At 68.4% G+C, this 56199-nt stretch carries 59 protein-coding genes (2 of these 59 only partly in view); 27 read left to right on the forward strand and 32 right to left on the reverse strand.

The window, feature by feature from the left end; all coding sequences use genetic code 11:
* Window positions 1-172 carry the 3' portion of an AAA family ATPase gene (locus tag ADBZ9K_RS21010; protein ID WP_526623842.1) on the forward strand. 812 nt of this gene lie to the left of the window's left edge, so 172 of the gene's 984 nt are visible here — the last part of the coding sequence; its start codon lies off the left edge, out of view; it ends in the stop codon at window positions 170-172.
* Window positions 172-1497, forward strand: a complete 1326-nt coding sequence (locus ADBZ9K_RS21015) for a DUF58 domain-containing protein (RefSeq protein ID WP_526623844.1) — start codon at window positions 172-174, stop codon at window positions 1495-1497. Before ADBZ9K_RS21010 ends, ADBZ9K_RS21015 begins: the two co-directional genes overlap by 1 nt.
* A gap of 79 nt (window positions 1498-1576) precedes the next feature.
* Here the strand turns inward: ADBZ9K_RS21015 and ADBZ9K_RS21020 are convergent, their stop codons facing one another.
* Complete coding sequence (locus ADBZ9K_RS21020; RefSeq protein WP_526623846.1) at window positions 1577-2569, reverse strand: stage II sporulation protein M; 993 nt, start codon at window positions 2567-2569, stop codon at window positions 1577-1579.
* Window positions 2570-2609: 40 nt separating this feature from the next.
* On the opposite strand from ADBZ9K_RS21020, the gene ADBZ9K_RS21025 reads away from it, so the two are divergent.
* On the forward strand, window positions 2610-3473 hold the full coding sequence (locus ADBZ9K_RS21025) for an RDD family protein (protein ID WP_526623848.1): 864 nt from the start codon (window positions 2610-2612) through the stop codon (window positions 3471-3473).
* A 1-nt stretch (window position 3474) separates the two neighbouring features.
* Here the strand turns inward: ADBZ9K_RS21025 and ADBZ9K_RS21030 are convergent, their stop codons facing one another.
* From ADBZ9K_RS21030 to ADBZ9K_RS21055, 6 genes are all read right to left on the reverse strand, one after another.
* Complete coding sequence (locus ADBZ9K_RS21030) at window positions 3475-3816, reverse strand: hypothetical protein (protein WP_526623849.1); 342 nt, start codon at window positions 3814-3816, stop codon at window positions 3475-3477.
* A 40-nt stretch (window positions 3817-3856) separates the two neighbouring features.
* Window positions 3857-5032, reverse strand: coding sequence for a cation:proton antiporter (locus ADBZ9K_RS21035; RefSeq protein ID WP_526624292.1), 1176 nt, complete (start codon window positions 5030-5032; stop codon window positions 3857-3859).
* A complete protein-coding gene (locus ADBZ9K_RS21040; protein ID WP_526623851.1) occupies window positions 5014-5391 on the reverse strand; it encodes a hypothetical protein in 378 nt (125 codons plus the stop codon). The genes ADBZ9K_RS21035 and ADBZ9K_RS21040 overlap by 19 nt, the downstream gene beginning before the upstream one ends.
* A 39-nt stretch (window positions 5392-5430) precedes the next feature.
* Window positions 5431-5943 carry a nuclear transport factor 2 family protein gene (locus ADBZ9K_RS21045; RefSeq protein WP_526623853.1) on the reverse strand — a complete coding sequence of 171 codons (513 nt, stop codon included), beginning with the start codon at window positions 5941-5943 and terminating at the stop codon, window positions 5431-5433.
* Window positions 5936-6688: an SDR family NAD(P)-dependent oxidoreductase gene (locus tag ADBZ9K_RS21050; protein WP_526623855.1), complete on the reverse strand. Its 753-nt coding sequence runs from the start codon at window positions 6686-6688 to the stop codon at window positions 5936-5938. The genes ADBZ9K_RS21045 and ADBZ9K_RS21050 overlap by 8 nt, the downstream gene beginning before the upstream one ends.
* Window positions 6689-6759: 71 nt before the next feature.
* A complete protein-coding gene (locus tag ADBZ9K_RS21055) occupies window positions 6760-8106 on the reverse strand; it encodes a carotenoid oxygenase family protein (protein WP_526623857.1) in 1347 nt (448 codons plus the stop codon).
* Between the two features lie 137 nt (window positions 8107-8243).
* Here ADBZ9K_RS21055 and ADBZ9K_RS21060 point away from each other — a divergent pair, with 137 nt between their 5' ends.
* From ADBZ9K_RS21060 to ADBZ9K_RS21070, 3 genes are all read left to right on the forward strand, one after another.
* A complete protein-coding gene (locus ADBZ9K_RS21060) occupies window positions 8244-8768 on the forward strand; it encodes a PadR family transcriptional regulator (RefSeq protein ID WP_526623859.1) in 525 nt (174 codons plus the stop codon).
* 83 nt (window positions 8769-8851) lie between these two features.
* Complete coding sequence (locus ADBZ9K_RS21065) at window positions 8852-9589, forward strand: PadR family transcriptional regulator (protein WP_526624294.1); 738 nt, start codon at window positions 8852-8854, stop codon at window positions 9587-9589.
* Window positions 9590-9660: 71 nt separating this feature from the next.
* Window positions 9661-10845, forward strand: coding sequence for a histidine-type phosphatase (locus ADBZ9K_RS21070; protein ID WP_526623860.1), 1185 nt, complete (start codon window positions 9661-9663; stop codon window positions 10843-10845).
* Here ADBZ9K_RS21070 and glpK read toward each other — a convergent pair.
* Complete coding sequence (gene glpK, locus ADBZ9K_RS21075) at window positions 10842-12407, reverse strand: glycerol kinase GlpK (protein WP_526623862.1); 1566 nt, start codon at window positions 12405-12407, stop codon at window positions 10842-10844. The genes ADBZ9K_RS21070 and glpK overlap by 4 nt on opposite strands.
* A 1-nt stretch (window position 12408) precedes the next feature.
* On the opposite strand from glpK, the gene ADBZ9K_RS21080 reads away from it, so the two are divergent.
* Window positions 12409-13212 carry a class I SAM-dependent methyltransferase gene (locus tag ADBZ9K_RS21080; protein ID WP_526624295.1) on the forward strand — a complete coding sequence of 268 codons (804 nt, stop codon included), beginning with the start codon at window positions 12409-12411 and terminating at the stop codon, window positions 13210-13212.
* On the opposite strand, the gene ADBZ9K_RS21085 is transcribed toward ADBZ9K_RS21080, so the two are convergent.
* A complete protein-coding gene (locus ADBZ9K_RS21085) occupies window positions 13179-15608 on the reverse strand; it encodes an Ig-like domain-containing protein (RefSeq protein ID WP_526623864.1) in 2430 nt (809 codons plus the stop codon). The genes ADBZ9K_RS21080 and ADBZ9K_RS21085 overlap by 34 nt on opposite strands.
* A 580-nt stretch (window positions 15609-16188) precedes the next feature.
* Here ADBZ9K_RS21085 and ADBZ9K_RS21090 point away from each other — a divergent pair.
* From ADBZ9K_RS21090 to ADBZ9K_RS21100, 3 genes are all read left to right on the forward strand, one after another.
* A complete protein-coding gene (locus ADBZ9K_RS21090) occupies window positions 16189-17670 on the forward strand; it encodes a glutamate-cysteine ligase family protein (protein WP_526623866.1) in 1482 nt (493 codons plus the stop codon).
* A 56-nt stretch (window positions 17671-17726) separates the two neighbouring features.
* A complete protein-coding gene (locus ADBZ9K_RS21095; protein WP_526623868.1) occupies window positions 17727-18404 on the forward strand; it encodes a class I SAM-dependent methyltransferase in 678 nt (225 codons plus the stop codon).
* 65 nt (window positions 18405-18469) lie between these two features.
* Entirely contained in the window at window positions 18470-18670 is a 201-nt protein-coding gene (locus tag ADBZ9K_RS21100) for a hypothetical protein (RefSeq protein ID WP_526623870.1), read from the forward strand.
* Window positions 18671-18688: 18 nt separating this feature from the next.
* Here ADBZ9K_RS21100 and egtE read toward each other — a convergent pair whose 3' ends face one another.
* From egtE to ADBZ9K_RS21145, 9 genes are all read right to left on the reverse strand, one after another.
* Window positions 18689-19795: an ergothioneine biosynthesis PLP-dependent enzyme EgtE gene (egtE, locus tag ADBZ9K_RS21105; RefSeq protein ID WP_526623872.1), complete on the reverse strand. Its 1107-nt coding sequence runs from the start codon at window positions 19793-19795 to the stop codon at window positions 18689-18691.
* A 5-nt stretch (window positions 19796-19800) separates the two neighbouring features.
* Window positions 19801-20766 carry an L-histidine N(alpha)-methyltransferase gene (egtD, locus tag ADBZ9K_RS21110; RefSeq protein ID WP_526623874.1) on the reverse strand — a complete coding sequence of 322 codons (966 nt, stop codon included), beginning with the start codon at window positions 20764-20766 and terminating at the stop codon, window positions 19801-19803.
* Window positions 20763-21467, reverse strand: a complete 705-nt coding sequence (gene egtC / locus ADBZ9K_RS21115) for an ergothioneine biosynthesis protein EgtC (RefSeq protein ID WP_526623876.1) — start codon at window positions 21465-21467, stop codon at window positions 20763-20765. Before egtC ends, egtD begins: the two co-directional genes overlap by 4 nt.
* Window positions 21467-22753: an ergothioneine biosynthesis protein EgtB gene (gene egtB, locus ADBZ9K_RS21120; protein ID WP_526623878.1), complete on the reverse strand. Its 1287-nt coding sequence runs from the start codon at window positions 22751-22753 to the stop codon at window positions 21467-21469. Before egtB ends, egtC begins: the two co-directional genes overlap by 1 nt.
* Entirely contained in the window at window positions 22750-24042 is a 1293-nt protein-coding gene (egtA, locus tag ADBZ9K_RS21125) for an ergothioneine biosynthesis glutamate--cysteine ligase EgtA (RefSeq protein WP_526623880.1), read from the reverse strand. Before egtA ends, egtB begins: the two co-directional genes overlap by 4 nt.
* A gap of 87 nt (window positions 24043-24129) precedes the next feature.
* Window positions 24130-24729 carry a sensor domain-containing protein gene (locus tag ADBZ9K_RS21130; RefSeq protein ID WP_526624297.1) on the reverse strand — a complete coding sequence of 200 codons (600 nt, stop codon included), beginning with the start codon at window positions 24727-24729 and terminating at the stop codon, window positions 24130-24132.
* Window positions 24730-24775: 46 nt separating this feature from the next.
* Window positions 24776-25216: an organic hydroperoxide resistance protein gene (locus ADBZ9K_RS21135; protein ID WP_526623882.1), complete on the reverse strand. Its 441-nt coding sequence runs from the start codon at window positions 25214-25216 to the stop codon at window positions 24776-24778.
* Window positions 25217-25315: 99 nt separating this feature from the next.
* Window positions 25316-26767, reverse strand: a complete 1452-nt coding sequence (locus tag ADBZ9K_RS21140) for a catalase (RefSeq protein ID WP_526623884.1) — start codon at window positions 26765-26767, stop codon at window positions 25316-25318.
* 124 nt (window positions 26768-26891) lie between these two features.
* Window positions 26892-27323: a hypothetical protein gene (locus ADBZ9K_RS21145; protein WP_526623886.1), complete on the reverse strand. Its 432-nt coding sequence runs from the start codon at window positions 27321-27323 to the stop codon at window positions 26892-26894.
* Window positions 27324-27473: 150 nt separating this feature from the next.
* Between ADBZ9K_RS21145 and ADBZ9K_RS21150 the strand changes: the two genes are divergently transcribed.
* Window positions 27474-27716, forward strand: a complete 243-nt coding sequence (locus ADBZ9K_RS21150; protein ID WP_526623888.1) for a hypothetical protein — start codon at window positions 27474-27476, stop codon at window positions 27714-27716.
* A gap of 10 nt (window positions 27717-27726) precedes the next feature.
* Here ADBZ9K_RS21150 and ADBZ9K_RS21155 read toward each other — a convergent pair whose 3' ends face one another.
* The 3 genes from ADBZ9K_RS21155 to ADBZ9K_RS21165 are packed head-to-tail and all read right to left on the reverse strand — an operon-like array spanning window position 27727 to window position 31189.
* On the reverse strand, window positions 27727-28842 hold the full coding sequence (locus tag ADBZ9K_RS21155) for a DUF4185 domain-containing protein (RefSeq protein WP_526623890.1): 1116 nt from the start codon (window positions 28840-28842) through the stop codon (window positions 27727-27729).
* A gap of 47 nt (window positions 28843-28889) precedes the next feature.
* Window positions 28890-29927: an aspartate-semialdehyde dehydrogenase gene (locus ADBZ9K_RS21160; protein WP_526624299.1), complete on the reverse strand. Its 1038-nt coding sequence runs from the start codon at window positions 29925-29927 to the stop codon at window positions 28890-28892.
* Window positions 29924-31189, reverse strand: a complete 1266-nt coding sequence (locus ADBZ9K_RS21165; RefSeq protein WP_526623891.1) for an aspartate kinase — start codon at window positions 31187-31189, stop codon at window positions 29924-29926. Before ADBZ9K_RS21165 ends, ADBZ9K_RS21160 begins: the two co-directional genes overlap by 4 nt.
* Before the next feature lie 95 nt (window positions 31190-31284).
* On the opposite strand from ADBZ9K_RS21165, the gene ADBZ9K_RS21170 reads away from it, so the two are divergent.
* Window positions 31285-31890 (forward strand): nitroreductase family protein, encoded by a 606-nt coding sequence (locus ADBZ9K_RS21170; protein WP_526623892.1) that lies wholly within the window; start codon window positions 31285-31287, stop codon window positions 31888-31890.
* Here ADBZ9K_RS21170 and ADBZ9K_RS21175 read toward each other — a convergent pair.
* Window positions 31861-32304: a hypothetical protein gene (locus ADBZ9K_RS21175; protein ID WP_526623893.1), complete on the reverse strand. Its 444-nt coding sequence runs from the start codon at window positions 32302-32304 to the stop codon at window positions 31861-31863. The genes ADBZ9K_RS21170 and ADBZ9K_RS21175 overlap by 30 nt on opposite strands.
* 133 nt (window positions 32305-32437) lie before the next feature.
* Here ADBZ9K_RS21175 and ADBZ9K_RS21180 point away from each other — a divergent pair, with 133 nt between their 5' ends.
* The 7 genes from ADBZ9K_RS21180 (at window position 32438) to ADBZ9K_RS21210 (ending at window position 39889) form a co-directional block, all read left to right on the forward strand.
* Window positions 32438-33691: an ammonium transporter gene (locus tag ADBZ9K_RS21180; protein ID WP_526623894.1), complete on the forward strand. Its 1254-nt coding sequence runs from the start codon at window positions 32438-32440 to the stop codon at window positions 33689-33691.
* A 95-nt stretch (window positions 33692-33786) separates the two neighbouring features.
* Window positions 33787-35097 (forward strand): type III glutamate--ammonia ligase, encoded by a 1311-nt coding sequence (gene glnT, locus ADBZ9K_RS21185; RefSeq protein WP_526623896.1) that lies wholly within the window; start codon window positions 33787-33789, stop codon window positions 35095-35097.
* 19 nt (window positions 35098-35116) lie between these two features.
* Entirely contained in the window at window positions 35117-36013 is an 897-nt protein-coding gene (locus ADBZ9K_RS21190; protein WP_526623897.1) for a class II glutamine amidotransferase domain-containing protein, read from the forward strand.
* A complete protein-coding gene (locus ADBZ9K_RS21195) occupies window positions 36001-36687 on the forward strand; it encodes a protein glxC (protein ID WP_526623899.1) in 687 nt (228 codons plus the stop codon). The genes ADBZ9K_RS21190 and ADBZ9K_RS21195 overlap by 13 nt, the downstream gene beginning before the upstream one ends.
* The gene (locus ADBZ9K_RS21200; protein WP_526623900.1) at window positions 36688-38052 is read left to right on the forward strand and encodes an FMN-binding glutamate synthase family protein; all 1365 of its coding nucleotides are present in this window, start codon (window positions 36688-36690) and stop codon (window positions 38050-38052) included.
* On the forward strand, window positions 38049-39236 hold the full coding sequence (locus tag ADBZ9K_RS21205) for an NAD(P)/FAD-dependent oxidoreductase (RefSeq protein ID WP_526623902.1): 1188 nt from the start codon (window positions 38049-38051) through the stop codon (window positions 39234-39236). The genes ADBZ9K_RS21200 and ADBZ9K_RS21205 overlap by 4 nt, the downstream gene beginning before the upstream one ends.
* Before the next feature lie 11 nt (window positions 39237-39247).
* The gene (locus ADBZ9K_RS21210) at window positions 39248-39889 is read left to right on the forward strand and encodes a helix-turn-helix domain-containing protein (protein WP_526623903.1); all 642 of its coding nucleotides are present in this window, start codon (window positions 39248-39250) and stop codon (window positions 39887-39889) included.
* Here ADBZ9K_RS21210 and ADBZ9K_RS21215 read toward each other — a convergent pair.
* Complete coding sequence (locus tag ADBZ9K_RS21215; protein ID WP_526623905.1) at window positions 39861-40724, reverse strand: hypothetical protein; 864 nt, start codon at window positions 40722-40724, stop codon at window positions 39861-39863. The two genes, ADBZ9K_RS21210 and ADBZ9K_RS21215, sit on opposite strands and share 29 nt — an antisense overlap.
* 211 nt (window positions 40725-40935) lie before the next feature.
* On the opposite strand from ADBZ9K_RS21215, the gene leuA reads away from it, so the two are divergent.
* Both leuA and ADBZ9K_RS21225 read left to right on the forward strand, forming a co-directional pair.
* Window positions 40936-42834: a 2-isopropylmalate synthase gene (gene leuA / locus ADBZ9K_RS21220; protein ID WP_526623907.1), complete on the forward strand. Its 1899-nt coding sequence runs from the start codon at window positions 40936-40938 to the stop codon at window positions 42832-42834.
* A 47-nt stretch (window positions 42835-42881) separates the two neighbouring features.
* Complete coding sequence (locus tag ADBZ9K_RS21225; RefSeq protein WP_526623909.1) at window positions 42882-43268, forward strand: PLDc N-terminal domain-containing protein; 387 nt, start codon at window positions 42882-42884, stop codon at window positions 43266-43268.
* 4 nt (window positions 43269-43272) lie between these two features.
* Here the strand turns inward: ADBZ9K_RS21225 and ADBZ9K_RS21230 are convergent, their stop codons facing one another.
* Window positions 43273-43473, reverse strand: coding sequence for a hypothetical protein (locus ADBZ9K_RS21230; protein ID WP_526623910.1), 201 nt, complete (start codon window positions 43471-43473; stop codon window positions 43273-43275).
* A gap of 128 nt (window positions 43474-43601) precedes the next feature.
* Window positions 43602-44591, reverse strand: a complete 990-nt coding sequence (locus tag ADBZ9K_RS21235; protein ID WP_526623912.1) for a DEDDh family exonuclease — start codon at window positions 44589-44591, stop codon at window positions 43602-43604.
* 90 nt (window positions 44592-44681) lie between these two features.
* On the opposite strand from ADBZ9K_RS21235, the gene ADBZ9K_RS21240 reads away from it, so the two are divergent.
* Window positions 44682-45962: a MurT ligase domain-containing protein gene (locus ADBZ9K_RS21240; RefSeq protein WP_526623914.1), complete on the forward strand. Its 1281-nt coding sequence runs from the start codon at window positions 44682-44684 to the stop codon at window positions 45960-45962.
* Complete coding sequence (locus ADBZ9K_RS21245) at window positions 45959-46669, forward strand: type 1 glutamine amidotransferase (protein WP_526623915.1); 711 nt, start codon at window positions 45959-45961, stop codon at window positions 46667-46669. Before ADBZ9K_RS21240 ends, ADBZ9K_RS21245 begins: the two co-directional genes overlap by 4 nt.
* A 34-nt stretch (window positions 46670-46703) precedes the next feature.
* Here ADBZ9K_RS21245 and ADBZ9K_RS21250 read toward each other — a convergent pair whose 3' ends face one another.
* The 3 genes from ADBZ9K_RS21250 to ADBZ9K_RS21260 form a co-directional block, all read right to left on the reverse strand.
* A complete protein-coding gene (locus ADBZ9K_RS21250) occupies window positions 46704-47591 on the reverse strand; it encodes a type IV toxin-antitoxin system AbiEi family antitoxin (RefSeq protein WP_526623917.1) in 888 nt (295 codons plus the stop codon).
* A 104-nt stretch (window positions 47592-47695) separates the two neighbouring features.
* Entirely contained in the window at window positions 47696-48307 is a 612-nt protein-coding gene (gene recR / locus ADBZ9K_RS21255) for a recombination mediator RecR (RefSeq protein WP_526623918.1), read from the reverse strand.
* Between the two features lie 4 nt (window positions 48308-48311).
* Complete coding sequence (locus ADBZ9K_RS21260) at window positions 48312-48644, reverse strand: YbaB/EbfC family nucleoid-associated protein (protein ID WP_526624300.1); 333 nt, start codon at window positions 48642-48644, stop codon at window positions 48312-48314.
* A 152-nt stretch (window positions 48645-48796) separates the two neighbouring features.
* Between ADBZ9K_RS21260 and ADBZ9K_RS21265 the strand changes: the two genes are divergently transcribed.
* Complete coding sequence (locus ADBZ9K_RS21265; RefSeq protein WP_526623920.1) at window positions 48797-49561, forward strand: Rv3717 family N-acetylmuramoyl-L-alanine amidase; 765 nt, start codon at window positions 48797-48799, stop codon at window positions 49559-49561.
* Here the strand turns inward: ADBZ9K_RS21265 and ADBZ9K_RS21270 are convergent.
* Window positions 49558-49998 carry an SRPBCC family protein gene (locus tag ADBZ9K_RS21270; RefSeq protein ID WP_526623921.1) on the reverse strand — a complete coding sequence of 147 codons (441 nt, stop codon included), beginning with the start codon at window positions 49996-49998 and terminating at the stop codon, window positions 49558-49560. The genes ADBZ9K_RS21265 and ADBZ9K_RS21270 overlap by 4 nt on opposite strands.
* A gap of 90 nt (window positions 49999-50088) precedes the next feature.
* On the opposite strand from ADBZ9K_RS21270, the gene ADBZ9K_RS21275 reads away from it, so the two are divergent.
* Both ADBZ9K_RS21275 and ADBZ9K_RS21280 read left to right on the forward strand, forming a co-directional pair.
* Window positions 50089-51462 (forward strand): FAD-binding oxidoreductase, encoded by a 1374-nt coding sequence (locus tag ADBZ9K_RS21275; protein WP_526623923.1) that lies wholly within the window; start codon window positions 50089-50091, stop codon window positions 51460-51462.
* Entirely contained in the window at window positions 51459-52772 is a 1314-nt protein-coding gene (locus ADBZ9K_RS21280) for an SAM-dependent methyltransferase (protein ID WP_526623924.1), read from the forward strand. The genes ADBZ9K_RS21275 and ADBZ9K_RS21280 overlap by 4 nt, the downstream gene beginning before the upstream one ends.
* 4 nt (window positions 52773-52776) lie before the next feature.
* Here ADBZ9K_RS21280 and ADBZ9K_RS21285 read toward each other — a convergent pair whose 3' ends face one another.
* Together ADBZ9K_RS21285 and ADBZ9K_RS21290 are read right to left on the reverse strand one after the other, a co-directional pair.
* A complete protein-coding gene (locus ADBZ9K_RS21285) occupies window positions 52777-53154 on the reverse strand; it encodes a hemophore-related protein (RefSeq protein WP_526623926.1) in 378 nt (125 codons plus the stop codon).
* Between the two features lie 171 nt (window positions 53155-53325).
* Entirely contained in the window at window positions 53326-53778 is a 453-nt protein-coding gene (locus tag ADBZ9K_RS21290; RefSeq protein ID WP_526623928.1) for a rhodanese-like domain-containing protein, read from the reverse strand.
* 85 nt (window positions 53779-53863) lie between these two features.
* On the opposite strand from ADBZ9K_RS21290, the gene ADBZ9K_RS21295 reads away from it, so the two are divergent.
* A complete protein-coding gene (locus tag ADBZ9K_RS21295; RefSeq protein ID WP_526623930.1) occupies window positions 53864-54331 on the forward strand; it encodes an Lrp/AsnC family transcriptional regulator in 468 nt (155 codons plus the stop codon).
* 10 nt (window positions 54332-54341) lie between these two features.
* On the opposite strand, the gene ADBZ9K_RS21300 is transcribed toward ADBZ9K_RS21295, so the two are convergent.
* Window positions 54342-56199: the 3' portion of a DNA polymerase III subunits gamma/tau gene (locus ADBZ9K_RS21300; protein ID WP_526623932.1), read on the reverse strand. Its footprint extends 8 nt past the window's final position; only the last 1858 of its 1866 coding nucleotides appear in the window; the start codon falls outside the window, past its right edge — the gene reads right to left on this strand; its stop codon occupies window positions 54342-54344.

Below are 56199 nucleotides of genomic sequence, written 5' to 3' on the forward strand. Positions count from 1 at the left end.
GTCCTGGGCCTGGCTGTCCGGCCGGACCTACGTCACCCCGGACGATGTGAAGGCGATGGCGCGGCCGACGCTGCGTCACCGGATCGCGCTGCGCCCGGAGGCCGAGCTCGAGGGAGCCACCCCCGACGGGGTGCTCGACGGCATCCTGGCCGCGGTGCCGGTGCCGCGCTAGTGGTCCTCACCGGCCGCATCGGGCTGATCGCCCTGCTGGGCGTGCTGCCGATCGCGCTGTCCCCTTGGCCAGCAACGGCTTTCGGGGTAGTGCTGCTGGCGCTGATGGCGGTGGCGACACTCGACGTGGCGCTGGCCGGCAGCCCGGGCGCCCTGACGCTGACGCGCGACGACGGTGCGGCCACCGCCCGGCTGGGCCAACCCGCAGATGCCGTGCTGCGCATCCACAACGGGGGCTCGCGCCGATTGCGCGGCATGCTGCGCGATGCCTGGCCGCCGAGCGCGCGCGCCGAACCCCGCGCCCACCCCGTGGGTGTAGGAGCCGGTGAAACCATCACCGTCACAACCCGACTGCGGCCACTGCGCCGCGGCGACCAGCGTTCGGAGATCATCACGGTGCGCTCGATCGGGCCGCTCGGCCTGGCCGGTCGGCAGCGGTCGCATGCGGTCCCCGGGCAGGTGCGCATCCTGCCGCCCTTCCTGTCGCGCAAGCACCTGCCGTCGCGGCTGGCCCGGCTGCGCGAGATCGACGGGCTGCTACCGGTGCTCATCCGCGGCCAGGGCACCGAGTTCGACTCGCTGCGCGAGTATGTGGTCGGTGACGACGTCCGGTCGATCGATTGGCGGGCCACCGCCCGCCGCGCCGATGTCGTGGTGCGCACCTGGCGCCCGGAGCGGGACCGGCGGGTGGTGATCGTGCTGGACACCGGCCGCACCTCGGCGGGGCGGGTCGGGGTGGATCCCACCGCGGCCGACCCGGGCGGCTGGCCACGGCTGGACTGGTCGATGGATGCGGCGCTGCTGCTGGCCGCGTTGGCGTCACGCGCCGGTGACCACGTCGACTTCCTCGCCCACGACAGGGCGACCCGCGCAGCGGTGTTCGGGGCGTCGCGCACCGAGCTGCTGGCCCATCTGGTGGAGGCGATGGCGCCGCTGGAGCCGGCGCTGATCGAATCCGATGCCACCGCGATGGTGGCCGCCGTGCAGCGGCGGGTGCGCCGCCAGGCCCTGGTCGTGCTGCTGACCGACCTGAACTCCTCGGCCGTCGACGAGGGGCTGCTGCCGGTGCTACCCCGGCTATCGGCCAAGCATCGGGTGATCGTGGCGGCCGTCGCCGATCCACGTATCGATGAACTCGCCGCGGGGCGTGCCGACGCCGCGCAGGTCTACGACGCCGCGGCCGCCGAGCGGGCCCGCAATGAGCGCCGCAGCATCGCCGCCCGGCTGCGGCGCAGCGGTGTCGAGGTGGTCGACGCGGCGCCCGAGGACCTGGCGCCGGCGCTGGCCGACCGCTATCTGGGGATGAAAGCCACCGGCCGGCTGTAGATTTCTCTTCGCGAGCAGACGCAGAATCGCATCAAATCGGTCCGGAACGTGCGATTCTGCGTCTGCTCGCGAATAGAGGTCAGCCGGTGGGCACGACGTCGGGCGCGTCCTGCACGTCGCCGGTCTCACCGGCACGGCTCGCCTTGCGCCCGAAATGGACGATGTAGGCCAGGAACGCCGCCTCGGCGGCCACCCCGATGCCGATGCGGACGAAGGTCGGCAGCGGCGACGGTGTCACCAGCGCCTCGATCAGACCCGACACCAGCAGGACCCCGGCCAGGCCGACCGCCGCCGCGACCACCGCGCGGCCCTGCTCGGCCAGCACCTGACCGCGCGGCCGGTCGCCCGGCGAGATCACCGTCCAGCCCAGCCGCATCCCGACCGCCCCGGCCAGGAACACCGCCGTCATCTCCAGCAGGCCGTGCGGGATCAGCAGTCCGAATAGGACGTCGGCCTTGCCGGCGTCCATCATCAGCCCGCCGATGACACCCAGATTGGCCGCGTTCTGGAACAGGATCCACGGGATCGGGATGCCCAACAGGATCGAGAACGCGATGCACTGGGCGGCCACCCACGAGTTGTTGACCCAGACCCGCAACGCGAACGACCCGGCCGGGTTGTCGCTGTAGTAGGAGGCGAAGTCGTGATTGACCAGATGCTCGATCTCGTCGGGGGTGCTCAGCGCCGACTGCACCTCGTGGCTGCCGGCCACCCAGACACCGATCAGCACGGCCACCGCGAAGAACACCACCGCCGTGGCCAGCCACCATCGCCACGCACGGTAGGCCACCACCGGGAATGACACCGTCCAGAACCGGGCGAACTCGTGCCACATCGGCGCGTGCGCACCGGTGACAGCGGCGCGGGCACGGGCGACCAGGCTGGACAGCCGGCCGACGAGCACCGAGTCCGACGACGCCGAACGCACCATCGACAGGTGGGTGGACACCCGCTGGTAGAGCTCGACGAGTTCGTCCACTTCGGCGCCGGAGAGCCGGCGACGCTTCTTGACCAGCTGCTCGAGCCGGTTCCAGGTGTCCTGGTGGGCCAGGACGAAGGCGTCGACGTCCACCCGCCCGACAGTAGTCGCCGCACAGGTACCGTTGGTCCCCATGGTGCCGGTGCCCGAGACCGTGGTGACCGGGGACGCGGTCGTCCTCGACGTACAGATCGCCCAGCTCCCGGTGCGCGCTGTCGGCGCGCTGATCGACCTCTGCGTCATCGTGATCGGCTATCTGGCGGGCACGCTGCTGTGGGCCACCACCATCACCCAGTTCGACGAGGCGCTCAGCGCGGCCGTGCTGATCATCTTCACGGTGCTGGTGTTGGTGGGCTATCCGGTCGTGTTCGAGACCGCCACCCGCGGCCGGTCACTGGGCAAGATGGTGATGGGGTTGCGGGTGGTCTCCGACGACGGCGGCCCGGAACGCTTCCGGCAGGCGTTGTTTCGCGCGCTCGCCGGGTTCGTGGAGATCTGGATGTTCATGGGCGGACCCGCGGTGATCTGCAGCCTGGTCTCCCGCAAGGGAAAACGCATCGGTGACGTCTTCGCCGGCACCGTGGTGATCAGCGAACGCGGCCCCAAACTTCCACCCCCGCCGGTGATGCCGCCGGCGCTCGCGTGGTGGGCATCGTCGCTGGAGCTGTCCGCGCTGACCCCCGACCAGGCCGAGCTGGCACGCCAATTCCTCTCCCGGGCACCACAGTTGACCCCGTCCGTGCGTGACGAGATGGCCTATCGGATCGCCGCCGAGGTGGCCGCCCGGATCTCCCCTCCGCCGCCGCCCGGCGTCCCGCCGCAGTACGTCCTGGCCGCGGTGCTCGCCGAGCGGCACCGCCGCGAGCTGGCCCGGCTGCGGCCTTCGGTCGCCACCCCGCCGTACTACTCGCCGCCGCCGTCTTATCCGGCCGCGCCGCCGCCGGCGCCGGCCACATCGGCTCCCCACTCCGGCGGCGGATTCGTGCCGCCGAGCTGACTCATGAGAACGTCGCGGCCAGGACGGCGATGTCGATGGCGATCAGGGCCCAGGCGATGACCGGCACAATGAACCCGCGCCGATGCCGTGCGGTGAAGAACGACAGCACGATCGCCACCACCGCGACCACGGGCGCTCCGTAGGTGAGCAGTCCGTAGAGGAATCCGCTGGGTTTCGGACAGCCGGGTGTGCTGCAGGCGGCGGTGCTCATCACCGCGCCCATGGCAAAAAGTTGCACGGCGGCCGCACCGAGGATGGTGGACAGTGCCAGCAGCCAGTTGACCCATAGCCGAGTCCGGGATGCCCTGTCCGGGTGGGTCTCGGTGCCCTTCGATGCGGTCATGGCTGTCGGCTACCCGTACCGGGCCTTCGACACACCTGCCTCACGTGCCGGGCTGTGGCGGCTGCACCCGCCGGCGCCGCGCCGCCACCACGCTGGCGACCGAGGTCACCGCGATCGTCAACAGCGCGCCGAGCATGAGGGCGGCCGGCTCGCCGGGGGCGAGCAGATGGTTCTGGGTGCCCAGCGTGGCCGCCGCCACCGGCACCCCTAGCTGCGCGGCGGCCAACGCGCCCAGCGCCAACGGTTGTCCGGTCAGCCGGCCGGCGCAGTGGGCGAGCACCGCGCCCAGCCCCAGCCCGACGCCCAGCGCGATGTAGGCCGGGTGTGCGCCGAGTTCGCGCACCTGCAACGAGGCGCCCAGCCACACGAAGAACAGCGGGCTGAACAGCCCTTCGGTGACCCCGAACAGTTGGCGCGCCAGCCGGCGCGGTTCCCCCGCGGCCTTGACCGCCAGCCCCAGGGCGAAGCCGGCCAGCATGATCGATACGTGGGTGGCCACGGCCAGCGTGGCGAGCGCGAACAGCGCGATCAGGCTGATCCGCAGCTCCAGGGCCAGTGAGTTGTCCTCGGAGTAGTGGTGCAGCCGCCTGCGCAAGCCATGGCGGTCGAAGTTCTGCAGGACGACGAACATCACCACCGAACATGCCCCGATGACGACGACGCCGATCGCCGCGGTGAGCGCGTGTCCGGGGTCGATCACCAAGGGCAGCAGGATGATCGAGGTCGCATCGGCAATCGCGATCTGTGCGGTCACGCCCTGCACCGCCGAACCCGCCAGGCCCAGCGACTGGATGACCGGCAGGGCCAGCGCCGCCGACGAGGACGCCATCAGCACCGCGTACACCGCGGCGTGTCCGGTGTGGAAGGCCTCGGCCAGGGCTATCCCCAACCCGGTCGCCATCACCCCGACGAGCACTGCCCGCACCGCGGCGGCGGGGATCGAGGAACGCAGCGTGGCGTCGCGGATCGGGACATGGGTGCCCACCACGAACATCACCAACGCGAACCCGATGTCGGCCAGCAGGCTGAAGGTGCGGTCGCCGGGGTCGACGAGACCGAATCCGGTGCGGCCGATCAGCACTCCGACCGCGAGTTCCCCGATGACGGCGGGGATACGCAGTACCGGTACGGCCGCCAGCAGCGGCCCGGCCATGCCGACGACCGCGACGAGAGCCAGGGTGCTGAAGCCGAAACCGCTCAATGCCCGCCCGCCCACGACGCCAGCCGGCACGGGATCGGGGTGTTCTCGTCGGTCAGGTAGCTGGCGCAGACCCGGTGGTAGCCGTCGGCGATCTGCAGGGCATCCGAAGCACTGCCGCGCACCAGCAGGATCGGCGACAGTTTCTTGCCGTGGCCGATCTTGTCCAGGTCCGCCCGCACGTGCGGATTGTCGGCGGCCAGCAAGCTCAGCCGCGCCGCCCGCAGAATGTCTTTCGCCTTGCGGTACACCGGCTTCGCCGATCCGAGGGCCGCCACTGTCGCCGTGACGGCGGCCGGGTCGGCGAGCAGGCTCAGGTATTCGGCCGCGGCGTCATAGTCGTGGGCTTCCGGTTCGTCGAGCCAATTGACCGCCATGGTGTGCTGAGGGTACTCGCCCCGCAGCCGCCGGCGGGCTCAACTCGATGGGTAACGCGCTCGCAGCAGGGCGAGCGGGTCGTCGGCGTCACGGCGGCCGCGCGGGCCGGGGCGCTCCGCGGCAACGAACACGTCGGGCCGGGTCCATTCCCGCACCGCCCATCGCTCGGTGATGGCCCATCGGCCGTCGCGGCGCTCCATGAGGTCGACGTAGCGTGCGCCGCTGGTGAAGTTGAACCGGGCGTCCTGATCTGGCCGACCCCAATGCGTTGCCATGCAGTAGGTTTCGCTGATCGCGGTGTCGTCGGCGACGAAGTCCACCTGATGGTTGCCGATGAAGTGCATCGTTCCGGCGAGGTACTCGAGATTGGTGCGCAGCCAGGCCAGGAAATCCTCGACCGTCCCGTCGAAACCGGTGTGGTGATCGACGCCATCCGGGTGGTAGGCGCGCCGAACCAGGTCGAAGTCGAACCGGTCGACACCCCGGCAGTACAGCGCCACCACCTCGCGGATCGCCTGGACGTCGGCCAGCCGGTCGGGCGACTCAGACACCGTAACCCCCGTCCACATCCAGCTTCTGGCCGGTGATGAAACCGGCCCGCGGCGAGGCCAGAAAGCACACGGCCTCAGCGACATCGGCGGCGCAGCCGAACCGGCGCAGCGGTGTATTGCGCCGGGCCGCGTCCAGGGCTCGCTCATCGAGGTCACCGTCGGCGATCAGTCGCTGGGCGTTGCCGTCGACGAGCATCCCGGGGCCCACGCAGTTGGCCCGCACCCCGAATCTGCCCTCCTCGGCCGCGATGCCGCGGATCAACGCCTCCACGGCCGCCTTCGGGGCTACCGACAAACCGTCCCGAACGGCGAATCGTCTTGTCGCCGCGGTTGTTACCGCCACCACGCTGCCGCGCGAGTTGCGCAGGTGCGGCAGTACCGCGGCCAGGACGGTGAAGAAGCCGACGGTGTCGGTGGTGAGCTGCCTACCGAACTGATCCGGTTCGATGACACTGAGGTGGCGCATCGGCACGTGCGGACCGGCGGCGTAGACCACGGTGTGCACCGCCCCCGCCGCCTCGGCGACCGAGTCGACGACGCGCTGCACCGCCGCGGCGTCGCCGAGGTCGAGCCGATGGGCGGTGACGTGATCGCCAGCCAGCTCGGCGGCCTTGCTGTCGTTGCGCAGGTAGGTGAACGCCACCGGCGATCCCCGGTCGGCCAGGGTCGCAACGATCTGCGACCCGATCCCGCCGGTTCCGCCGACGACGATCGCGGTTCCGGGCAGCGTGCTGAAGTCACCCATGGCCTCACATCGTCGCAAGCCGCCGCGCGGGGCGGGCGGGCGCGTACCGCTGGCCGGGAGTGCGCTGCCGGTCAGGCCTGCACCCAGTTGCCGTGGAAACCGTAGGGAACCCGGCGCGGTAGCCGGATCCGGGCAACCGGGTCACCGGCGAAGTCGGCGGCATCCAGGATCACCAGATCGCTGCCGTCACGGGCGGGGTCGTAGACGTATGCCAGATACCAGCCGTTGCTCTCGTCGACCGGTCCCGACGGCGATGCGACGAATACCGCTTCGCCGGGGCCGCCCGGGGCGTTGGGCGTGCCGAAGCGGTGTTCGACGGCGCTGCCGGTGCTCAGGTCGTGGCGCACCAGGCCGGCGTCGCCAACCGAGACGGCGTAGCGGGCCGGCAGTCCGGCCAGCCGGTCGTCGATGCGCGGGAATTCCACGGCGCGGTCGTCGAGCTGGCGTTCACTGACGGTGCCGTTCTGCAGGTCGATGGTCCAGCTCCACAGCACCGCGCTGGCGTCGAAGCCGCCGTTGTCGCGCCACAGTTCGGGATATCGAACAGCCTGCAGCACAATCGATTTCCCGTCAGCGCCGTCGTGGGCGTTGGCGACATGGAAGACGTAGCAGGGGTCGATCTCGAACCAGCGGACCTCACCGAACGGATCGTCGCGGCGAAGCACGCCGAGCCGGGCACCGTAGCTGTCGTCCCACCGGTAGGGCATGTCGCCGTTGCCGGTGACCGCGATGTCGAGGTTGAACACGATCGGCAGGTCCATGAAGATGACGTGCCCGGCGGTCAGCGCGAAGTCGTGCATCATCGTCAGCGCCTTGACCTCGAGCGGACGGTTGATGGTGAGCTCGCCGTTGGCGTCGGCACGGTGATAGGTGACGTGCGGGGCGAAGATGCTGCCGTAGCCGAAGAAGTGCAGTTCGCCGGTGGTCGGGCAGATCTTGGGGTGGGCGGTCATCGAGTCGACGAGCTTGCCGTCGAAGTCGTAGCAGCCGACGGTCTCGAGATCGTTGGTGATCTCGTAGGGCAGCGACGATTCGACTAGGGCCAGCGTCTTACCCGCATGGTTGACAACGTGGGTGTTGGCCACCGCGGCCCGCAGGTTGCGGGTGCCGTCGGCGTTGTAGAGCGGGAACGGGTCGTCGAAGCTGTCGGTGTGGACCCAGCGATTGCGGTACCACCTGGCAGCGCCGCCCTCGATGCGCACGCCGTGGATCATGCCGTCGCCGGTGAACCAGTGCCCGGTGGGCTGGCGCGGGTTCGGGCCGTTTCGCAGGTACCAGCCGTCAAGTTCCGGCGGGATCGCGCCCTCGACTGGCAGGTCGTATTCGGTCAGTTCGTCCGGCACCGGTGCGTAGTTGCCGCGCTGGAAGAACTGGCCGGTGGTCGGCAGGTTAGCGGGATCAGTGGTGATGTCGGTCATATCGACCACTCTGACAGTCCAGTTATGACATGTCAATGGTGAAGTATCTGGAATGCCGGTGCACCCGCCTCGCCGGCGATGCCCGCCCCGCCGGCGTGACGTTCCAGTTCTGACATGTCGGCCTCTACGATGATCGAGTGAGTCTTCGGTACGCGGCACTGGGGCTGTTGGCACAGCAGCCAGGCAGCGGGTATGACCTGCTCAAGAGGTTCGAATCCTCGATGGCCAACGTCTGGCCGGCGACCCAGAGCCAGCTCTACGGCGAGCTCAACAAGCTCGCCGCCGCGGGCCTGATCGAGGTCACCGACGTCGGACCCCGCGGACGCAAGGCCTACCGAGTCACCGCCGCCGGCCGCGCGGACCTGCTGCGTTGGATGACCAATCCGCGGGATGACCCGCCCTATCGCAGCGCCGAACTGCTGCGGGTGTTCCTGCTCGGCGAGATACCGCCCGAACAGGCCCGTGCCTACATGACAGCGGTGGCCGAACACGCCGAGACCGAACTGCGCCGCTACGAGCAACTGCGCGACTCGATGGACTGGGGCGACAGCGACACCGGCTTCTACGGGCGCGCGGCCCTGGAATACGGCCTGCGTGCCGAGGCGATGGAAGCCGACTGGGCGCGCTGGCTGATCGGGGAGATCGACAAGAGATCCCACTGATCGTTGCATCGCGATAGTTTCCGATATATCGTTAACGTATCGGAAGCGCACTCGGCGTTTCCCGTCGAGAAATGAGAACGTTCATGGACACCCCCTTTCCCCCCTTCGGCGGCCCCGGCATGGGCGGCCCCGGTTTCGGCGGCTTCGGCCCCGGATTCGGCTTCGGCCACGTCGGACCGGCCCGCCGCCACGCCCGTCGACACTTCCGCGATCAGCTCCGTGAGCAGGTCCGCGACCACGCCGACGGTCATGACGGGCCGCCCGGATTCGGGCCGCGCGGCGGCTTCGGCCCCGGATTCGGCTTCGGCCCGGGCTTCGGTCCCGGCTTCGGCTTCGGGCCCGGTGGTGGCCGCGGCGGCCGTCGCGGCCACGGTCGCGGTCGCAGCCGGCGCGGTGACGTCCGCGCCGCGATCCTCGTGTTGCTGGCCGAGCGGCCGATGCACGGCTACGAGATGATCCAGGAGATCGCCGAGCGCAGCCAGGATGTGTGGAAGCCCAGCCCCGGCTCCGTCTACCCCACGCTGCAGCTGCTTGTCGACGAAGGTCTGATCGTCGGTACCGAAACCGAGGGCAGCAAGAAGCTCTTCGAGCTGACCGACGAGGGCCGCACGGCCGCCGAGAAGGTCGCCACCCCGCCGTGGGAGGAGATCACCGAAGGCATCGAGCCGGGCCAGTTCACCCTGCGGGCGGCGGTCGGCCAGCTCATGGGAGCGGTCGCCCAGTCCACCCACACCGCCAGTGCCGAACAGCAGCAGCGCATCGTCGACATCGTCAACAACGCGCGCCGCGAGATCTACCAGATCCTCGGCGAATCGGAGTAGACCCACCGACTTGGGCGCGCTGGCGAGCGCCCCGCGCACGCCAGCGCGCCCAAGTCTGCTTCGATGCAACTGTGCTGCGGACGATCGCACTGATTCTCACCGTCGGCGTTGTCACGGCCGGCCTAGCGCCGGCCGGCCACGCCGACTCTTGGCATGTGGTGCGGACGGTGATGCTGATGCGTCACGGCGTGCGCCCGCCGAATCAGGAACCGCCGGTTGCGGTGTCGATCGCGCCGGACCCCTGGCCCGCGTGGACCACCCCACCGGGTTGGCTCACCGAGCACGGGGCGGCAGCCATCCGCCTGGTCGCGCCCGCCGATGCGCGCCGCTTCGCCACCGATGGCCTTCTGCCCCCGAACGCGTGTCCGCAGCCCGGCACGGTGCAGATCATCTCCGACTCCCAGGAGCGCACCATCGCAACGGGTGACACCTACGCGTCGGCCCTGGCGCCCGGCTGCGGGATCGGCAACCAGCATCAACCGCAAGGCGTGGCAGATCCCCTCTTCGCCGAATACCGGAACTCGGCCATCACCGCCGCAGCCGCGAGCCAAGCCGTCGAATCCGCGATCGGGCCCGGCGGCGCAACGGCTTTGGCACAGCAGCACCAGCAGGCACTCGACGAGATCACCCGCATCGTCTGCGGCGACCGGAGCACCGACTGCGGCCTGAGCGCAATGCCGAGCGGCACCGAGATCGATCCCTCCGGCACCCACCGCCCCAAACTCACCGGGGCACTCGCCCATGGCTCGGTCATCTCCGAAGTGCTCGAGTTGGAGTACGCCGAGGGCAAGCCGCTGCCCGACGTGGGATGGGGACGGGTCGACGCCGACGACATCCGCACGGTGGGATCGCTTCATGCGCTGGAACTTTCGATCATCGCGCGGCCACGGCCGTTGGCGCTGGCCAACGCCGGGAAACTCGCCGACGCGATCCGCGACGGGTTGGCCGATGGTCCGCCTGTGACCGTGCTGGTCGGACATGACACCGAGATCGCCAACCTCGCCGGGCTGCTCGACGTGCACTGGTCGGTCCCCGGCTTCGCCGACGACGAACCCTCCCCCGGTGGCGCGCTGGTGTTCGACCTGGTCGAGGACGGGCTCGGCAACCGGTTCGTCCGCGCGTCCTACCGCGCGCAAACCCTGGACCAGATCCGGGAATTGCGCACGGGAGAACCCACCTTGGTACCGCTGCATCCGGCCGGCTGTGCCGCCGACCTCTGCCCGCTGGATACGTTCGACGCCGCTTTGAGTCGCTAGACCTCGACCCAGTCCAGGGTGCGCTGCACGGCTTTGCGCCAGCCGGCGTATCCGGCCTCGCGCTGCTCCTCACTCCACACCGGCGTCCACCGGCGGTCCTCCTGCCAATTGGCGCGCAAGTCATCGGGATCGGCCCAGAATCCGACCGCCAGCCCGGCCGCGTAGGCCGCACCCAGGGCGGTCGTCTCGGCGACCACCGGGCGCACCACATCGACGCCCAGCACATCAGCCTGAATCTGCATGCACAGCTCGTTCTGGGTGACGCCGCCGTCGACCTTCAGAACCTCAAGGTGCACACCGGAATCGGCCTCCATCGCGTCCACGACGTCGCGGCTCTGATAGCAGATGGCCTCCAGCGTCGCCCGGGCCACGTGCGCATTGGAGTTGTAGCGGGACAGCCCCACGATCGCCCCGCGCGCATCCGAGCGCCAGTACGGAGCGAACAGCCCGGAGAACGCCGGGACGAAGTAGACGCCGCCGTTGTCGGCGACCTGCGCGGCCAGCGTCTCGCTCTGCGACGCGCCGCTGATGATGCCCAGCTGGTCGCGCAGCCACTGTACGGCCGAGCCGGTCACCGCAATCGAACCTTCAAGGGCATAAACGGGTTTGGCGTCTCCGAACTGGTAGCACACGGTGGTGAGCAGCCCGTTGTCGCTGCGCACGATCTTCTCACCGGTATTGAGCAGCAGGAAATTGCCGGTGCCGTAGGTGTTCTTGGCCTCACCTGGAGCCAGGCACACTTGGCCCACCATCGCCGCCTGCTGGTCGCCGAGGCTTGCGGTCAGGGGTATCTCCCCGCCGGCGGGACCGTCCGGGTGGGTGATGCCGTAGGGTTCCGGCGAGGACGACGGACGGATCTGGGGCAGCATCGCCCGTGGAATTCCGAAGAGCGCCAACAGCTCATCGTCCCAGTCCAGGGTTTCCAGGTTCATCAGCATGGTGCGGCTGGCGTTGGTGACGTCGGTGACGTGCACCCCGCCCTGGGTTCCGCCGGTGAGGTTCCACATCACCCAGCTGTCGGGTGTGCCGAACAACGCGTCGCCACGCTCGGCGTCGGCGCGCACCCCGTCGACGTTCTCCAGGATCCACTGCAGCTTGCCGCCGGAGAAATAGGTGGCCGGCGGCAGCCCGGCCTTGCGTCGGATGATATCGCCGCGGCCGTCGCGCTCCAGTGCGGCGGCGATGCGGTCGGTGCGGGTGTCCTGCCAGACGATCGCGTTGTAGTACGGCCTGCCGGTCTTGCGGTTCCACACCAGGGTGGTCTCCCGCTGGTTGGTGACGCCCAGCGCGGCGAGATCGCTGGCCTGCAGCTTCGTCGTGTTCAGCGCCGACATCACGACCGTGTGCGTGCGTTCCCAGATCTCCACCGGGTTGTGCTCGACCCAGCCGGATTGCGGCAGGATCTGCTCGTGTTCGAGCTGGTGGCGGCCGACCTCGGTGCCCTTGTGGTCGAAGATCATGCAACGGGTGCTGGTGGTGCCCTGGTCAATCGATGCGACGAAGTCAGCCAACGGTGCTCCTCTGAGGTGCGGTGCTGCCGGTGCAGCGCGCCTGTCGTCCATGATGGCCTACATGGCAGTGCACATCACCGACATCGCCGACATGCCGAGGGGCGGCCCCCGCGCCTCCTGGCTGGATCGGCTGCTGCAGACCGACTGCCCGGAATACCTCGACCGCGACGACGTCGACGACGACGTCAAGCGCGGAATCGTGGCGGCGCTGGAGCGGATCGGCACCCTGTTCAAGGAGCACGACCGCAATGCTGAACTGGTGCTGCGTGAGGTCGCCGAGGTCCCCGACCCGAGGATCCTGGAGCTCGGCGCCGGCCATGGCGCGCTGTCGCGCATGGTGCTCGAGCAACACCCCACCGCACAGGTCACCGTCTCCGACGTCAACCCGGAGTCGGTCGCGGCCATCGCGGCCTCCGACCTGGGGCGACATCCGCGCGTGACGGTGCGCACCATCGACGCGGCCGCCATCGACGCGGCCGACGGCTCGTTCGACCTCGCGGTCTTCGCGCTGTCGTTTCACCATCTGCCGCCGACCCAGGCCGCACAGGTCCTTGCCGAGGGCACCCGGGTGGCCCGCGAGCTGCTGGTCATCGATCTGCCCCGGATGCCGTCGCTGCTGCACATCGCCAAGCTGGCGGTGCTGGCACCGCTGGTGTGGTGGCCCTTTGCCCACGACGGGTTGATCAGCTCGCTGCGCTCCTACAGCCCGTCGGCGCTGCGGGCCCTGGGTGCGCACGCTGACCTCGACGTCGAGGTCAGCACCAACCCCTTCGACCGGCAGGTGCTGGTCGCGCGGCGGCGAACTCCGTCACCAACGGATCCTCAGGTGCTCGACAAACCCGACAACGGGGTCTGATTCACAGCGGTTTGGACAGCGCGACTGCCGTCAGGAACCTGAATCTGAATACCGGTGACGGTGAACGTGGTGTTGCCGTATTTAATCGTGGCGTCGCCGGTCACCGTCCACACCGGCGATCTGGTGAGCAGAGCCACCTGAGAGTTGGCCGGCGCGTTGATCTCGGTGGTCTCTTCGTAATTCGCCGTCTTCGACCATTCCCGGCCGATCTTGGCATTGAGTTCTGCGCTGAATACCTTCTCGATGACCGTGTAGCTGAATTTGATGCTGGTCTCGATGCTGGTTTTGACCGATTCGCTCACCGACCATTTGATGGTCTTCTTCTGGGCCACGTTGGTGTTGTTGATCAGCGTGTTACTCGAGCCCGGCACCGCGGGTGCCGCCCAGGCCGTCCACCCTTGAACCGGCGTGCTCGTCGCCTGGAAACCGCAGACCACCGAACCGTTGGTGCACGCCTCGCTGAGCAGCTTCGACGCTTGTGAATCGGCGCCGTTGATGGTGACCTTCGTGCCCTTGGGGTCGAGAAGTCGGAGGTCGCTGCCGTCCCAGTCGGTGTCGCTCCAGGCGCCGATGTAATCGAAGCTCCCTGCCGCATTGGCTTTCGTTCCCCCGACGGCGTACTGGCCGAATGCACGGGTCCGCATCATCACCCGCCATGCGGTCCCATCGGCCGCGGTGAGAACCACCCCGACATCCTCGCTGGCGAAGACCGGGGCGAGCACCTCGAAGTGCAGGGACCCACCGGGCGGGACGACAGTCCCCTCAAGGGGATAGCCCGACGGATCGGGACGATCGTCCCCGAGATACTCCTTGAGCGTCAGAGCGTTCTTGGTGAAGTTGTAAATCGTGAAGCCCTTGGTCCACTTGTTGCTTGCGCCGGCAGTCGCCGAGGCGTGGATCCCGGCCGCGCCGTCAACCGAGGCGGCCTCGGCCTCGCCTACCGGGGTGAGGCTGCCGTCGTAGGCGCCGGCGACCCAGAGCCGCCCAGTCGCGTCCAGGGCGATACCGGCGGGGCCGGCGGGACCCCGCAGCGGGTCACCCACCAGCGCGCCGCGGGTGAGGTCGACGGTCGACACGGTTCCCGAACTCACGTCGGTGACATAGGCGAACTGGCCGTCGGCACTGATGGCGACGTCGGTCGGTGTGCCGCCCACCGGTATCGCCGAGCCCACCACCGTGTCGGTGGCGGTATCGATCACCGACACGCTGCCCGAGACCGCCCCAGTGATGGTCGACGTGCCGCTGTTGGTGACAACGACCGTGGTGCCGGCGGCCGCGATCCCGGTCGGGCTCTCGCCCACCCCAACGGTGGTCACGACACGGTTGCCTGCGGTGTCGAACACTGAAACAGTGTTGTCCCCTTCATTGGTCACATACACACGGGAGCCGAGGACGGTCACTCCGTACGGGTTGTCGCCGGTCGCTACCGTGCCCACCACTGTCGCGGTCGCCGTATTGATGATCGACAGCGTGTCGTCGTTGGTGTTGGTCACGTACGCCAACGAGCCAGCGGCGTTGAGCGCGACACTGGTGGGCGAATTGCCCACGCGGATCGGCGTTCCGACGACGTGATTGTCGGCCGTGCTGAACACCGTGACCGTGTTGTCCCCCGAGTTGACCACATAGGCCATCCCGTTGGGCGCGATCGCGATACCGAACGGGGAGCGACCCACCGGAATCGAGGCGAGCCCGGTCCCGGTGGCGGTGTCGATCACCGAGACGCGATCGTTGGCGATATCGGTGACGTAGGCGGTGCGGCCGTCGCGACCCAACGCCACCTCGAAGGGTTCACCACCCAGGCCGATCGCATTCGCGGTCGACGCACCCACGATCACCGTCACCGGCACCGACAACACGCCGGGCGCACCGAACAGGTGCCAGCCGGCGTCTCTGACCTGCACGGTGAATGTGTCTGTGCCGCCAACAGAAGCAAGCCCGACACCAGGTGTGTAGGTGTAGGTTCCACTGGCCGATACGACGACGGTGCCGAAATCGGGACCGTCGGTGACGCGGTAGCGCAGCGGGTCGTCGTTGAGGTCGACGGCACCGACCGTGCCGATCAGCTGCCCGCTGGCGTTCGGCCCGATTTGCACCGGAGTCGCGGTGGGCGCCCGGTTGAAGAGCACGGCGACGAAGCGGCGGCATGCCGACTCCAGCCCGGTGAGCAGCGGCAGTGTCTGCCCGGGGCGCACCGAGACGCCCCAGTGCATTCCGGACAGCAACGCTGTGGCGAGAGCCTGCAGGGGGTTACCCGGGACCACGGCAGTCGCACCCGCCGGCGATGCCGCGGCGCCGACAACCGGCGATACAGCGGAGACGCTGGTCGCCGCCGGCGCGGGCGTCTCGTTCACTGTGGGTTCGGCAACCCGCGGCACGTCGACAACGCGTGACCTCACCAGGCCACTCGTGACGGCGGTGCCGCGGCCAGCGGCGGCCGGTGACGCGGCGGTCCTCGACGAGCTCACCCGCGAAGCCCCTGCCGCACTCGACGAAGCTAGCGCGGCACCGGCGCTGCGCTTGGGCCCGGCGACAGCGTTGCCCGTGCTCGCACCGTCCGCACTCCGAGAGCCGGCATGTCCGGTATCTGCTTGTGCAACAGCGGTTCCGCTGACGACCGCCGCACCCAGGCCGAGGGTGAGCGCGCCGACGCCCAACCATAGCGCGGACTCGGCGGCACCGGATCGACCGGTGCCGGTCGAGGATGAGCGGGTCCAGTTCGTGTTGTTGCGAGCCATCTCGGTGGTGCACCATCCCGTTCGTGAATCGACTTGGGCCTGGGCAGCCAACACCAGCTTCTGGTATCGCCGAATGCCACCGACCAGCAGTTTTACCGAAATCTAGCGAAGATCGGGGCCGGCTTCTCGGGTGCGGCAGATGATTTCCCGCGTTGTTAATGTCGTCGCTACCAGGTGAGACCGCCGCGCGGGATCGGCGATTTGCTTGCGCGACCGCCACCGAAACGGTTGCATCGAGCAGATGGGCGAAGAGGTCAGGCACGCCAGCTACAACCGGGCGCAACGTCAGGCATACCGCCGCAAGGTGCAGCTGTGCCTCGACGTATTCGAAACCATGCTCACCCAATCGAGCTTCGAGTTCGACCGCCCGCTGACCGGCATGGAGATCGAGTGCAACCTGGTCAACAGCGATTATCAGCCGGCAATGTCCAACCAGGAAGTGCTGGCCTCCATCGCCGATCCGGCCTATCAAACCGAATTAGGCTCCTACAACATCGAATTCAACGTTCCGCCACGCCCGCTGCCGGGCCGCGCCGCGCTGGAACTGGAGGCCGATGTCCGTGCCAGCCTCAACGCCGCCGAAACCAAGGCCGAAACCGACGGCGCCCACATCGTCATGATCGGCATCCTGCCGACCCTGATGCCGCAGCACCTGACCGGCAGCTGGATGAGCCCGTCGATGCGCTACCAAGCACTCAACGACTCGATCTTCACCGCTCGCGGCGAAGACATCCTCATCGACATCGCCGGGCCCGAACGACTAAGCCTGCACGCGGAGTCCATCGCACCCGAATCAGCCTGCACCAGTATGCAATTGCACCTTCAGGTGTCTCCGGCTGATTTCGCCAACAACTGGAACGCCGCGCAGGTGCTGGCCGGTCCACAGCTTGCCCTGGGGGCCAACTCGCCCTTCTTCTTCGGCCACCAACTGTGGGCCGAAACCCGCATCGAGCTGTTCGCCCAGGCCACCGACACCCGTCCCGACGAGCTCAAGGCCCAGGGCGTGCGTCCCCGGGTGTGGTTCGGGGAGCGCTGGATCACCTCGATCTTCGATCTGTTCGAGGAGAACGTCCGCTACTTCCCCTCGTTGCTGCCGGAGCTGTCCGAGGAGGACCCGGTGGCCGAGCTCGCCGCCGGGCGTACCCCGCACCTATCCGAGCTGCGGCTGCACAACGGCACGGTGTATCGCTGGAACCGCCCGGTCTACGACGTCGTGAACGGACGCCCGCACCTGCGGGTGGAGAACCGGGTGCTGCCCGCCGGGCCGACCGTCGTCGACATGATGGCCAACTCGGCCTTCTATTACGGCGCGCTGCGCATCCTGTCCGAAGAAGACCGCCCGCTGTGGACGAAGATGAGCTTCACCGCCGCACATGACAACTTCCTGGAGGCCGCCCGGCACGGCATGGATGCCCGGCTGTACTGGCCGGGGCTGGGCGAAATCACCCCCGACGAGCTGGTACTGCGCACGTTGCTGCCGATGGCCGAGGAGGGGCTGCGCCGGTGGGGGGTGGCCGCCGAGGTGCGGGACCGCTACCTGGGGGTGATCGAGGGCCGCGCCAAGGCTGGTCGCAACGGCTCGACGTGGCAGGTTGCGACGGTGCAGGCGCTGCAGGAGCGGGGCATGGCGCGGCCGCAGGCGCTGGCCGAAATGCTGCGCCGGTACTGCGATCTGATGCACAGCAACTCCCCGGTGCACACCTGGGAGGTGCCCACCGCCTGACCGCTCGCCCCTTCTGCGGAGCAGCGGCCCGGAGTACGTTGAACACCATGGACGCCATGGATTCCGAATTGATGGATTGGGACAGCGCCTACAAGCAGGACGGCGCCTTCCCCGGGCCGCCGCCGTGGAACATCGGTGAGCCGCAACCAGAACTGGCAGCCCTGGTCCGCGCCGGGAAGGTCAGCGGCGAGGTCCTCGACGCCGGGTGCGGGCACGCCGAGTTGTCGCTGGCCCTGGCCGCCGCGGGCAGCACCGTCGTCGGCATCGACGTCTCCCCCACCGCGATCGAGGCGGCGGCCAAGGCCGCCGAGGAGCGCAAGCTGAGCAACGCGACCTTCGTGTGCGACGACATCACCTCCTTCACCGGCTACGACAACCGGTTCGCCACCATCATCGACAGCACGCTGTTCCACTCACTGCCGGTGCAGGCCCGCGACGGCTACCTGCGGGCGATCCACCGGGCCGCCGCGCCAGGTGCCCGTCTGTATGTGCTGGCATTCGCCAAGGGCGCCTTCCCACCCCACCTGCAGACCAAGCCCAACGAGGTCGACGAGGACGAACTGCGCGCCGCGGTGTCGAAGTACTTCGTGATCGACGAGATCCGCCCGGCCACAATCCATTCCCACAAACCGGAGTTCTCCGACATGCCGGACGGCGCGATGCCGTTCGATCTCGACGAGAAGGGCCGGTTGAAAATGCCCGCCTTCCTGCTCAGCGCGCATAAGCAGAGCTGAGCAGGGTTAACACGACCGTTACGTCGTGGACTGCGAGCCGAACCGATCGGCTCTACGATCGGGCGATGCGCGACCAGATCAGCGAGCGCCACATCACGTGTGAAGTGTGCACGACGTCAATCGATTTGACCGTGCTCGTCGGTGATCGGCCGAGGTTCGAGATCCATGCAGTCGAGGAGTTGCTGGTCGATTACGGCTGGTTGCCGACACCGCGAGGGTCGTACTGCCCCCACCACGCCCGCGACATCCGGCGCGTCGGCTCCTGATTTTCGGGCTGAACCGCCTCAGCTGACGGCGCGCAGCGCGGCGGCGAATGCTTCGAGGTCGGCAGCAGTGTTGTCGACGTGCGGCGCGACCCGCAGCACCGGAGTCTGCAGTTCCCTCGGCGCCCGCTCGATCCCGGCGGCGGTGGTGACGATGCCGTGCTCAGCGATCAACCGGGCACGCACCTGCACCGGGTCCGCGCCGCCGGTCGGCGCCAGCGTGGTGATCGCGGTCGGCTCCCCTCCCGGCTCAATCACCCGCCACCCGCCAACGTCAGCCAGCGTTGCGCGCGTGAGGTGTCCGAGCGCGGCCAGATGCCCCCGCACATCGTGCGGCCCTGCGGCCAGGTGTTCCCCCACGGCCACCGAGAAGCCCACTCGGGCAGCAATATTGGCCTCGCCGATCTCCAGGCATTGCAGTGCCGATAGGGAGCCGGCCCATTGCGGGGTGTGCAGCAAATCGGCCAGCGCCGGCCGGATGGCGAGCACCCCGACACCGCGGGGCCCAGCCAGCCATTTGCGCGACGAGGAGTAGATCGCGTCCGCCCCTGCCGAACAGTCGATGTGACCCATCGCCTGTGCGGCGTCGACGACAAGGGGTATCCCGGCATCGCGGCACACCGCAGCGAGATTGAACAGCGGTTGTGCGACCCCACGGTGGCTGCCGAGCGCCGTCAGGTGCACCATCGCCGGCGGGTCGGCGCGCAACGCTGCATCGGCCGCCGCCGGATCCACCCGGCCCAGCCCATCGACCGGCAGTGGACGGGTGGCGAAACCGTGGGCGGCGAACGTGGCGAGGTTGGGCCCGTACTCGCCGGGCAAGCAGGCCACGGTGCGCGCCATCGGCCATACGCCGAGCAGCAATTCCAGCGCGTTTCCCGATCCGGTGGTGAACACCACGTCGTCAGCCGACATCCCGATCAACGCCGCAATACCAGCCCGGCCCGCGTCGAGCACCGGTGCGGCCGCCTGCGCGGCGACGTAGCCACCGACCTCCGATTCGCGGCGGGCGTGTGCCGCGGCGGCCTCGATCGCGGTCAGCGTCTGGCGGGAGCAAGCCGCGCTGTCCAGATGCACCCCGGCGGCCGGTAGCCGTGCCGCACGCCAACTTTCGGCGAGCGAATCCATTGGGTTCACTTCACCGCCAACGACAGACCGAAATCTCCCGCCGGGTCGGTCCACCACTGGGTGCGCCGCAGCCCCGCCGCGGCGAGTTCCCGTTCGACACCCTCGGGCCTAAACTTGCACGACACCTCGGTCAGCATCTCCTCCCCCGCGCCGAAGTCGACCCGCAGTCCGAGGGCGCTAATGCCGACCCGCTGCGGTGTCGTTGCCCGCAGCCACATCTCGATGCGCTCTTCCTCGACGTTCCACCGGGCGACGTGGGCGAAGGCCTCGACGTCGAAATCGGCGTCCAGTTCGCGGTTGACCACCGCCAGCACGTTGCGGTTGAACCGTGCGGTGACACCCGCGCTGTCGTCGTAGGCGCGGACCAGGCGCTCAGTGTCCTTGACCAGGTCGGTGCCCAGCAGCAGGGAGTCGCCAGGGTCCAGCACGTCGGCGAGGGCGGCCAGGAACTCCGCGCGCGGACCTGGGGTGAGATTGCCGATGGTGGAGCCCAGGAACACGAACAACCGCCGACCCCCGGCGGGGATCTTGGCCAGGTCTTCCTCGAAGTCACCGCACACCGCGTCGATCTCGAGTCCGGGGTAGTCGCGTCCCAACGCGTCTCCGGCCGACTCCAGCACCCCCGAGTCGACATCGAAGGGGACAAACCGCCGCAGTGATCCATTGTCGCGCATGGCCGTCAGCAGCATCCTGGTCTTCTCCGAGGTGCCACTGCCCAGCTCGACGAGGGTGTCCGCGCCGCTGGCCGCGGCGATCGACGCCGACCGCACGCGCAGGATCTGCGCTTCGGCGCGGGTCGGATAGTACTCCGGAAGCCGGGTGATCTGGTCGAAGAGATCGCTCCCCACTGCGTCGTAGAACCACTTGGGCGGCAACGACTTCGGTGTCTTCGCGAGGCCGTTGCGCACATCGTCGCGCAACGCCCGGGCCGCGGAGTCGGCGGCTAGGAAGTTCGACAGCGTGAAGGTCACGACAATCCTCTCAGCGGTGTGAGCGTCACCCGATCGTCGGCGACCTCCACCAGGTGGCGGTCGGGGACGTCGCGCCAGTCCGGATGGTCATCGAAAGGTTCACTGGCCACGACGACGCCATTGTCGCGGCGCAGCACCGACAAGGTGTCACCCCAGGTGGTCGCCAACAGCCGAGAGCCGTTGGCTGCCAGGATGTTCAGCCGTGCGCCCGGATCCGCCTCGCCGACCTCGGCGACGGTCTCGGCGAGGTTGTCCAGGCCACGATCGAAGATCAGCGCCGCCAGGACCGCGCTGTCGACCGTCGACTCGGCCGCCGGACTGGCGGGCAGCACGCCGCGGTCCACGATGCCGTTGTGCGAGAGCAGCCAGGTGCCGTCACTGAACGGTGCAGACGCGCTGGCCTCGATCGGCATACCCACGGTGGCCGAGCGCACCGCGGCCACGATGCAGCCGCTGCTCAGCGCCGGGGATACCGAGGCGAAAGACACGTCACCCCACAGCGGGGATGCACTGCGCCACCGCCGCGGACCGTCGCCTGGCAGTCCGGCGGCGAAGAATCCGACGCCCCATCCGTCGGCGTTGACCAGGCCGTGCTTCTGGCGGCGCGGCGCGTAGGACTGAACCCGCAGGCCGGACGGGGGGTCCAGCACCAACGAGGCGACCGACACCGGCGCACCGAGCCAGCCGAGATGCCGGCACATCAGACGTCCCAGGCCAGGCGCAGGCCGGAGAAGATCTGCCGGCGGATCGGATGGTCCCAGTTGCGGAAACTAGGCCGCAGGATGTCACCGGCCACCGCCCACGATCCGCCCCGCAACACCCGGTAGTCGCCGTCGAAGAACGGCTCGGAGTAGCGCTGGTAGATCATCGGCGAGAAGTCCGGCCACGGCCGCAACGGCGAGGCCGTCCACTCCCACACGTCACCGAGCAACTGCTCGACGCCGTAGGCCGACGCCCCGGCCGGATAGGCGCCGACCGGCGCGGGCCGCAGTGCCTGGCCGCCGAGATTGGCCAGCCGCGGGTTCGGCTCGTCGGCACCCCACGGGTAGCGGCGGCGCGCACCGACGGCCGGATCCCAGGCGCACGCCTTTTCCCATTCGACTTCGGTGGGAAGCCGCGCACCCGCCCACGCCGCATAAGCCTCGGCCTCGAAGAACGTGATGTGCTGCACGGGCTCGTCGGCGGGGATCTCTTCGACGTGGCCGAACCGGGTGCGGGTGCCATCCGGGTTCCAGAACTGCGGGGCACCCAGCCCGGCCTGCATCCGGTGCTCCCAGCCACGTGCCGACCACCACGTCTGCCGGGTGTACCCACCGTCGTCGACGAACTGGCGCCATTCGCCGTTGCTTACCGGTACCCGGCCGATCCGGAACGAACCCACATCGACCACGTGCGGCGGACGTTCGTTGTCCAGCGACAGCGGCTCGGTGTTGGCGTCGACCCCCAGCACAAACGGTCCACCCGGTACCAGCACCGAGGTACCGGCCACCCCGGGGCGGCCGGCCGGCAGGACCGTCCGCTGCCCCAGGATCGGCGCGCCGGTGCGCAGGTTGAGCGCCTGCAGCATGGTCTCGTCGTGCTGGTTCTCGTGGCTGATCACCAGGCCGAAGCGGAATGCGACCTCGGCGTCATCGTCGTGCTCGGGCAGGGTGTCGAGCACGTCGAGGGCCGCCGATCGCACACTGGCGCAGTAGGCGCGCGACTCGGCCGGGGACAGCAGCGGCAGCTCGACCCGGCTGGCGCGAGTGTGCACGAAGGCGTCGTAGAGACCCTCGATGGTGGCCGGCAGCATGCCGGGCCGGTGCGGGTCGCCGTCGCGCAGCAGCCACAGTTCTTCCTGCTGGCCGATGTGGGCGAGGTCCCACACCAGCGGGCTCATCAGGGGGCTGTACTGGCGATGCAGTTCGGCGTCATCGAAATCGGTGAGGGTCAGGGTGCGTTGCCGGGCTCGCTCCAGATCGCGGGCCAGCGTCTCGCGGCCGATCACCCGGCTGCCCTGAGCGCGGCCAGCACAGCGCCCTCGATACCGATCCGGACAGCGTCATCGGCGAAGTCGTCGGCGGGACAACGTCCGGCTTCCACGTTGTGCTGCAACCTCTGCATCGACTCGGATAATTCCTCGGGCACGCGGTCGGCTACCAAGGCCACACACCGGGTCGCCGCCGTATACAGCCGGTTGTCGACGAGGCCAACCCGCGCCGCCAGGTCCCAGGCCGTCGCGACGGGTTCGACGGCCTCGGCCGCCCGCTCGGCCAGCACCGGATCGTCGAGCAGCGTCACGAGCAGGAACGCGACCGCCGGCCACAGCGCATCCGGGATGCTGTCGAGGTAGCGGATCTCCAGCCAGCGACGCGGGCGCACCGGCGGGAACAACGTGGTCAGGTGGTAGTCGAGGTCGGCGGTGGTGGGCCTGCGCCCGCCCAGCAGCACCAGCCCGTCAGCCCAGTCGGCGAACGGCACATGCTCGGCGACGGCCAGCACGCCGTCCCCGGTGTGCACCAGCATCACCGGGGCCTTCAGCGCATAGCGGGCCCAGTCGGTGCACGGGTCGTCCCCGCTAGCACCGAGGACCGGACCGCAGCGAGCCGAGTCCAACTGACCCCACACCCGTTGCCGGGTGGACTGCCAGCCGGTGAACCGGCCGGCCAGTAGCGGGGAGTTGGCGGCGATCGCGATCATGGTCGGTCCGAGCGCGTGGGCCAGGCGCGCCCGGTCGGCCCATCCGTCGCGGGGCCCGGCGTCCACGTTGACCTGGATCGAGGCCGTCGACGTCATCATCGCCGCGCCCGCTCCCGCGGTCCGGGAGGCGATGAAGAACTGTTCCATCGCCTGGTAGCGGGCTCCGGGGTTGATCCGCTGCGGCCGGCGCAACGGGTCGGCCCCCAGCAAGGCCAATCCGAGGCCGGCCTCGGCGAACACCGACTGCAGCGCGGCCCGGTCCGCGATCAGGCCGGTGATAGCGGGGACCGGCCCATCGGCTGGCGGTCCGGACAGCTCGACGGCGCCACCTGGCTCGACGGTGACGACGCTGCCGGCGGGCAACGTCCCGACCGAGGCGATCACGTCACTGAGTTCCGACCAGCCCGGGCGTCGGTGCGGATCCTGCAGGTCGAAACAATGCGCTTCGAGCTCCAGACCGACGCGGCCGGCCGGACCGTCGGCCAGCGTGCCGCCGGCGATGTGCAAGGCGGCCGAGGACGAGCTGGTCAGAACGCGTTGCTTCTCCCCCCGGCCGCCGCGTGCGCGGTCCGACTGTGACGCGACGACGAACGTCATGACATCCATCTTCCAGATGGCACCGACAAATTGCACCGATCCTCGGGGAACACGACAGTGACGTGTACCCGAACTGGCGGTTCGTTACTACTGGCCGAGGGTGTTCTGCATGGCGCCGGCGAGCACATTGACCGCGGGGCCGCCGTTGCCGGACTGACAGACCTTGGCCTGGAGCAGCACGTTCTCCCGTAACCGGGTCTGGGTGAAGCAGCGCCGGTCGGTGCCGGCTTCCTGTTTGACCCACACCGCGTCGGTGGCCGAGGGCGGCGCACCGCTGAACGTCCACACCTGGGTGGTGCCGTCGTCGAGATGCATGGCCGTCGTCTGCCCAGCGCAGCCGACCGTGCGATCGGTGACGCGGTGGAATGCGCGGGTGGCGGCATCGGTGGTGGCGAAGACCCCGATGGCCTGCTTGACCAGGTGGTTCTGGTCGGTCGCCGAGGTCTGGGTGAGCGCACTGTTGAACGCGGCCAGGTCGGGGTCGTAGTACACCTCGGGCAGCCCGATATCGGCCCAGTTGTTGCACACCGGCAGGTCGACCCAGTAGGCCTGGACCGGATCGGTACCGACCGACTCCCACATCATCGGCGCGCCGACGATGTTGCCGACCGAGCCCTTCCCCAGCACGGCGTAGGACACCACGCCGGGGTCCGAGGGGCGTGCGCCGGCAAGGGGCGCGACCGTCATGCCGGCGATCAGCAGGGTGGCCGCAGCGGCGGTGGTACGCACCGGATCAGACCTTGGCAGCCAGCGTGACGTCGATGTTGCCGCGGGTGGCCTTGGAGTACGGGCACACCTGGTGGGCCTTGTTCATCAGATCCTCCGCCTCGGCCTGCTCGAGACCGGGCAGGTAGCCGATCAGGTGGGCGTTGATCGCGTACCCGCCGTCGGCGTCCTTGCCGAATCCCACTTGGGCCGTGACACCCGAGGCTCCGTCGAGCGAGATCTTCTCCGAGCGCGCCACCAACTGCAGCGCCCCCAGGAAGCAGGCCGCATACCCGGCCGAGAACAGCTGCTCGGGGTTGGTGCCCTCGCCGCTACCCCCGGCCTCCTTCGGCGGCCGCGTCTCCAGATCGATCCGGTTGTCGGACGACTTGACGTGACCGTCGCGTCCTCCGCCGCTGGCTGTCGACTCCGCGGTGTAGATGACCTCGATACCCATGGCATCGATCATGCCAGCCTGCCCACGCACGGCAAGGGCGCTGCTTGCGGGCGAGATCGACACCAGGGTTGCGAAAAGTCGCCATTTACAACCCTGACGTCGATCTCGGCATCAGGACTCGAGTTGCCCGCGCACGCCCTCCTCGATCTTCTTGCCGAGGTCGGAGTCGACGTTGCGCCAGTACTCGAACACCCGGGACAGCACCGGCTCCTTCACACCCTTGGAAACGTGACCGATGATGTTGTGCACCAACCTGTCTCGCGCTTCATCGTCGAGCACTTCGCGCACCAGCGTGCCAGCCTGGCTCCAGTCGTCGTCCTCCGCACGAAGTGCGTAGGCAGCACGGACCATGTCACCGTCGGAAGCCCAGTGCACCTCCGCGGCGCGCTGCGGATCGGCCTGTGGCCCACCCATCGAGTTCGGCGCGTAGACCGGGTCGGACACATTGTGGATGCGCATCGCCCCGTCCTTGGAGTAGCTGCGCACCTCCACCCTGGGTGTGTTGACCGGAATCTGTTTGTAGTTCACGCCGAGTCGGTGGCGATGGGCGTCGCTGTAGGAGAAGCCGCGGGCCAGCAGCATCTTGTCCGGGCTCAGCCCCGTCCCCGCGACGATGTTGTTCGGCTCGAAGGCAGCCTGCTCGATCTCGGCATGGTAATCGGTAACGTTGCGGTTCAACGTCATTCGGCCCACCTCGCGGAGCGGGTAGTCGCTGTGCGGCCAGACCTTGGTCAGGTCGAAGGGATTGAACCGGTAGGCCTTGGCCTCGTCGAACGGCATGATCTGCACATGCAGGGTCCAGCTCGGAAAGTTGCCTGACTCGATCGAGTCGTACAGGTCGCGTTGGTGGTAGTCGCCGTCGGCGCCGGCGAGTTGGTCGCCCTCTTCCTGGGTGAGGAAGTCGATGCCCTGGTCGGTCTTGAAGTGGTACTTGACCCAGAACATCTCGCCGGCCGCGTTGAGCCAGCTGTAGGTGTGGCTCGAGTAGCCGTTCATATGTCGCCAGGTCTTGGGGATGCCCCGGTCCCCCATCAACCAGGTGACCTGATGCGCCGATTCCGGTGACAGCGTCCAGAAGTCCCATTGCATGTGGTGGTCACGCAGGTTGGAGGACTGTAGGCGCTTCTGCGAGCGGATGAAGTTCTGGAACTTCATCGGGTCCCGGATGAAGAACACCGGGGTGTTGTTGCCGACGAGGTCGAAGTTGCCCTCGGAGGTGTAGAACTTCAGCGCGAAACCGCGCGGGTCACGCCAAGTGTCTGGGCTGCCCCGCTCACCGGCGACGGTGGAGAACCGAGCCACCATCTCGGTCGTTGCACCGGGCTGGAGAAACGCCGCTCGAGTGAACGCGCTGACGTCCTGGGTTACCTCGAATGACCCGAACGCGCCACCGCCCTTGGCGTGTGGCTGGCGCTCCGGGATGCGCTCGCGGTTGAAGTTCGCCATCTGCTCGATCAGGTAGTGGTCCTGCAGCAGAATCGGCCCGTCCGGTCCGACGGTCAGCGAGTGTTCGACGCTCGGGATGGGGGCGCCGGCGTCGGTGGTGGCGTATTTTTCGCTCATTGTTCGTGCCCCTCTCAGGCAGAAGATGCCGTGCGCGCAAGGGGTACCCACGAATCACGCTTCTGTCCCAACCCGGATGCCCAGCGCCCCGGGGGTTCGGGGGCGCTGGGCAGGGGTGTGACCGTCAGGGGCGCGGCGTGGCGGTGGCTCCGGGCAGGCCGGCACCCGGGCCGTTAGGGCCGGGTCCGGGGCCCATCGGACCACCGGGGCCCATCGGGCCGGGGCCGTCCGGCCCGGGACCCATCGGGCCCCACGGCCCCGCACCCGGCATCATCGGCGGGCCGCCGGGGTGGTGGAACTGGCCGGCGCCACCAGGGCCGCGCCAGCCTCCGTCGTGTCCGCTGTGGCGGCCGAGGGCGAAACCGGTGAAGAACACCGCACCGACGATGAACACCGTTCCGGCCACGATCGCGACCCACGCGGCCGCCTGATAGAGCCGGTTGGGCCGCTCAGCGTGCGGCGCCGGCCCGTAATAGGGCGGTGGCGGCGAGGCGGGGGGCAGCGTGGCGACGGGACTGGTCGCGGGCTCCTCGGCCCGCTCGGGTGTTTCGGTCATGAGTCGATCATGCGAGCCCGGCACCCAGCCGCGGTTAGGTAGCGGCTATGAAAAGGCTATGAAAGCACCGGCGGGCGTCAGCGACCGTTGGGGCGACCGCATCGTGATGAGTCGGTTTCCCGGCGATCGTTCCTGGGCATGTAGAAGCGCATGAACGCGCTGGCCCGACTTCACCACGCCGAGCAACGGATCACCACCGTCCAACGGCGAGTCTGGCTGGCCCAGATTCTGGCGTGGCCGACGATCATCATCGGGGCGGCGTTGTCGGTGGCCCTGATCGGGGCGCTCCGCCGGCGCCGATCGGCCGGTGGACGACACGAGATGCCGGATCTCCCCGGCGCGCATGAGGCAGGCGCGGTTGACGTCCAGGACGGCACGCCCGCTCAGCCGTGACGGCGGCCTCTCACCAGGGTTTGAAGGGGTTCACCGCGAACTGGAGCACCCGGTAGGGCGCCCGATCACGCGGCGCGGTGTTCCACTGGCTGATGAACACCCGCACCTCGTCGAGGGTTGAGCCGGGTGAGATGTAACCGCCATAGGGCTGAGCCAGCCGGTTGTCCTCCGGCGGAGGCAGGCTGTCGGCCGGGTCGGGCCAGTCGCCGGCCTGCACCACCGTCGTCACCGGCGCGGTGCCCAGCCCGGTCGGGTCGTAGGCCACCCGCATCTCCATGTTGCCGGTGCTGGCATTGAAGTACGACAGCACCGGCTTGCCGTCGACCTCCCGCAGACTCATCTCGCCCACCCGGTCGGGCCACAGCGGCGTCGGCGTCGTGTTCCAGCCACCGCCGGGTCCGTCCGCCCAGCCCTGCCAGCGCGACCGGTCGGTGAACGCCTCGGGGGCGGCCCGGTAGAGCACCACCGGCCCGGTACGGTCAAAATTGTTGGCGACGATGTACACCCACCCGGTCGGGGAGTCCGCGGTGGGGATCGGGTCGTAGTAGCCGCTGATCTGGGTCTGCCGGCCGCCGGCGAAGGACGCCGCGCGCACTGACCCCGGCACCGTCGTCCAACCACCTTGTCCTGCTGTGGCTTTCACCAACCGCGAGGCCTGCGGCACCAGATTCTTGGTGGTGGTCACCAGCAGGTAGTTCTGCCGGTTGATCTGCACCACCCCGGCCGGCAACTGGGAGGAGCCCGCCGGGGTCGGATCGGCCAGCAGCGGCGAGTCCACCCCGGTGACGCCGGTGTAGCGCACACCAGCGGGGTCGTCGACCGAATCCCCCGCCACCCGCAGTGCCACCGGGGAGAACCAGCCGCCGAATCCCACCCCCTGGCCGGCGAAGCTGTCCCCGCAGATCTGCAGCAGTTCGGTGGGGAATTCCATGAACTCACATAGGTCCGTCGCCCCGATGCCGTAGTCGCGGGTCGGCGTCCCGGTGCCCGCGATCGGGCCGATGCGCATCACCTGACCTGCGGCCAGCGGCGGCAGAATCGGATCAGGCGCCGGGCTGGGTGGGTCGGCGACGGCCGCCGGGCTCGCCGCTATCAGCGCCGAGATCGACGAAATGGCGCATACCACTCGACATTTCCCGCCCAAACGTCGGTTTCGGCGCAAGGCGGGGAGCCTCAGAGCTCGGCGGCCAGCAGCTCGGCGATCTGAATGGTGTTCAGAGCGGCGCCTTTTCGCAGATTGTCACCCGAGAGGAACAGCGCCAGCCCGCGGCCGTCGGGCACCCCCGGATCCCGGCGGATGCGGCCCACCAACGTGTCATCGACGCCGGCGGCGGCCAGCGGCGTGGGCACGTCGACCAGCGTCACCCCCGGCGCGTCGCCGAGAAGTTCATTGGCCCGCTCCGGCGAAATCGGCTGAGCGAATTCGGCATTGATCGACAGCGAGTGGCCGGTGAACACCGGCACCCGCACGCACGTACCGCTCACAGCGAGGTCGGGGATGCCTAGGATCTTGCGGCTCTCATTGCGCAGCTTCTGGTCCTCGTCGGTCTCCCCGGAGCCGTCGTCGACCAGCGAACCCGCCAAGGGCACCACGTTGAAGGCAATGGGCGCAACGTATTTCACCGGCACCGGGAAATCCAGCGCCGATCCGTCGTGCACCAGCTCCTCGACGCCGTCGATCACCGCGCGCGCCTGGGTGGCCAGCTCCTCGACGCCGGCCAGTCCACTGCCCGAGACCGCTTGATAGGTCGAGGCGATCATCCGCACCAGCTGTGCCTCGTCGTGCAACACCTTGAGCACCGGCATAGCAGCCATGGTGGTGCAGTTCGGGTTGGCGATGATGCCTTTAGGCCGGTTGCCCGCGTCGCGCGCGAAGTTGACCTCCGACACCACCAGCGGAACCTCCGGGTCCTTGCGCCAGGCCGAGGAGTTGTCGATCACGACCACCCCAGCGGCGGCGAACCGCGGCGCCTGCACCCGCGACATCGTCGCCCCCGCGGAGAACAGGGCGATGTCCAGACCCGACGGGTCGGCGGTGGCGGCGTCCTCGACCTCGATCTCCTGGCCGCGGAAGGGCAGCTTCTTTCCGGCCGACCTGGCCGAGGCGAAGAACCGCACGCTGGTGACCGGGAAGTCACGCTCTTCGAGCAGGGTGCGCATCACCTGGCCGACCTGGCCGGTCGCCCCAACCACTCCGATGCTTACCATCAGCGTCCCGTCCCGCCGTAGACCACGGCCTCTTCCTCGCCGCCGAGGCCGAACGCCTCGTGCAGGGCAGCGACTGCCTTGTCGAGTTCGGAATCCTTGACCAGGACCGAGATTCGGATCTCCGAGGTGGAGATCAGCTCGATGTTGACGCCGACCTCGGCCAGCGCCTCACAGAATGTGGCGGTGACGCCGGGGTGACTGCGCATGCCGGCGCCGACCAGTGACACCTTGCCGATGTGGTCGTCGTAGAGCACCTTGGTGAAGCCGATCTCGCTCTGCAGCGAGGCGAGCTTCTCCACCGCGGCGGGGCCCATGTCCCGTGAGCAGGTGAAGGTGATGTCGGTCTTACCGTCCTCGACCTTGGAGATGTTCTGCAGCACCATGTCGATGTTGATGTCGGCGTCGGCGACGGCGCGGAACACCCGGGCGGCGTAGCCGGGCACGTCGGGCAGACCGACGACGGTGACCTTGGCCTCACTGCGATCGTGGGCTACTCCGGTCAGGATGGCGTCTTCCATGGGGATGTCCTCGATAGATCCGGTGACGATCGTGCCGGGCTTGTCGGAGTACGACGACCGGACGTGAATCGGAACGTTGTAGCGCCGCGCATATTCCACGCAGCGCAGCATGAGCACCTTCGCGCCGCACGCCGCCATCTCGAGCATCTCCTCGAAGCTGACGGTGTCCAGGCGGTGGGCGTTGGACACGATGCGCGGATCGGCGGTGAAGATGCCGTCGACATCGGTGTAGATCTCGCAGACGTCGGCGCCCAGGGCAGCGGCCACCGCGACGGCGGTGGTGTCCGAACCACCGCGGCCCAGTGTGGTGACGTCCTTGCTGTCCTGGCTTACGCCCTGGAACCCGGCGACCAGCACGATCTGCCCCTCGTCGAGCGCCGCGCGCAGCCGGCCCGGGGTGACGTCGATGATCTTGGCGTTCCCGTGCGTACCGGTGGTGATCACCCCGGCCTGCGACCCGGTGAACGAGCGGGCCTGGGCACCCAGGGACTCGATGGCCATCGCGACCAGCGCGTTGGAGATGCGCTCGCCGGCGGTCAGCAGCATGTCCAGCTCGCGCGGCGGCGGGGCCGGGCACACCTGTCGGGCCAGGTCCAGCAGGTCATCGGTGGTGTCGCCCATCGCCGAGACGACCACGACCACATCGTTGCCGGCCTTCTTGGTTTCGACGATGCGCTCGGCGACGCGCCGGATCCGGTCGGCGTCGGCCACCGAGGATCCGCCGTACTTCTGCACGACGAGCGCCACTGTCTGCCCTTTCGGAAATGCGGGGAGGTCGGCTCTAAGGATAAAGGGTCCGCGCACCTGCTTTTGCGCCCGAGATCGGCGGTAACGTCCCAGCGGTGCCCGACCAACCTGCCGACCGCCATGCCGCCACCCGGGTGCCGGTCCACCCGCCGATCGCTGCCCGATGGAGCCCGCGGTCCTTCGATCCCGACGCCGTCGTCACAGACGAACACCTGATCGCCCTGCTCGAGGCGGCCCGCTGGGCCGCAACCTGGGGAAACGTCCAGCCGGTGCGGTTCGTGGTGGGCCGGCGCGGTGAACCCGCTTTCGAGGAGCTGTCCGGCCTGCTCAGACGGGGTAACAGCTACGCCACCATCGCCAGTGCGCTGGTTCTGGTCTGCGCCGACGAGGGCGAGGACGAGCGCACCGCGCTGTACTCGTCGTTCGATGCGGGTGCGGCGGTGGCCAACATGTCCATCGAGGCGGTGGCCCTTGGCCTGATCACGCACCCGATGGCCGGCTTCGACGTGGACGGGGCCCGCGCCGCCTTCGACCTGGCCGAGGGCGTGCGCCCGCTAGCCGTGGTCGCGATCGGGACGTTGGGCGACTACGGGCGGATGCCACCCGAGGTCGCCGAGCGCGACTGCCGCCCCCGCACCCGGCTGCCGCTGGAACAGGTCGTGCTCAACTGGTCAGGAGCAGGTTTTCCGCAGCTCGGCTAGCTTGTCGGTGATCCGGGCGTTGAGCAACGACATCTCGAAGACGGCCGGCGGTGCCGGGGCGCCGGGGGCGCGGGCCTGCGTCTGGCTGCGCAACTGCGGTAGCCCCATGACGAATTGATTGGCCAGTTGGGCCACCTCGGTGGCCTGCGCGGCCAGCGCCGGGTCGGTGACCTTCTGGGCGCGCTCGGCCAGGCCGTCGGCCCACTCCTGGTAGACGGTGTCCTCAGCCACGGTCGGTACGCCTTCACCGGCCTTGGAATCGATTTTCGCGGCCTCGGCGCGGCTGAAGTCCAGCATCTCGATCACCGGCTTGCATTTCTCCGGCGGCCCGTCGAAGTAGGTCGTCCACACCGCTACGCCGATCGCGATGACGACGAACGAGATGGTGAGGACCCAGCGCGGTCGTCGTTGCATGGTCGCTCAGCGTAGCGGTGGGCCGACGTTTAACGCGCCGGCAACACCACGAGGGGGTCTACGTAACAGAAACATCGTTCACTCCTGGTGAACGGCCCACCGTCCAGGGCCGCACCACCCCGCAGGAGATTAGATGGATACAGGGACCACAGCATTCATGCTGTGTTGCATCATCGGGCTGACGATGATGATCCCGGGCCTCGCGCTGTTCTACGGCGGCATGGTCTCGGTCAAGAGCTCGACCAACATGATGATGATGACGTTCGGCGCCGTGGCCATCGTCGGAGTGCTGTGGATCCTCTTCGGGTTCTCGATGACGTTCGGCAATTCCTACGGCGGATTCGTGGGCAATGTGACCGAATTCGCCGGAATGAAGGACCTGCTGGAGTCGCAGACCACCATCTCCGGTCTCCCGGTCAGTTTGTTCGCGTTGTTCCAGGCGCTATTCGCCGCGATCACCGTGGCACTGATCTCCGGCGCGGCGGCCGACCGGATGAAGTTCGCGGCCTGGATGGTCTTCGCCACCGTGTGGGCGGTTCTGGTCTACTTCCCCGTCGCGCACTGGGTGTTCGCCTTCAACGGCGTCGTCACCCCGGACGCGGTCGGCGGCTGGATTGCCAACAACCTCAAGGCAATTGACTTCGCAGGTGGTACCGCGGTCCATATCAACGCAGGTGCGGCCGCACTCGCGGTGGCCATCGTGCTCGGGAAGGGCGCCAGCTGGGGCAAGCTGCGCAAGCCGCACAATGTCCCGCTGACGCTGCTCGGCGCCGGTCTGCTGTGGGCCGGCTGGTATGCGTTCAACGGCGGTTCGGCTCTGGCCGCGGGCAACTCGGCGGCCATCGTCATGGTCACCACGTTCGTGGCCACCTGCGCTGCGACGCTGGCCTGGCTGGCCGTGGAGAAGATCAAAGACGGTCACGTCACCGGTGTCGGTGCGGCCGCGGGGGCCATCACCGGCCTGGTCGCCATCACCCCGGCCTGTGGTTCGGTGACCCCGGTCGGTGCGATCATCCTCGGCCTGGTTGCCGGCGCCATCTGCCCCTACGCCGTGGGACTCAAGGAGAAGTTCGGCTACGACGATTCGCTCGACGTCGTCGGCGTCCACCTGGTCGGTGGCGTCATCGGCACCCTGCTGATCGGCTTCCTGGCCAGCGACAGCATGCCGAACAAGGTCAACGGCGTGTTCTACGGCGGCGGCTTCGACCAGCTGTGGCGGCAGGCGGTCGCCGCCGGAGCGGTGATGATCTATTCGTTCGCGATCGCCTTCGCCATCGCATGGGTCATCAAGAAGACGATGGGCATCCGGATCCCCTCCGAGGTCGAGGAGAAGGGTATCGACGCCCACGTGCACCGCGACTTGGCGTACGAGCTCGAGTACGCCTAAGTAAGGACCCGAGCCGGGCGCGGCCCTCCTTCCCGCGCCCGGCTCGTCCCCACCACCTCACTCGCCGACATCACGAAAGAACCTGCTGGGAGAACATGTCCACTACCACGCTTGCCGACCTGGCCGAGGCTTCAGCGACGAAGTTCATCCTCGCGCTGTTCGTCGACCTACGCGGAAAGCCTTGTGCGAAACTGGTTCCCGTCGAAGCCGTCGATCTGCTCGCCACCGAGGGGGTCGGTTTCGCCGGCTACGCCGTGGGAGCCATGGGCCAGGAGCCCAAAGACCCGGACATGATGGCGATCCCCGACCCCAACTCGTTCACCCCCATCCCCTTTCTCAAAGAGGGCCTGGCGATCGTGCACTGCGATCCGCACGTCGAGGGGCGGCCGTGGCCCTATGCGCCGCGGGTCATCCTCAAGTCGCTGATCCAGCGCGCTGCCGATGCCGGATTCGAACCCTGGGTCGGCGCCGAGGTCGAATACTTCCTGCTGACCCGTGGGGCCGACGGCGCGCTGGCGACGGCCGACGTGGCCGACACCGCCGCGCAACCCTGCTACGACGCGCGTGGCGTCACCCGGATGTATGACCACCTCACCGCCATCTCGAGAGCAATGAACACCCTCGGCTGGTCGAACTACGCCAACGACCACGAGGACGGCAACGGCCAGTTCGAGCAGAACTTTCAGTTCGCCGAGGCCCTGACCACCGCCGACCGGGTGGTGACGCTGCGCTACCTGCTGTCGATGATCGCTGCCGAGCGCGGCATGGTCGCCACGTTCATGCCCAAACCGTTCAGCGACCGCACCGGCAGCGGGCTGCACCTGCACCTGTCGCTGACCAGCGCCGGCACACCGGTGTTCCCCGAAGACGGCGACGCGCGCGGCCTGGGGCTGTCGGCGACCGCCTACGGGTTCATCGGCGGCATCCTCGACCACGCCTGCGCCCTGCAGGCCGTCGTCGGCCCAACGGTCAACTCCTACAAGCGGACCGGTGCGCTGACCACGGCATCGGGGGCGTCCTGGGCGCCGAGACTGCCAACCTACGGCGGCAATGATCGCACCCACTACATCCGGGTGCCCGACGCCCAACGCATCGAACTGCGGGGCAGCGACGGATCGGCCAACCCCTACCTGGCCATCTCCGCCGCGCTGGGGGCCGGCATCGACGGCATCAAACGCAGTCTGGATCCCGGCGCGATCGGCGGGACCGACGGCCGCACCGCCCTGCCGCCCACCCTGCTGCACGCCGTCGAGGAGTTCGAGGCCGACCCGGTGATCACCGGGGTCCTCGACGCCGCCGGTGACGGCGTCGCCGCCTATTTCGCGAACCTCAAACGCGACGAGTTCTTCGCCTACCACAGTGCCGTCAGCCCGTGGGAAGTCGATCAGTACCTGACCGCGTTCTGACGCCGCAGAAAGGACAACTATGTGCGGGATCGTGGGTCTACACCTGCGCAACCCCCAGCTCTACCCCCGGCTCGGCGAACTGCTCACCGGAATGCTGTGTGAAATGTCAGGCCGGGGAAGCGATTCGGCTGGGGTAGCCGTTTACGGTGATCCCCGCTGGTCGCCCCCCGGGCAGGGCACCGTCTCGGTTCTCGATATCGAGGACGGCCCCGAACAGGTGTCGGCGGCGATGCGCACGGCGCTGGGCTGCGAGGTCAGCGTGCACCGGGTCGACGAGACCTACCTGGTCTCGGCCGCCGTCTCCCCCGAGACCCTGCACGCCGCGGTGACCGCGCACTACCCGGACGCGCTGATCGCGGGGTTCGGCCGAGACCTGGCCGTACTCAAGGGAGTCGGCCATCCCCGTGCGCTCACCGAGGCGTGGGGGCTGGCCACCGCACAGGGCTGGCAGGGCGTCGGCCACACCCGGATGGCCACCGAGTCGGCGGTCGTACCGGCCGGTGCCCACCCGTACGCGGTGGGTCCCGAACAGTGCCTGGTGCACAACGGCTCGTTCGCCAATCACGCCACCATCCGCCGCGACCTCATCGCCGGCGGTGCGAGTTTCGACAGCGAGAACGACACCGAGGTAGGCGCCCGATTCGTGGCCGACCAGCTGGCCCACGGCCGCGATGTGGAGACCGCGCTCAAAGAGCTGTGCGCCACCTTCGACGGCTTCTACACGCTACTGGTGTCCAACCACGATTCGTTCGCGGTCGTGCGCGACGCCATCGCCTGCAAGCCTGCCGTCATCGCCGAAACCGACGACTGGGTCGCGATGGGCAGCGAATACCGCGCTCTGGCAGGACTTCCCGGTGTCGAGAACGCCGTCATCTGGGAACCCGAACCGGAGGTGGTGTACGCATGGACGAGGTGACGACCTACGACCTCGCCACCACGCCGCTGCGGGACGTCAATGCGGCATTGCACGCTCGTGATGTCAGCGGGGACTACCTGATCACCAATCCCGCGGGCGCCCACAACGTCGCGGTGGGCCTGGATGCGCCGGTGCGCGTCGAGATCGACGGCCATGTCGGCTACTACGCCGCCGGGATGAACCAACAGGCCGAGGTCACCGTCAATGGCAATGCCGGCACCGGTGTCGCCGAGAACATGATGAGCGGCACGGTGTGGATCAAGGGCAACGCCTCCCAGTCGTCGGGGGCCACCGCGCACGGCGGACTACTCGTCATCGAGGGCAATGCCGCTGCGCGGTGCGGGATTTCGATGAAGGGAGTCGACATCGTGGTGGGCGGCAATGTCGGGCACATGAGTGCCTTCATGGCGCAGGCCGGGCGGCTGGTGATCCGCGGCGACGCCGGCGAGGCGCTCGGCGACTCCATCTACGAAGCCCGGCTCTACGTCCGCGGCGAGGTGGCCTCGCTGGGCGCCGATTGCGTCGCCAAGCAGATGCGCGCCGAGCACCACGAGGAACTCGGCCGCCTGCTCAAGGCCGCCGGATTCGAAGACGACGACACCGCCGCCTACACGCGGTACGGCTCGGCCCGGCAGCTCTACCACTTCCACATCGACAACGCTTCGGTTTACTAAATGACATACACCAAAGACGATCGCGCCCGCCTCGGCCTACGCGAATCTGCCACCTTCGACCGGGCCACCGTCGCCGCGATCCAGCGCGCGGCCGAGACCGGCATCTACGACATCCGCGGCTGGGGAGCCAAACGTCCGCTTCCCCACTTCGACGACCTGCTGTTCCTGGGCGCGTCGATGTCGCGCTATCCGCTGGAGGGTTACCGCGAGCGTTGCGACACCGATGTCATCCTCGGCGACCGACACGCTAAACACCCGTTGCACCTGGATATTCCGGTGACGATTGCCGGAATGTCATTCGGTGCGCTGTCGGGTCCGGCCAAGGAGGCGTTGGGGCGCGGCGCGAGCGAGGTCGGTACGTCGACGACGACCGGCGACGGGGGTATGACGCCGGAGGAGCGCGGCCAGTCCAAGTATCTGGTGTATCAGTATCTTCCGTCGCGCTACGGGATGAACCCCGACGATCTGCGCAAGGCCGATGCGATCGAGGTCGTCCTGGGCCAGGGCGCCAAGCCCGGTGGCGGCGGAATGCTGCTGGGGCAGAAGATCTCCGAGCGGGTCGCCGCGATGCGGACCCTGCCGGAGGGCATTGACCAGCGTTCGGCGTGCCGGCACCCGGACTGGACCGGACCCGACGACCTGACCATCAAGATCAATGAGCTGCGTGAGCTCACCGACTGGGAGAAGCCGATCTACGTCAAGGTCGGCGCCACCCGCACCTACTACGACGTGAAGCTGGCGGTGGCCGCCGGGGCCGACGTCGTCGTCGTCGACGGGATGCAGGGCGGCACCGCCGCCACCCAGGAGGTGTTCATCGAACACGTCGGCATCCCGACGCTGGCCGCGCTTCCACAGGCGGTCCAGGCGCTGTCCGAACTCGGGGTGCACAGGGCCGGGGCGAGCGGAGCGACGGGAAAGAAGGGAGTCCAGCTGATCGTCTCCGGCGGTATCCGCACCGGCGCTGACGTGGCCAAGGCCATGGCGTTGGGCGCCGACGCCGTCGCGATCGGCACCGCGGCGTTGATCGCGCTGGGCGACAACCACCCCCGCTACGCCGCCGAGTACGAAAAGCTCGGCAGCGCAGCGGGTTTCTACGACGACTTCCAGGACGGCCGCGACCCGGCCGGCATCAGCACCCAGGATCCCGAGCTGGCCGCCAGGCTGGATCCGGTGGAGGGCGGCCGGCGGCTGGCCAACTATCTGCGGGTGTTGACGATGGAGGCCCAGACGATCGCGCGGGCCTGCGGCAAGGCTCACCTGCGGCATCTGGAGCCCGAGGACCTCGTCGCGGTGACCATCGAGGCCGCCGCGATGGCCCGGGTTCCGCTGGCCGGCACCTCGTGGATTCCCGGAGCCGGATCGTGAACGAGACCGCTGACGTCGTCATCGTCGGCGGCGGGATCGAGGGGTGCGCCGCGGCGTGGGCGCTGAGCCAGCGAGGCATAACCGATGTCGTTGTCGCCGAGCGCAATACCGTCGGCTCGGGCATGACCGGAAAGTCCAGCGGAATCGTGCGCTGCCATTACGGGGTGAGCTCACTGGCCGCGATGGCCGCCGTCGGCCTCGAGGTGTTCGAGAAGTCGGAAGAGATCTTCGGCAGCGACATCGGCTTCCGCCAGACCGGATATGTCGTCGGCGTCGGCGAACCTAACGTCGATTCGCTGCGCAAAAGCCTTGCCGCACAACGTGCTGTCGGTGTCCAGACCGAGGAGATCGACGCCGCCGAGGTGTCCCGGCTGTGGCCGCTGGCCGACCTGGCGCCGTTCGCCGCATTCGGGTGGGAGGCCCGCGGTGGCTACGGCGATGCCTACCAGACGGCCCAGGCGTTCGCGGTGGCCGCCCGTGCTTCGGGCGTGCGAATCCGGCAGGGCGCCACCGTCACCGGGTTGCTGACCGACGGTGACGCCGTCACCGGGGTGCGGCTGGCCGACGGCGGCCAGATCAGCGCACCCAACGTCGTGGTGGCCACGGGGGTGTGGACCCGGCCGTTCCTGGCGCCCTACGGCATCGACGTGCCGATCCGGGTGGTGCGCGAGCAGATCGTGCTGATCTCCCCCGGCGTCGACCTCGGACCGGTGCCGGTGTTCTCCGATCTGGTGTCGCTGCAGTACGTGCGACCGGAGGTGGGCGGCGATGTCCTGTTCGGTAACAGCGACCTGTCCGAGGTCGCCACCGCCGACCCGGACAACTACCTCAACCGAGCCACCGAGGATTTCATCGACCTCACCGTCGACAAGGTGGGCACCCGGTTTCCTGGCTTCCCCGCCCCGGCGATCACCACCAGCTACGCCGGGTGCTACGACGTCACGCCGGACTGGAATCCGGTCATCTCACCGAGCGGTCGCGACGGTCTGTTCGTCGCGGCTGGATTCAGCGGCCACGGCTTCAAGATCGCACCGGCCGTCGGCCGGCTGGTCGCCGATATCGTCGTCGACGGGCACAGCAGTGACCCCCGCATCCCAGACACCGACTTCCGGCTGTCCCGCTTCGCCGAGGGAGCGTTGTTGAAGACCCCGTATCCCTACGTGGGTGCCGGGCAGATGCGATAGATACTGCGCTTGTGACGGATCTGCTCCGCAACCAGTCGGGTACGGCCCGCGATCGTGAACCGCACGAGCCGGTCGCGGAGGTGGAATTCGAGGCGGCGATCGCCCGCAATGTGCGCCAACTGCGCCAACAGCTCGGGCTCTCGGTGGCCGACATGGCCAGCCGGGTGGGCATCTCCAAGGCGATGATGAGCAAGATCGAGAACGTCCAGACCTCGCCCAGCCTGTCCACCCTGGCGTTGCTGGCCAAAGGATTCGACGTGCCGGTCACCACCCTGTTCCGCGGTGCCGACGTCGAGCGGCCAGCGGCGTTCGTCAAAGCCGGCACGGGCGCGCGGATCGTCCGCAACGGCACCCGCGAGGGGCACGAGTACGAGTTGCTGGGCTCGCTGCGCGGGGAACACAAACGGCTGGAATGCCTGCTGGTCACCCTGTCGGAGAAGAGCAAGACCTATCCGCTGTTCCAGCATCCCGGCACCGAGTTCATCTACATGCTCTCCGGCGTCATGGAGTACGCGCACAGCCGCTCGGTCTACCGGCTGTACCCCGGTGACTCGCTGCAGATCGACGGGGAGGGCGCCCACGGACCGGTGGACCTGGTCGAGGTGCCGATCCGCTTCCTGTCGGTCATCGCGTTCCCGGATTCCCAGGTCTGACGCCACGCGCCGACCTGCCCTGCCCAGCCTTCGGCGAGTCCGCGTCGGTGACGTCACGCACCGCCGCCGCGCGCTTGGCGGTGCGCGGGACGGTGGTCTTCTGGGCTGTTGTGTCCGGCCGCGGTCGGCGAGTCTGAGCGACGCCGAGACCGGACGGGGCTCGCAGCGCCGCGGCCGGTGGGACCGGGGCGTCCTCGCTGACCTGGGGTTGGTCAGCGGAGACGGCGACAGACGCCGGCGGCGTGATGGCCAGCGCCGTCGCGATGGACGTCGGCAGTGACAGCAGCAAGCCGACGGGGCCGGGGTTCAGCAGCCCGAACGCCGCACGGAACAGCGGGGTCGTGCAGCAGTTCAGGGTGGTGTCGAGGTAGAAGGCCGGTGTGTCCAGGAACGCCTGCAGCCAGGTTTGCGGGGTGGACGGGTATTTGCCGGTGGATTGCACCAGGTACACCGCGGCGACGGCCGGACTGATGAACGTCCCGACGAGGCTCAGCGGCATCAGCAGCGAGAAGGTGAGGACGGCGTTGCCCACCGCGGCGAGATGCTCGGTCATCGTCCGCACCACCAGTGCGGGGCTACCCCCGTCCTGACCGGCCAGCCAGCGCGCATAGGTCGCCTGGTTCTGTGCGAGCTGAGTCAGAATCGGCGCCGGCGGGTAGCTGGCGATCAGGTGGGACAGGCTGGCCAGGTTCGCCTCGGTGTGCTCGGCCAGGTCCTCCCAGGCGCCGGCGAGGGCGACGGGAGCACTGCGCACCGACGCTGCCCCATCCGGATGGGGCAGCGGGGCCAATGCGATGGCGGCTGCGGTCGTGAGCGAAACACTGGTCGCGAGCACGGAGCGGACACTGCGCGGCACGGATGACCTCCGAATCACAACTAGCGAAGCCGTCAATTTACCTGGGTAAGCCGCCCGCAGGGTGCACATTGGGCCCACACTTTGGGCTGGTGGGCAATCGGAGTAGAGTGCCCGTTGTGCAGCGGGTGCTCCTCCTCGGACGCCGCGACGGGGTCTGATCCAGACTGGCCTCCCGTCGCGGGTGTTCGCGATGCGCCGGTCTGATGTCCAACTCAAGACACCCCGGAGCCCAATCGTGACCACCCAGAAACCGTCCTTCGAATCCGTGGACGCCTACGTATCTGCCCGCACCATCAACACCCCCGCCGGACCGCACCGCGACGGTCAGCCGTCGTGGAACACCCAGCGCACGTCCTCGATGCCGGTCAACCGGTACCGGCCGTTCGCCCAGGAAGTGGAGCCGGTCACGCTGCCGGACCGCACCTGGCCGGACAAGGTCATCGATCACGCGCCGTTGTGGTGCGCCGTCGACCTGCGCGACGGTAACCAGGCCCTGATCGATCCGATGAGCCCGGCCCGCAAGCGCCGCATGTTCGAGCTGCTGGTCAAGATGGGCTATAAGGAGATCGAGGTCGGCTTCCCGTCGGCCAGCCAGACCGACTACGACTTCGTCCGCGAGATCATCGAGCAGGGCGCCGTCCCCGACGACGTCACCATCCAGGTGCTGACCCAGTGCCGACCGGAGCTGATCGAGCGAACGTTCGAAGCCTGCCAAGGCGCACCGAACGTCATCGTGCACTTCTACAACTCGACCTCGATCCTGCAGCGCCGGGTGGTGTTCCGCGCCGACCGCGACGAGGTCAAGAAGATCGCCACCGACGGCGCCAGAAAGTGCCTGGAGGAGGCCGTCAAGCATCCGGGCACCCGGTGGCGCTACGAGTACTCCCCCGAGTCCTACACCGGTACCGAACTGGAATACGCCAAAGAGGTGTGCGACGCGGTCGCCGACATCATCGAGCCAACCCCGGACTGGCCGCTGATCGTCAACCTGCCCGCCACCGTCGAGATGGCCACCCCGAACGTCTACGCCGACTCGATCGAGTGGATGAGCCGCAACCTGGCCCGCCGCGACTCGATCATCCTGAGCCTGCATCCGCACAATGATCGCGGAACCGCCGTTGCCGCAGCCGAATTGGGCTACCAGGCCGGGGCGGACCGGATCGAGGGCTGCCTGTTCGGCAATGGTGAGCGCACCGGCAATGTGTGCCTGGTGACGCTGGGGCTGAACATGTTCTCCCGTGGCGTGGATCCACAGATCGACTTCTCCAATATCGACGAGATCCGCCGCACGGTCGAATACTGCAACCAGCTGCCCGTGCACGAGCGGCATCCCTACGGTGGCGACCTGGTGTACACCGCGTTCTCCGGGAGCCATCAGGACGCCATCAACAAGGGTCTGGACGCGATGAAGATCGCCGCCGATGAGGCAGACGCCGATGTCGAGGACATCCTGTGGCAGGTGCCCTACCTGCCGATCGATCCCAAGGACGTCGGGCGCACCTATGAGGCCGTGATCCGGGTGAACTCGCAGTCCGGTAAGGGCGGCGTCGCCTACATCATGAAGGCCGACCATGGGCTGGTCCTGCCGCGCCGGCTGCAAATCGAGTTCAGCCAGGTCATTCAGAAGATCACCGACGGCGAGGGCGGCGAGGTGTCGCCCAAGGAGATGTGGGACGCGTTCGCCGACGAGTACCTGGCGCCGATCCGACCGCTGGAGCGCATCAAACAACGGGTCGTCGGCGCAGAAGTCGACGGCGGCACCGACATCATCGAGGCCACCGTGAAGATCGACGACGTCGAAACCGAGATCCGCGGCGAAGGCAACGGGCCGCTGGCCGCGTTCGTCGACGCTTTGGGCACCGTCGGATTCGACATCAGTGTGCTGGACTACTCCGAGCACGCGATGTCGGCCGGCGAGGAGGCCGCGGCCGCCGCCTACGTCGAGGCATCCGTCGGCGGACGCACGGTCTGGGGTGTGGGCATCGCGACGTCGATCACAACTGCGTCGCTGAGGGCTGTGGTCTCCGCCGTGAACCGGGCCGCGCAACTGGATCCGGCGGGCAGGAGAGAAGCGACCCCGGATAGCTAGACTGACCGGCGCGCACCCGCGCACCGAATGTAGCTGAGGAGTGGGCCATGGACTGGGGTTCGACGTGGGATTTTCTCTGGCATTTCCTGATCATCTTCGCCTGGATCGCCTACCTGCTGGTGCTGTTCCAGATCCTGACTGACCTGTTCTGGCGGGATCACACGACCTCGGGCTGGATCAAGGCCGTCTGGGTGGTCTTCCTGATCGTGTTCCCGTGGGTGACCGCACTGGTCTACCTGATCGCCCGCGGAAAGGGGATGACCGAGCGGGCGCAAGCGGCCGCTCTGGCCGCCAAGAAGGAGACCGACGACTACATTCGCCAGGCGGCCGGCCGGTCGCCCGCCGAAGAGATCGCCCATGCGAAGGAACTTCTGGATGCGGGCACGATCACCGCGCCGGAGTACGAGTCGCTGAAGGCCAAGGCGCTCAGCTAGGACGTCACTGGACCGCCGGCGCGGTCGTCGTGGTCACCGCCATCGACACCGCTGCCGGCGGCGGTGGCGTCGGCGTCGGGAACTTCGTCTCGTGACCGGAGTCGGCCGAGGTGCGGACGGACGTGCCGCCGTCATCGACGCCGACGACACCGAGGATGGCGATTGCCGCCGCGCCGATGAGGGCGGCGAGTGTTTTCGTGTTCATGTCGGGACAGCCTTCCGCCAACGTATGGATGTTGGTGGGCCCAACTTCACACTACGCCAATGGAATTCGGGGATCGGCTGGCCGCAGACAGTTCGGTGCAGACGCACAGGATGCTCTGAGGCTCGGCCTCAGAACAGCGCGAACTGCTGACCCTGGTCGACCGACTGGACGAACTCGTCGATCCCGGTCCCGTTGGCCACCGCGCCGACGGAGTCCATGAACTGCCGATCGGAGACCACCGGCACCCCGAGCTCGCGTGCCAGATAGCCCTTGCCCTGCGCGGGTGCGGGCTGGTTACAGATGACCAGCGAGGTCTGCGGGTCGACGGCGTCGGTGTAGGCCAGCCCGGCGTGGATGATCCGCTCAACCAGTTCTTCGTGGGTGCGGTCCACCTCGGCTGACAGCGCCACCCGCATGCCCTGCACGAGGGGTCCGCCGCGCCGGTACGGTCCCGGGTTCAGATAGGGACACGGCATTCGCGAGGCCAGCATCTTCAGCGGCCGCAGCTCGTCGTGGGTCACGCGGCCGTTGGGCCAGCGGCGGCGGGTGGCCGGCCGGACCGGCAGCCACACCTCACGGTCCCGGGCCCGCTCGAGCGCGGGTGTGAGCACCCGGGACAGCACCAGGGCATCGTCGAAGGCATCGTGGGCGCGGATCTGGGGTATGTCCCAGTGCCGGGCCAGGGTCTCCAGCCGCAGATTCTCCAGGCCGAGGTCGAGACGGCGGGCGAGCTCGACCGTGCACATGACCGTGTCGATCGGCAGTGCGGTCTCGGCGATCTCTGCCTCGCTGGCCAGGAATGCGTAATCGAAGGCCACGTTGTGGGCGACGAGGGTGCGCCCATGCAGCAACTCGACGACATCGGCGGCGACCTCGGCAAAGGTGGGCTGGTCCTCCAGCATCTCCGCGGTCAGGCCGTGAATGTGGGTGGGGCCCGGGTCAACACCCGGGTTGAGCAGGCTGACCACCGAGTGTTCGACGCGCCCCTGCGGGTCCAGCGCCAGGGCGGCAATGCTGATGACCCGGGCGTGCCCGGGCCGAAATCCTGAGGTCTCGACATCGACCACGACCCAGCCGTTGCCCGGCTCGGCGGCGGGTCGACCCCAGGTGTGGTTCACACAGTCAGAATGGCACGCACCTCTGACAGCGCCCGGTACATCAGATCCGTGTCGGGCCGGGTCTGCAGCGTCGGCATAAACTTCGTTCCGATGCCAAGGCCGACGATAACCATCCGGGGGCGGGCCGCACTGGCCGCCGGCTCCGTCGCGCGCTGGGCTTCCCGGGCCACCGGTCGCGGTGCGGGCGCCATGATCGGCGGCCTGGTCGCCATGACCTTGGACAAGTCGGTCCTGGGCCAGCTCGGGGCGGGCCGGCGCAGCGTCGTCGTCACCGGCACCAACGGCAAATCCACCACCACCCGCATGACAGCGGCCGCGCTGGCCACGCTGGGTCCCGTCGCGACCAACGCCGAGGGCGCCAACATGGACGCCGGGCTGGTGGCCGCGCTGGCCGGGGCCCGCGACGCGGGGCTGGCCGCGCTCGAGGTGGACGAGATGCACGTGCCGCACGTCGCCAACGCGGTGCACCCGGCCGTCATTGTTTTGCTCAACCTGTCGCGCGATCAGTTGGACCGGGTCGGTGAGATCAACCACATCGAGCGGACGCTGCGCGCGGGTCTGGCCCGTCACCCCGATGCGGTCGTCGTCGCCAACTGTGACGACGTGCTGATGACCTCGGCGGCGTACGACTGCCCCCGGGTGGTGTGGGTGGCCGCCGGCGGCGGATGGGCCAACGATTCGGTGAGCTGCCCGCGCAGCGGCGAGGTGATCGTGCGCGACGGGGTGGACTGGTATTCCACCGGGACCGATTTCAAGCGACCCAGCCCGCAGTGGCGCTTCGACGAGGTGAACCTGTACGGGCCGGACGGATTGACGTTGCCGATGCGGCTCTCGCTGCCCGGGACGGTCAATCGGGGTAACGCCGCACAGGCGGTCGCCGCGGCGGTGGCGCTGGGGGCGGACCCGGTGGCGGCGGTGGCGGCGGTGTCGACGGTGGACGAGGTCGCCGGCCGCTATCGCACGGTACCGATGGGCGAGCACACCGCGCGAATTCTGTTGGCCAAGAATCCGGCCGGGTGGCAGGAGGCGCTGTCGATGGTCGACACGACCGCCGACGGCGTGGTGATCGCGGTCAACGGTCAGGTGCCCGACGGGGAGGACCTGTCCTGGCTATGGGACGTCAACTTCGAGCATTTCGAAGGACTTCCAGTGGTGGCCGCTGGCGAACGGGGCACCGACCTGGCGGTGCGGTTGGGCTATGCCGGTGTGCCGCACACATTGGTGCACAACACCATTGACGCGATTGGGTCCTGCCCGAAGGGGCATGTGGAAGTGGTGGCAAACTACACGGCATTTCTGCAGTTGACCCGAGCGTTGGGGCGGATGCGTCCGGCGGGCAGGGGCGAACCGACCGGGGGCCTAAGTCGATGAGCACCGTTCAGATCGGGCTGGTGCTGCCCGACGTGATGGGCACTTACGGCGACGGCGGCAATGCCGTGGTATTGCGACAACGATTGCGGCTGAGGGGAATTCCCGCCGAGATCGTCGAGATCACGCTAGCCGATCCGGTGCCGGACTCACTGGAGCTGTACACCCTCGGTGGTGCCGAGGACTACGCGCAGCGGCTGGCCACCAAGCATCTGCTGACCCATCAGGGTCTACAGCGCGCCGCAGGGCGCGGCGCTCCGGTGCTGGCGATCTGCGCGGCCATCCAGGTGCTGGGCCACTGGTATGAGACCTCGGCCGGTGAGCGGGTGCAGGGCGTCGGCATGCTCGACGTGACCACCTCACCGCAGGACAAACGCACAATCGGCGAGGTGGTGTCCACACCGCTGGTCGAGGGCTTGTCGTTGCCGCTGACTGGATTCGAAAATCACCGCGGCGGAACGGTTTTAGGTCCTGATGCCAAGCCACTGGCTGCGGTCGTCAAGGGCGCCGGCAACCGCGACGGAGACGGGTACGACGGCGCAGTGCAGGGCAGTGTGATCGCCACGTATCTGCACGGCCCGTGCCTGGCCCGCAATCCCGAGCTGGCCGATCTGCTGTTGTCGCGGGTCGTCGGGCCCCTGCCGCCGCTGGACCTGCCCGAGGTCGAGCAGCTGCGCCGTGAACGACTGGCCGCACCCCGCCGCGCGTAGGTGTCTGCGCCTTCCCCATCGCACGAGCGTGCACTCATGCAGACAACCTGCGAGTAGACCTCGGCGTGAGTTCAATCTCGGAGCGCCAGCCGCGCGATGTCAGCGCGTCATGCACGCGGGCGATGATGTCGGGGGAATTGTCTTCGTTGATCACCCGCACCGACTTCCACCCCAACTCAGCGACCAGGCGCGCCCGCTTCTGATCCCACACGTAGCGACGTCGGTCGGTGCGGTGCTGGTCGCCGTCGTACTCGGCGGCCACCATGAACTCCTCCCAGCCCATGTCGAGCATCGCGATCAGCCCGGAGGCGGTCTGCACAGGTATCTGCGTGGTCGGCGCCGGGAAGCCTGCGTCAAGGAGCAGAAGCCGCAACCAGGACTCTTTGGGGGACGCCGCACCCCGATCGACAAGCGGCAGGACATCGCGGAGCCGACGAACTCCCCGCGCGCCGCGATGCTCTTCGGCAAGCCGCAGGACGTCGTCGGTGGAGAAGCAGATCGCTCGGGACAGGGCATCGAGCCGCGCGATCGCACGTTGCCGGGGCAGGTAACGCCCCAGGTCGAAGGCGGTGCGCACCAGAGTGGTGACGGGTAGGCCGGCGATCTGGGTTACATCGCCGTCGGCCAGGGTGTCGTTGCGGACGATCAACCCGCGCGGCGGTCGGCCGTTGTCCCAGATCAATTCGATGGGCTCGTTGTCATTGACCCATTGCGCCCCGTGCAGTGCTGCGGCGGCCGACCCGGCGATCACCGCCCGCCGTTTGGACCACAGCCAGGCCGCGACCGTACGGTCGCGCAATGACGGGACCAGTCCGCGCGGCAGGTAGACGTCGGGAAACAGTCTGGTGTGAAACCGCTGCAACTCGTATCGCGTCAGCTTGCCACTGGCGACGGCCTCGCTACCGATGAACACCTGAGCCATACCGACAGCATGCGAAGACCGACCGACATCCCGTCGAGATTGCACCCACGCAGACAAAGTGCGAGTAGAACTCGGCGTCAGTTCAATTTCGGCGAAGAGATCAGCTAGACCATCTGGCGGCGGCCGGACAGGGCCCGGCCCAGCGTCAGCTCGTCGGCGAACTCCAGGTCACCGCCCATCGGCAGCCCGGAGGCGATCCGGGAGACCACCAGCCCGGGAATGTCGCGCAGGATCCGCACCAGGTAGGTGGCGGTGGCCTCGCCCTCGGTGTTCGGATCGGTCGCGATGATCACCTCGGTGATGTCCACCCCGTCAACCCGCTCACCAATCCTATTGAGCAGCTGACGGATTCGCAGCTGGTCAGGTCCGATGCCGGACAACGGATCCAGCGCGCCCCCCAGCACGTGGTAACGCCCGCGGAATTCGCGGGTGCGTTCGACGGCCTGCACATCCTTGGGTTCCTCGACCACGCAGACCTGCGTCCCGTCGCGGCGGGCGTCACTGCAAATCCGGCAGCGCTCGGCGTCGGAGACGTTGCCGCAGACCTCACAGAACTGCACCCCGTCGCGGACCCGGCCCAGCACCGCGGTCAGCCGGTCGATGTCGGGCGGCTCCACCGACAGCAGGTGGAACGCGATCCGCTGCGCGCTCTTGGGACCGATGCCAGGCAGTTTGCCGAGCTCATCGATCAGATCCTGGACAGGGCCTTCAAACAAAAGTTCAGGCCTCCGGCAGACCCGGTGCCCCGGCTTGGCCGGCCAGCGGACCGAGGTGAGTCTGCGCCAGGATCGCGAACTGCCGGGCCGCGTCCGCGATGGCACCGACGATCAGGTCCTGCAGCGTCTCGACGTCATCGGGGTCGACGACCTTCGGGTCGATCCGCACCCCGACCACTTCCCCGCTGCCCTTCATGGTCACCTGCACCAGGCCGCCACCGGCCTGCCCGTGCACCTCGGAGGCAGCCAGCGCCGCCTGGGCCTCCATCAACCGCTGCTGCATCTCCTGCGCCTGGGCCAGCGCCGCCTGCAAGCCCGGCATCAGCTGGTCACGCATCTCTTCCGCCCGCTCGCGGAAGGCCTCCAGGTTGGGTACCTCACCGGGCTGCATGACAGTCTCCTTGCGTCTTGGTCTCGACTTGGTTTCGCCTGCGATTTCGGGCGGTCAGCGACTTCAAGCCTAGACGGCGAAGAGTTACGGTGACGCGCGTGCTTACGTCCGTCCCCACGCGTGTCGTGGCCACCGCATGCGCCGGCGTGTTGCTCGTCGCGTCCATCCTGATCACGCCGCTCGCTCACGCTGCGCCGGCCACTATCGCCGGGATGATCGTGTTCCTCGATCCCGGCCACAACGGCGCCAACGACGCGTCCATGACCAAACAGGTGCCGACGGGCCGTGGCGGCACCAAGGACTGCCAGACGTCGGGGACCGCCACCGACGACGGTTTCCCCGAGCACACCTTCAACTGGGACACCGTGCTGATGATCCGTCAGGCGCTGACCCAGCTCGGGGTGCGCACCGCCATGTCCCGCGGTAACGACAACCAGGTGGCCGCGTGCGTGGACGAGCGCGCGGCAATGGCCAATTCCCTGCAACCCAACGCGATCGTGTCCATCCACGCCGACGGTGGCCCGTCGACCGGCCGCGGCTTCCACGTGAACTACTCCAACCCGCCGCTGAACCAGGCCCAGGCCGGGCCGTCGGTCCAGCTGGCCCGCGTCATGCGAGATCAGTTGGTGGCCTCGGGGATTCCGGCCGCCAACTACATCGGATCCGACGGCCTCTACGGCAGAGCCGACCTGGCCGGGCTGAACCTGGCCCAGTACCCCGCGGTGCTGGTCGAGCTGGGCAACATGAAGAACCCGGCCGACTCGGCGCTGATGGAAAGCCCGGAGGGCCGCCAGAAATACGCCGCCGCGGTGGTTCAGGGCATCGCAGCGTTCCTAGCCACCCAGCCGCCCAGGACCAGCTAGCCGCGTTCGACCTCTTTCTTGAGGTTGGCCAGCACCTCGCCCTGGATCTTGCGCAGCCCCAGCGGGGCGAACGTCTTCTCGAAGAAGCCCTTGACCCCACCCGCGCCGGTCCAGGTGGTCTTGACGGTGACGCTGGAACCGGCGCCGGCCGGAGCGACGGTCCAATTGGTCACCATCGAGGAGTTCGCGTCCTTCTCGATGACGGTGTGGCCGGCGACATCGACGGTGGCCTGAACCTGCCGCACCCGCGACTTGGTGGCCTGCAGCTTCCACGTGGCGACGGTTCCCTGCCCCTGGCCGCCCTGCAGAACCTGATATTCGCTGTACTGCGGAGAGAGGATCTTGGGACGCACACCTTGGTAGTCGGCGACCGCGTTCAGCACGGTCGCCGGTTCGGCGTCGATCAGGATCGTGCTTGCCGCGCTGACCTGTCCCATCAGGTAATACTCCTCGAGTGACGTGAGTTTGGACTGTGATCCACCAACCGTGCGGTCGCATCGACTGGGGCTGCGGACTAGCGTAGTCGTGTGTCTGTTTCCGCAGCACTGACAGCTCACACCCGCGGTGTTGAGCGGCTTCTGGCCAGCTACCGCGCCATTCCACCGAGCGCCTCGGTGCGGCTGGCCAAACCCACGTCAAACCTGTTTCGCGCCCGCGCCAAGCGTGATGCCCCGGGTCTGGACACCTCAGGGCTTACCGATGTGATCTTCGTCGATGCCGACGCCAAGACCGCCGACGTCGCCGGCATGTGCACCTACGAAGACCTGGTAGCCGCCACGCTGCCCTACGGGCTGGCCCCGCTGGTCGTTCCGCAACTCAAAACGATCACGCTGGGCGGTGCGGTAACCGGATTGGGGATCGAGTCGGCGTCGTTCCGCAACGGTCTTCCGCACGAGTCGGTCATCGAGATGGACATCCTGACCGGCTCCGGCGAGCTGGTGACGGCCAGCCGCGACCAACACCCCGACCTGTTTCGAAGCTTCCCGAATTCCTATGGCACGCTGGGCTATTCGGTGAGGTTGCGGATCGAGCTGGAACCGGTGAAGCCGTTCGTCGCACTCAAGCACCTCCGCTTCCATTCGCTGGCCGACCTGATCTCGGCAATGGACCGCATCATCGAAACCGGCGGCTATGACGGAGTGCGGGTCGACTACCTCGACGGTGTGGTGTTCAGCGCGCAGGAGAGCTACCTGTGTCTGGGCCTGCAGACCGCCACCGCCGGACCGGTCAGCGACTACACCGGCCAGGACATCTTCTACCGGTCCATCCAACACGGCGCCGGCGTCAAGGACGACCGGCTGACCATCCATGACTACCTGTGGCGCTGGGATACCGATTGGTTCTGGTGCTCGCGGGCGTTCGGCGCCCAGAACCCGCGGCTGCGCCGACTGTGGCCGCGGCGCTACCGGCGCAGCAGCGTGTACTGGAAGCTGATCGGCTACGACCAGAAGTTCCACATCGCCGACCGGATCGAGGCACGCCACGGTCGCCCGCCCCGCGAGCGGGTGGTCCAGGACGTCGAGGTGCCGATCGAGCGAACCGAGGAGTTCCTGGACTGGTTCCTGACCACCGTGCCGATCGAGCCGATCTGGCTGTGCCCACTTCGGCTGCGAGACGAGGCGGGCTGGCCGCTCTACCCGCTGCGGGCCGGCCACAGCTACGTCAACGTGGGATTTTGGTCGTCGGTGCCCGCCACCGGCATCGAGGGCCACACCAACCGGCTGATCGAGGACAAGATCAGCGATCTGGACGGGCACAAATCGCTGTATTCGGACGCCTATTACAGCCGTGATGCGTTTGACGAGCTGTATGGCGGCGAAACCTATAAGACCGTGAAGAAGATCTACGACCCCGATTCCCGGCTGCTTGACCTCTACGCAAAGGCGGTGCAGAGACGATGACGACGTTCCGTGATAACCCGGCGCACGCGCCCGGCAGGCTGAGCCTGGCCGAGATCCTGGAGATCCTCGTCGCCGGCGGCGACCTGCCGATCAAGTTCAGCGCCTACGACGGCAGCAGTGCCGGGCCCGATGACGCCGAACTCGGCCTGGAGCTGCTCACCCCGCGGGGAACCACCTACCTGGCCACCGCGCCGGGTGATCTGGGGCTGGCGCGGGCCTACGTCTCGGGCAACCTCGACATGCACGGCGTGCATCCCGGTGATCCCTACGAACTGCTGCGGGCGCTGGACCAGTCGATGGACTTCAAGCGGCCGCCGGCGCGCACCCTGGTGGACATCGTCCGCTCGATCGGCATCGAGCACCTCAAGCCGATCGCGCCGCCGCCCCAGGAGGCGCTGCCCCGGTGGCGGCGGATGGCCGAGGGCCTGCGCCACAGCAAGAAGCGCGACGCCGATGCCATCCACCACCACTACGACGTGTCCAACACGTTCTACGAGTTGGTGCTCGGCCCGTCGATGACCTACACCTGCGCGTGCTATCCGAACGCCGGGGCGACGCTGGAAGAGGCGCAGGACAACAAGTACCGGCTGGTGTTCGACAAGCTGAAGCTCAAGCCTGGGGACCGGTTGCTCGACGTGGGTTGCGGCTGGGGTGGCATGGTGCGCTACGCCGCACGGCACGGCGTGAAGACCATCGGCGTGACGCTGTCGCGTGAGCAGGCCGTCTGGGCGCAGAAGCGGATCGCCGAGGAAGGCCTCGCCGATCTGGCCGAGGTGCGCCACAGCGACTACCGCGACGTGCGCGAAAGCGGGTTCGACGCGGTGTCCTCGATCGGGCTCACCGAGCACATCGGTGTGGCCAACTACCCGTCGTACTTCGGCCTGCTGAAGTCCAAGCTGCGCACTGGCGGCCTGCTGCTCAACCACTGCATTACCCGCCCGGACAACCGCACCGGGCCCAGCGCGGGCGGATTCATCGACCGCTACGTGTTCCCCGACGGGGAACTCACCGGATCGGGCCGCATCATCAGCGAAGCGCAAAATGTCGGCCTGGAGATCGTTCACGAGGAGAACCTGCGCCACCACTACGCGCTGACACTTCGCGACTGGTGCCGCAACCTCGTCGAGCACTGGGACGAGGCGGTCGCGGAGGTCGGCCTGGCCACCGCCAAGGTATGGGGGTTGTACATGGCGGGCTCGCGGTTGGGCTTCGAAACCAATGTCGTTCAGCTGCATCAGGTTCTGGCGGTCAAGCTCGACGAGAAGGGCAACGACGGCGGGCTGCCCTTGCGCCCGTGGTGGTCGGCCTGACGCGTCAGACCGGGTTGGGCGTGCCCGCCTCCCCGCAGCGATTCTTCAGGTCGACCAGCGGCTGGCGGATGCCGGTGATGTCGGCCTTCACTTGCGGGTTGGCGGCCATGTACGCCTTCACCCTGGCGCGCACCTGATCGCGGGGTAGGCCGGCCAAGCTGGTGAAGAAGGCGTTCACGTCCGGGTGGGTGAACAGGTAGGCGGAGGTGGCGAACTGCACGCCGGTGCGCACCCCTTCCAGGTCCGCGGCCGTGCAGTTCGGCGGCGCGTCGGGATTGGGGTCGGCGGTCGCGGCCGGGACGGCGCCGAACAGGGTGAGGGCCAGTGTGCCGCCGGTGAACGTCGCTGCCGCCAGCCGACGCGAGATAAGGGTCCTGAACATCGCCGATCCGTTCCGTCACAACCGCCGTCGTCGGGAGGACCGGCACCACGATGTGTCCGGTCACCGCCCCGCTGAACCCGATCGACGGTAAGGGGCAATCGTGCGGCGCGCTCCTCGAAAGCGCCGAAATCGGCTACCCCGCAGCAGAAACACAGTGTCCGTCGGGCAGCTTCACAGGCACGGCACCGTCGTCTCCGTGGCAAGATCCGGTGTCACTTCGGGGGCGGTCAACGGGTCGACCGCGCGCCGGGTACGTCCATGCCGACCCTGGATTGCCAGGCCTTCACGCGCCCAGTACTCGAACCCGCCGATGAGCTCCCGCACCCGGGTGTAGCCCAGCTCGGTGAGGGTGAGTGCGGCGCGGGTCGAGCCGTTGCACCCGGGCCCCCAGCAGTACACGACGATGTCTGCACTCTGATCCGGCAGGTCGGCCCCGGCACGCTGGCGCAGTTCGTTTCCCGGAATGTGGATCGCACCGGGGATGTGTCCCTGCGCCCACGCGGCCGGCGACCGCGTGTCCACGACCACCGGCGAGGCACCGGCCTGTCGCGCCGCGGCGAGGTCGGCAGGGTCGATCTCGAACGACAGCTTGGCGGCGAAGAACTCACGGGCAGTCAGGGTCATACCGACGATCGAACCTCGAAGCGCGCCCGTCGGGAATGGGTGATCGCCGGATATCGCGCCGATTTCGAGGAGAAACGATGGGATCATGGCCCGTATGCCGAACAATCAGCGGGCGACGCTGGATCACACCGACGAGCTGATCCTCGCGTCCCTGCAGTCCGACGGCCGGATCAGCATTGCCGATCTGGCCCGGGCGGTGTCGCTGTCGCCCAGCTCGACAGCCGACCGGGTGCGACGACTGGTGGACGCGGGGGTCATCACCGGCTACACCGCCGCCGTCGACGCCCAGGCGCTCGGCTATCCGATCACCGCATTCGTGCGCCTGGCGTTTCCGTCCGGCAATTACAAGCCGGTCCACGACCTGCTCGCGGTCGTCCCGGAGGTCATCGAGGCCCATCACGTCACCGGCAACGACTGTTTCATCATGAAGGTCCTCGCGCGGTCGATGACCGACCTCGAGCGGATCACCGGCAAGCTCGCCACCCTGGGGAGCATCACGACAAGCGTCGTCTACTCCAGCCCACTTCCGTCACGGCCGATCGCTCCGGCGTGAGCGGCTTCCCTCAGCCCTCGATACGGCGGGCGCCCAGCTCGTTCTGCAACAACTCCAGCGCCACTTCTTCGGGGTCACGCCGAGGCGCAGCGTCCTCGTCGCGGCCCACCTCGGCGATCATGCTGTCCTCTTCGGCCCGCTGAACCTCACCCGGGTCGGGTTCGGGCTCGGGCGGAAGGGGCTCGGCCTCCGGCGCCGGTTGGCCAAGGCCGACCTCGCACACCACCCGCCAGTTCACGCCGAGCGCATCCTTGAGCGCGTCGCGGATGACATCGGCGTTGCGCTGCTCGGACAGCCGCTTGGCCAGCGGCGCCGACTCGTGCCCCAGGATCAGGGTGTTGTTCTCGACCGCACGCACGATCGCCCCGGCCAGCATGACCTCGGTGGTGCGGCTGCGCTGGCGCACCTTCTCCCGCACCGTCGACCACATGCTGCGCACCGCCGCCGCACCGGGTTCACCGGTGGCGGCCGCCGGTTCGGCGGGCGCGGGCGAGGGCGGGGCCGGCGCGGCTCGCGGCGGTTCCGGTGCGGGCCGAGGTGGCTCGGGTGCGGGCCGGGATGCTTCCGGCGCGGGCCGGGGTGACTCGGGCGCTACAGTGACCGGCGCCGGGGCGGGGGCGGGTGGCTCGGGCGCCGGCGGCGGAGCCTGGGTCTTGCGCACGTACTGCTTGGCCGGTGCCGGCGCGGAGGCGCCCATCGCGGCCTCCGATGCGGGAATCGAGATGTCGAGCCGGGTCTCGATGCGCTCGACGCGCTGCAGCAGCGCCGACTCGGTGTCGCTGGCCGACGGCAGCAACAGCCGCGCGCACACCACCTCCAGCAGCAGCCGAGGCGCCGTCGCGCCGCGCATCTCCCCCAGCCCGGCATGCACCACCTCGGCGTAGCGGGCCAGCGTCGCCGGACCGACCCGGCCGGCCTGGTCGCGCATCCGCTCCAGCACATCGTCGGGGGCGTCGACCACCCCGCGACTCGCAGCGTCTGGAACCGCCTGCAGCACAATCAAATCCCGAAACCGCTCGAGCAGGTCGGTGGCGAACCGGCGCGGGTCGTGGCCGGCGTCGATCACCGATTCCACCGCCCCGAACAGCGCGGCGGCGTCCCCGGCCGCCAGTGCGTCGACGGCGTCGTCGATCAACGCCACATCGGTGGCCCCGAGCAGTGCCAGGGCCCGCTGGTAGTGCACCCGGTTGTCCTGCGCGCCGGCCAGCAGCTGGTCGAGCACGCTGAGCGTGTCACGTGGTGAGCCGCCGCCGGCCCGGATCACGAGCGGGAAGACCGCGTCGTCGACCTCGACGTCCTCGGAAGCCAGAATGCGCTCGATCAGCGCGCGCATGGTGCGCGGCGCCAGCAGCCGGAACGGATAGTGATGGGTGCGCGACCGGATGGTCGGCAGCACCTTCTCCGGCTCGGTGGTGGCGAACACGAAGATCAGGTGCTCGGGCGGCTCCTCGACGATCTTGAGCAGCGCGTTGAACCCCGCGGTGGTGACCATGTGCGCTTCGTCGACGATGAAGATGCGGTACCGCGACTGAGCGGGTGCGTAGAACGCCCGGTCTCGCAGTTCGCGGGTGTCATCCACACCACCATGGCTGGCGGCGTCGAGTTCGACGACGTCGACGGAGCCTGGGCCGTTGGGGGCCAGCGCCACGCACGAGTCACACACCCCGCACGGCGTCGGCGTGGGACCCTGCGCACAATTCAGCGACCGGGCCAGGATGCGGGCCGAGGATGTCTTGCCGCAGCCGCGCGGACCGGAGAACAGGTAGGCGTGGTTGATCCGGCCGGCCGACAGCGCGGTGCACAACGGTTCGGTGACGTGCTCCTGTCCCACGACCTCGGCGAAGGTTGCCGGACGGTACTTGCGGTAG

Origin of the sequence: Mycobacterium sp. (assembly GCF_965229265.1) — a bacterium.
Lineage (GTDB): Bacteria > Actinomycetota > Actinomycetes > Mycobacteriales > Mycobacteriaceae > Mycobacterium.

Coding starts and splice junctions, on each gene's coding strand:
- ADBZ9K_RS21025 (WP_526623848.1), top strand. CDS start 2,610: ATGGTGCCGGTGCCCGAGACCGTGGTGACCGGGGACGCGGTCGTCCTC.
- ADBZ9K_RS21030 (WP_526623849.1), bottom strand. CDS start 3,816: ATGACCGCATCGAAGGGCACCGAGACCCACCCGGACAGGGCATCCCGG.
- ADBZ9K_RS21040 (WP_526623851.1), bottom strand. CDS start 5,391: ATGGCGGTCAATTGGCTCGACGAACCGGAAGCCCACGACTATGACGCC.
- ADBZ9K_RS21050 (WP_526623855.1), bottom strand. CDS start 6,688: ATGGGTGACTTCAGCACGCTGCCCGGAACCGCGATCGTCGTCGGCGGA.
- ADBZ9K_RS21055 (WP_526623857.1), bottom strand. CDS start 8,106: ATGACCGACATCACCACTGATCCCGCTAACCTGCCGACCACCGGCCAG.
- ADBZ9K_RS21065 (WP_526624294.1), top strand. CDS start 8,852: ATGGACACCCCCTTTCCCCCCTTCGGCGGCCCCGGCATGGGCGGCCCC.
- glpK (WP_526623862.1), bottom strand. CDS start 12,407: ATGGACGACAGGCGCGCTGCACCGGCAGCACCGCACCTCAGAGGAGCA.
- ADBZ9K_RS21080 (WP_526624295.1), top strand. CDS start 12,409: ATGGCCTACATGGCAGTGCACATCACCGACATCGCCGACATGCCGAGG.
- ADBZ9K_RS21090 (WP_526623866.1), top strand. CDS start 16,189: ATGGGCGAAGAGGTCAGGCACGCCAGCTACAACCGGGCGCAACGTCAG.
- ADBZ9K_RS21095 (WP_526623868.1), top strand. CDS start 17,727: ATGGATTCCGAATTGATGGATTGGGACAGCGCCTACAAGCAGGACGGC.
- ADBZ9K_RS21100 (WP_526623870.1), top strand. CDS start 18,470: ATGCGCGACCAGATCAGCGAGCGCCACATCACGTGTGAAGTGTGCACG.
- egtE (WP_526623872.1), bottom strand. CDS start 19,795: ATGGATTCGCTCGCCGAAAGTTGGCGTGCGGCACGGCTACCGGCCGCC.
- egtC (WP_526623876.1), bottom strand. CDS start 21,467: ATGTGCCGGCATCTCGGCTGGCTCGGTGCGCCGGTGTCGGTCGCCTCG.
- egtA (WP_526623880.1), bottom strand. CDS start 24,042: ATGACGTTCGTCGTCGCGTCACAGTCGGACCGCGCACGCGGCGGCCGG.
- ADBZ9K_RS21130 (WP_526624297.1), bottom strand. CDS start 24,729: ATGACGGTCGCGCCCCTTGCCGGCGCACGCCCCTCGGACCCCGGCGTG.
- ADBZ9K_RS21135 (WP_526623882.1), bottom strand. CDS start 25,216: ATGATCGATGCCATGGGTATCGAGGTCATCTACACCGCGGAGTCGACA.
- ADBZ9K_RS21140 (WP_526623884.1), bottom strand. CDS start 26,767: ATGAGCGAAAAATACGCCACCACCGACGCCGGCGCCCCCATCCCGAGC.
- ADBZ9K_RS21145 (WP_526623886.1), bottom strand. CDS start 27,323: ATGACCGAAACACCCGAGCGGGCCGAGGAGCCCGCGACCAGTCCCGTC.
- ADBZ9K_RS21150 (WP_526623888.1), top strand. CDS start 27,474: ATGAACGCGCTGGCCCGACTTCACCACGCCGAGCAACGGATCACCACC.
- ADBZ9K_RS21175 (WP_526623893.1), bottom strand. CDS start 32,304: ATGCAACGACGACCGCGCTGGGTCCTCACCATCTCGTTCGTCGTCATC.
- ADBZ9K_RS21180 (WP_526623894.1), top strand. CDS start 32,438: ATGGATACAGGGACCACAGCATTCATGCTGTGTTGCATCATCGGGCTG.
- glnT (WP_526623896.1), top strand. CDS start 33,787: ATGTCCACTACCACGCTTGCCGACCTGGCCGAGGCTTCAGCGACGAAG.
- ADBZ9K_RS21190 (WP_526623897.1), top strand. CDS start 35,117: ATGTGCGGGATCGTGGGTCTACACCTGCGCAACCCCCAGCTCTACCCC.
- ADBZ9K_RS21195 (WP_526623899.1), top strand. CDS start 36,001: ATGGACGAGGTGACGACCTACGACCTCGCCACCACGCCGCTGCGGGAC.
- ADBZ9K_RS21200 (WP_526623900.1), top strand. CDS start 36,688: ATGACATACACCAAAGACGATCGCGCCCGCCTCGGCCTACGCGAATCT.
- leuA (WP_526623907.1), top strand. CDS start 40,936: ATGCGCCGGTCTGATGTCCAACTCAAGACACCCCGGAGCCCAATCGTG.
- ADBZ9K_RS21225 (WP_526623909.1), top strand. CDS start 42,882: ATGGACTGGGGTTCGACGTGGGATTTTCTCTGGCATTTCCTGATCATC.
- ADBZ9K_RS21230 (WP_526623910.1), bottom strand. CDS start 43,473: ATGAACACGAAAACACTCGCCGCCCTCATCGGCGCGGCGGCAATCGCC.
- ADBZ9K_RS21240 (WP_526623914.1), top strand. CDS start 44,682: ATGCCAAGGCCGACGATAACCATCCGGGGGCGGGCCGCACTGGCCGCC.
- ADBZ9K_RS21245 (WP_526623915.1), top strand. CDS start 45,959: ATGAGCACCGTTCAGATCGGGCTGGTGCTGCCCGACGTGATGGGCACT.
- ADBZ9K_RS21250 (WP_526623917.1), bottom strand. CDS start 47,591: ATGGCTCAGGTGTTCATCGGTAGCGAGGCCGTCGCCAGTGGCAAGCTG.
- ADBZ9K_RS21260 (WP_526624300.1), bottom strand. CDS start 48,644: ATGCGTGACCAGCTGATGCCGGGCTTGCAGGCGGCGCTGGCCCAGGCG.
- ADBZ9K_RS21270 (WP_526623921.1), bottom strand. CDS start 49,998: ATGGGACAGGTCAGCGCGGCAAGCACGATCCTGATCGACGCCGAACCG.
- ADBZ9K_RS21280 (WP_526623924.1), top strand. CDS start 51,459: ATGACGACGTTCCGTGATAACCCGGCGCACGCGCCCGGCAGGCTGAGC.
- ADBZ9K_RS21285 (WP_526623926.1), bottom strand. CDS start 53,154: ATGTTCAGGACCCTTATCTCGCGTCGGCTGGCGGCAGCGACGTTCACC.
- ADBZ9K_RS21290 (WP_526623928.1), bottom strand. CDS start 53,778: ATGACCCTGACTGCCCGTGAGTTCTTCGCCGCCAAGCTGTCGTTCGAG.
- ADBZ9K_RS21295 (WP_526623930.1), top strand. CDS start 53,864: ATGGCCCGTATGCCGAACAATCAGCGGGCGACGCTGGATCACACCGAC.